The organism is Saprospiraceae bacterium (genome assembly GCA_016712145.1).
Taxonomy (GTDB): domain Bacteria; phylum Bacteroidota; class Bacteroidia; order Chitinophagales; family Saprospiraceae; genus Vicinibacter.
In genome coordinates this window covers 980,414-1,038,084 of record JADJRO010000001.1, presented here as the reverse complement: position 1 = coordinate 1,038,084, position 57,671 = coordinate 980,414, and the positions used below count along the sequence as shown (strand labels likewise).

The 57,671-nt window shown below is 36.8% G+C and carries 44 protein-coding genes, 1 tRNA gene and 2 pseudogenes (2 of these 47 running past the window's edge); 35 read left to right on the top strand and 12 right to left on the bottom strand.

What is annotated here, in order from left to right; all coding sequences use genetic code 11:
- The 4 genes from IPK91_04520 to IPK91_04505 all read left to right on the top strand — a co-directional run.
- Positions 1–1,810: the 3' portion of a glycosyltransferase gene (locus tag IPK91_04520; protein ID MBK8296539.1), read on the top strand. It extends 128 nt beyond the left edge of the window; only the last 1,810 of its 1,938 coding nucleotides appear in the window; its start codon lies off the left edge, out of view; it ends in the stop codon at positions 1,808–1,810.
- A complete protein-coding gene (locus IPK91_04515) occupies positions 1,811–2,983 on the top strand; it encodes an amidohydrolase (protein ID MBK8296538.1) in 1,173 nt (390 codons plus the stop codon).
- A 200-nt stretch (positions 2,984–3,183) separates the two neighbouring features.
- A complete protein-coding gene (locus tag IPK91_04510) occupies positions 3,184–4,455 on the top strand; it encodes a sigma-54-dependent Fis family transcriptional regulator (GenBank protein MBK8296537.1) in 1,272 nt (423 codons plus the stop codon).
- Between the two features lie 76 nt (positions 4,456–4,531).
- Positions 4,532–5,227 carry a TIGR00730 family Rossman fold protein gene (locus IPK91_04505; GenBank protein ID MBK8296536.1) on the top strand — a complete coding sequence of 232 codons (696 nt, stop codon included), beginning with the start codon at positions 4,532–4,534 and terminating at the stop codon, positions 5,225–5,227.
- 15 nt (positions 5,228–5,242) lie between these two features.
- On the opposite strand, the gene IPK91_04500 is transcribed toward IPK91_04505, so the two are convergent.
- The 5 genes from IPK91_04500 to IPK91_04480 all read right to left on the bottom strand — a co-directional run bounded on the left by IPK91_04500 (position 5,243) and on the right by IPK91_04480 (position 13,002).
- A complete protein-coding gene (locus IPK91_04500) occupies positions 5,243–7,129 on the bottom strand; it encodes a hypothetical protein (GenBank protein ID MBK8296535.1) in 1,887 nt (628 codons plus the stop codon).
- An 18-nt stretch (positions 7,130–7,147) separates the two neighbouring features.
- Positions 7,148–8,572 (bottom strand): choice-of-anchor B family protein, encoded by a 1,425-nt coding sequence (locus IPK91_04495; GenBank protein ID MBK8296534.1) that lies wholly within the window; start codon positions 8,570–8,572, stop codon positions 7,148–7,150.
- A 3-nt stretch (positions 8,573–8,575) separates the two neighbouring features.
- Positions 8,576–9,379, bottom strand: a complete 804-nt coding sequence (locus tag IPK91_04490) for an SDR family oxidoreductase (protein MBK8296533.1) — start codon at positions 9,377–9,379, stop codon at positions 8,576–8,578.
- 83 nt (positions 9,380–9,462) lie between these two features.
- The gene (gene recN, locus IPK91_04485) at positions 9,463–11,112 is read right to left on the bottom strand and encodes a DNA repair protein RecN (GenBank protein MBK8296532.1); all 1,650 of its coding nucleotides are present in this window, start codon (positions 11,110–11,112) and stop codon (positions 9,463–9,465) included.
- A gap of 9 nt (positions 11,113–11,121) precedes the next feature.
- On the bottom strand, positions 11,122–13,002 hold the full coding sequence (locus IPK91_04480; GenBank protein ID MBK8296531.1) for a tetratricopeptide repeat protein: 1,881 nt from the start codon (positions 13,000–13,002) through the stop codon (positions 11,122–11,124).
- 99 nt (positions 13,003–13,101) lie between these two features.
- Between IPK91_04480 and lpxD the strand changes: the two genes are divergently transcribed.
- The 5 genes and pseudogenes from lpxD (at position 13,102) to IPK91_04455 (ending at position 17,148) form a co-directional block, all read left to right on the top strand.
- Positions 13,102–14,130: a UDP-3-O-(3-hydroxymyristoyl)glucosamine N-acyltransferase gene (gene lpxD / locus IPK91_04475; protein MBK8296530.1), complete on the top strand. Its 1,029-nt coding sequence runs from the start codon at positions 13,102–13,104 to the stop codon at positions 14,128–14,130.
- Positions 14,131–14,133: 3 nt separating this feature from the next.
- Positions 14,134–15,519, top strand: a complete 1,386-nt coding sequence (locus tag IPK91_04470) for a bifunctional UDP-3-O-[3-hydroxymyristoyl] N-acetylglucosamine deacetylase/3-hydroxyacyl-ACP dehydratase (protein ID MBK8296529.1) — start codon at positions 14,134–14,136, stop codon at positions 15,517–15,519.
- Between the two features lie 2 nt (positions 15,520–15,521).
- Positions 15,522–16,302, top strand: a pseudogene (gene lpxA / locus IPK91_04465) (acyl-ACP--UDP-N-acetylglucosamine O-acyltransferase).
- A 6-nt stretch (positions 16,303–16,308) separates the two neighbouring features.
- The gene (locus tag IPK91_04460; protein MBK8296528.1) at positions 16,309–16,935 is read left to right on the top strand and encodes an ABC transporter ATP-binding protein; all 627 of its coding nucleotides are present in this window, start codon (positions 16,309–16,311) and stop codon (positions 16,933–16,935) included.
- A gap of 141 nt (positions 16,936–17,076) precedes the next feature.
- Positions 17,077–17,148, top strand: a tRNA-Arg gene (locus tag IPK91_04455).
- Positions 17,149–17,773: 625 nt separating this feature from the next.
- Here the strand turns inward: IPK91_04455 and IPK91_04450 are convergent.
- On the bottom strand, positions 17,774–18,898 hold the full coding sequence (locus tag IPK91_04450; protein MBK8296527.1) for a histidine kinase: 1,125 nt from the start codon (positions 18,896–18,898) through the stop codon (positions 17,774–17,776).
- Positions 18,899–19,672: 774 nt separating this feature from the next.
- On the opposite strand from IPK91_04450, the gene IPK91_04445 reads away from it, so the two are divergent.
- Positions 19,673–23,467 carry a T9SS type A sorting domain-containing protein gene (locus IPK91_04445; GenBank protein ID MBK8296526.1) on the top strand — a complete coding sequence of 1,265 codons (3,795 nt, stop codon included), beginning with the start codon at positions 19,673–19,675 and terminating at the stop codon, positions 23,465–23,467.
- Between the two features lie 553 nt (positions 23,468–24,020).
- Here IPK91_04445 and IPK91_04440 read toward each other — a convergent pair.
- Positions 24,021–25,361 carry a tetratricopeptide repeat protein gene (locus IPK91_04440; GenBank protein ID MBK8296525.1) on the bottom strand — a complete coding sequence of 447 codons (1,341 nt, stop codon included), beginning with the start codon at positions 25,359–25,361 and terminating at the stop codon, positions 24,021–24,023.
- A gap of 747 nt (positions 25,362–26,108) precedes the next feature.
- The gene (locus tag IPK91_04435) at positions 26,109–28,181 is read right to left on the bottom strand and encodes a T9SS type A sorting domain-containing protein (GenBank protein MBK8296524.1); all 2,073 of its coding nucleotides are present in this window, start codon (positions 28,179–28,181) and stop codon (positions 26,109–26,111) included.
- Between the two features lie 183 nt (positions 28,182–28,364).
- On the opposite strand from IPK91_04435, the gene IPK91_04430 reads away from it, so the two are divergent.
- On the top strand, positions 28,365–28,871 hold the full coding sequence (locus IPK91_04430; GenBank protein MBK8296523.1) for a nuclear transport factor 2 family protein: 507 nt from the start codon (positions 28,365–28,367) through the stop codon (positions 28,869–28,871).
- A gap of 314 nt (positions 28,872–29,185) precedes the next feature.
- Here the strand turns inward: IPK91_04430 and IPK91_04425 are convergent, their stop codons facing one another.
- Together IPK91_04425 and IPK91_04420 are read right to left on the bottom strand one after the other, a co-directional pair.
- Complete coding sequence (locus IPK91_04425; GenBank protein MBK8296522.1) at positions 29,186–29,734, bottom strand: hypothetical protein; 549 nt, start codon at positions 29,732–29,734, stop codon at positions 29,186–29,188.
- Positions 29,735–29,981: 247 nt separating this feature from the next.
- The gene (locus IPK91_04420) at positions 29,982–30,188 is read right to left on the bottom strand and encodes a hypothetical protein (GenBank protein MBK8296521.1); all 207 of its coding nucleotides are present in this window, start codon (positions 30,186–30,188) and stop codon (positions 29,982–29,984) included.
- 396 nt (positions 30,189–30,584) lie between these two features.
- Here IPK91_04420 and IPK91_04415 point away from each other — a divergent pair, with 396 nt between their 5' ends.
- The 21 genes from IPK91_04415 (at position 30,585) to IPK91_04315 (ending at position 51,853) form a co-directional block, all read left to right on the top strand.
- Positions 30,585–31,145, top strand: a complete 561-nt coding sequence (locus IPK91_04415; protein ID MBK8296520.1) for a hypothetical protein — start codon at positions 30,585–30,587, stop codon at positions 31,143–31,145.
- Positions 31,146–32,539: 1,394 nt separating this feature from the next.
- On the top strand, positions 32,540–33,436 hold the full coding sequence (locus IPK91_04410) for a T9SS type A sorting domain-containing protein (protein ID MBK8296519.1): 897 nt from the start codon (positions 32,540–32,542) through the stop codon (positions 33,434–33,436).
- Between the two features lie 211 nt (positions 33,437–33,647).
- Positions 33,648–33,929 (top strand): type II toxin-antitoxin system RelE/ParE family toxin, encoded by a 282-nt coding sequence (locus tag IPK91_04405; protein ID MBK8296518.1) that lies wholly within the window; start codon positions 33,648–33,650, stop codon positions 33,927–33,929.
- Position 33,930: 1 nt separating this feature from the next.
- A complete protein-coding gene (locus IPK91_04400; GenBank protein ID MBK8296517.1) occupies positions 33,931–34,230 on the top strand; it encodes a HigA family addiction module antidote protein in 300 nt (99 codons plus the stop codon).
- 390 nt (positions 34,231–34,620) lie between these two features.
- Complete coding sequence (locus IPK91_04395) at positions 34,621–36,021, top strand: T9SS type A sorting domain-containing protein (protein ID MBK8296516.1); 1,401 nt, start codon at positions 34,621–34,623, stop codon at positions 36,019–36,021.
- A 667-nt stretch (positions 36,022–36,688) separates the two neighbouring features.
- Complete coding sequence (locus IPK91_04390) at positions 36,689–37,021, top strand: hypothetical protein (GenBank protein MBK8296515.1); 333 nt, start codon at positions 36,689–36,691, stop codon at positions 37,019–37,021.
- Positions 37,022–37,531: 510 nt separating this feature from the next.
- A complete protein-coding gene (locus tag IPK91_04385) occupies positions 37,532–38,767 on the top strand; it encodes a cyclic nucleotide-binding domain-containing protein (protein MBK8296514.1) in 1,236 nt (411 codons plus the stop codon).
- Entirely contained in the window at positions 38,751–39,266 is a 516-nt protein-coding gene (locus IPK91_04380) for a hypothetical protein (GenBank protein MBK8296513.1), read from the top strand. Before IPK91_04385 ends, IPK91_04380 begins: the two co-directional genes overlap by 17 nt.
- Positions 39,259–40,020 carry a 1-acyl-sn-glycerol-3-phosphate acyltransferase gene (locus IPK91_04375; protein ID MBK8296512.1) on the top strand — a complete coding sequence of 254 codons (762 nt, stop codon included), beginning with the start codon at positions 39,259–39,261 and terminating at the stop codon, positions 40,018–40,020. Before IPK91_04380 ends, IPK91_04375 begins: the two co-directional genes overlap by 8 nt.
- Positions 40,021–40,958: 938 nt before the next feature.
- Positions 40,959–42,152 (top strand): CotH kinase family protein, encoded by a 1,194-nt coding sequence (locus tag IPK91_04370; protein MBK8296511.1) that lies wholly within the window; start codon positions 40,959–40,961, stop codon positions 42,150–42,152.
- Between the two features lie 95 nt (positions 42,153–42,247).
- The gene (locus tag IPK91_04365) at positions 42,248–43,648 is read left to right on the top strand and encodes a T9SS type A sorting domain-containing protein (protein ID MBK8296510.1); all 1,401 of its coding nucleotides are present in this window, start codon (positions 42,248–42,250) and stop codon (positions 43,646–43,648) included.
- A gap of 1,067 nt (positions 43,649–44,715) precedes the next feature.
- Entirely contained in the window at positions 44,716–45,471 is a 756-nt protein-coding gene (locus IPK91_04360; GenBank protein MBK8296509.1) for a hypothetical protein, read from the top strand.
- A gap of 18 nt (positions 45,472–45,489) precedes the next feature.
- Positions 45,490–45,900 (top strand): hypothetical protein, encoded by a 411-nt coding sequence (locus tag IPK91_04355; protein ID MBK8296508.1) that lies wholly within the window; start codon positions 45,490–45,492, stop codon positions 45,898–45,900.
- Positions 45,901–46,112: 212 nt separating this feature from the next.
- The gene (locus IPK91_04350; GenBank protein ID MBK8296507.1) at positions 46,113–47,279 is read left to right on the top strand and encodes a T9SS type A sorting domain-containing protein; all 1,167 of its coding nucleotides are present in this window, start codon (positions 46,113–46,115) and stop codon (positions 47,277–47,279) included.
- 321 nt (positions 47,280–47,600) lie between these two features.
- The gene (locus tag IPK91_04345) at positions 47,601–48,059 is read left to right on the top strand and encodes a hypothetical protein (protein MBK8296506.1); all 459 of its coding nucleotides are present in this window, start codon (positions 47,601–47,603) and stop codon (positions 48,057–48,059) included.
- Positions 48,005–48,466: a phosphatase PAP2 family protein gene (locus tag IPK91_04340; protein ID MBK8296505.1), complete on the top strand. Its 462-nt coding sequence runs from the start codon at positions 48,005–48,007 to the stop codon at positions 48,464–48,466. Before IPK91_04345 ends, IPK91_04340 begins: the two co-directional genes overlap by 55 nt.
- 120 nt (positions 48,467–48,586) lie before the next feature.
- Positions 48,587–48,829 (top strand): hypothetical protein, encoded by a 243-nt coding sequence (locus IPK91_04335; protein ID MBK8296504.1) that lies wholly within the window; start codon positions 48,587–48,589, stop codon positions 48,827–48,829.
- A complete protein-coding gene (locus IPK91_04330) occupies positions 48,826–49,212 on the top strand; it encodes a hypothetical protein (GenBank protein MBK8296503.1) in 387 nt (128 codons plus the stop codon). The genes IPK91_04335 and IPK91_04330 overlap by 4 nt, the downstream gene beginning before the upstream one ends.
- 4 nt (positions 49,213–49,216) lie before the next feature.
- Positions 49,217–49,696: a hypothetical protein gene (locus tag IPK91_04325; protein MBK8296502.1), complete on the top strand. Its 480-nt coding sequence runs from the start codon at positions 49,217–49,219 to the stop codon at positions 49,694–49,696.
- A gap of 4 nt (positions 49,697–49,700) precedes the next feature.
- Complete coding sequence (locus tag IPK91_04320; GenBank protein ID MBK8296501.1) at positions 49,701–50,801, top strand: hypothetical protein; 1,101 nt, start codon at positions 49,701–49,703, stop codon at positions 50,799–50,801.
- A 68-nt stretch (positions 50,802–50,869) separates the two neighbouring features.
- Positions 50,870–51,853 (top strand): MBL fold metallo-hydrolase, encoded by a 984-nt coding sequence (locus IPK91_04315; protein MBK8296500.1) that lies wholly within the window; start codon positions 50,870–50,872, stop codon positions 51,851–51,853.
- A 180-nt stretch (positions 51,854–52,033) separates the two neighbouring features.
- On the opposite strand, the gene IPK91_04310 is transcribed toward IPK91_04315, so the two are convergent.
- Positions 52,034–52,438 (bottom strand): DUF1761 domain-containing protein, encoded by a 405-nt coding sequence (locus tag IPK91_04310; GenBank protein ID MBK8296499.1) that lies wholly within the window; start codon positions 52,436–52,438, stop codon positions 52,034–52,036.
- Between the two features lie 301 nt (positions 52,439–52,739).
- A complete protein-coding gene (locus tag IPK91_04305; GenBank protein ID MBK8296498.1) occupies positions 52,740–54,221 on the bottom strand; it encodes an OmpA family protein in 1,482 nt (493 codons plus the stop codon).
- Positions 54,222–54,968: 747 nt separating this feature from the next.
- On the opposite strand from IPK91_04305, the gene IPK91_04300 reads away from it, so the two are divergent.
- The 3 genes and pseudogenes from IPK91_04300 to IPK91_04290 all read left to right on the top strand — a co-directional run.
- Positions 54,969–56,162: an RsmB/NOP family class I SAM-dependent RNA methyltransferase gene (locus tag IPK91_04300; protein ID MBK8296497.1), complete on the top strand. Its 1,194-nt coding sequence runs from the start codon at positions 54,969–54,971 to the stop codon at positions 56,160–56,162.
- A gap of 18 nt (positions 56,163–56,180) precedes the next feature.
- Positions 56,181–57,599: a right-handed parallel beta-helix repeat-containing protein gene (locus IPK91_04295; GenBank protein MBK8296496.1), complete on the top strand. Its 1,419-nt coding sequence runs from the start codon at positions 56,181–56,183 to the stop codon at positions 57,597–57,599.
- A gap of 52 nt (positions 57,600–57,651) precedes the next feature.
- Positions 57,652–57,671 (top strand): annotated as a pseudogene (locus IPK91_04290) (S9 family peptidase); it runs 2,661 nt beyond the window's last position.

Here is a 57,671-nt window from a genome sequence, read left to right as displayed (position 1 = left end):
TGATTCTTTGGACATGTTAAAGGAACACTTTCCTAAAGTGAAAGTTATTGCTTCAAAAATAAATCTTGGATTTGCCAAGGCCAATAATTTAGCAGCCAAACAAGCACACGGTGAATATATACTTGCTTTAAATCCGGATACGGTTGTGGAAGAAGATTGCTTTACCAAGTGTATTCAATTTTTTAATTCGCATCCAAAAGCAGGAGGCCTTGGTGTCCGGATGATTGATGGTTCTGGAAAATTTTTACCTGAATCTAAGAGAGGATTTCCAGGATTTTGGGCAGCATTTTGCAAGATGACTGGAATCTATAAATTGTTTCCGTCAAGTGCACTCTTTAATCAATATTACCAAGGACATTTGTCGGAACATGAATCAAACAAAGTACCTGTTTTATCAGGTGCATTTATGATGTTGCCAAAAGCTGTTTGGGATCATGTCAAAGGATTTGATGAAGATTATTTTATGTATGGTGAAGACATTGATTTATCATACAAAATCGAACAAAGCGGTTATAACAATTATTATTGCGCAGATACAAGCATCATTCATTATAAAGGAGAAAGTACCAGCAAAGGAAGCTTGAATTATGTGATTGCATTTTATAAAGCCATGATCATCTTTGCGAAGAAACATTTTGATAAATCGAATCGGTGGGCACTGGTATCAATGCTTACCATGATCTTAGGAGCAAAAGCTTTTTTTACACTTATTAAAAATTACCTTGCTACAATTCAAGTAGTTTTATTAGACGCAACCGTATTAAGTGTTGGCTTTTATTTGATTCGGCAGTATTGGGCAAAATACTATCATGGAGATATCCATTATTTTAATAGTCCGGCAATTCTAGTAAACACTGCACTGTTTGTATTGATTTGGATCGCTTGTTTTTATTTTCAGGGAGTTTATGAAAAGAAATATGCACTAAAAGATTTATTAATAGCCGCAATTTGGGGATTTATCCTTAACCTGAGCCTGTATGCCTTGTTTCCGGAAGATTGGCGTGCATCCAGAATGTTGTTGATCTTGTCTTTCTTATGGGTCATTTTATATGCTGTATTGAGTCGCTTGGTTTTAAACAGGCTCATAAGAAAATCCTGGATGATTGGCACAGTAAAATCAAAACATGTTTTGGTAATTGGGGATGTTCAGGAATTGGAGAAAGTAAAATCCCTGATGCAAAAGACTGAACATACAGATCAGTTTCAATTAATATCTGTTGAACATCTAACACAAATGGGATCTGAGCAATGGAAAGATTACATTCGTATTCATGGAATTCAAGAACTGGTTTTTTGTCAAAATAAAATGGAGTGGAAACATATCTTATCTTTTATGTCTAACATGAAGGATTTGATTAATTACAAAATTATGACAGCTTCCGGATCGGGTATCATAAGCAGTCCATCAAAAAACAATCAAGGTGAAATTTTGTCATTGGAATTGGAATACAATTTATCCAAGCCTGTTTATTTAAGACAAAAACGTTTCTTCGATATTTGGTTTTCAATTATGTTATTGATATTTTCCTGGATGGTTATTTTTATTTTTAAAAGCAAAAGACAATTTTTAAAAAACATAAGTTCGGTAATTTTAGGAAAGCGAACCTGGGTATCCTACCAACAAAGTCCGGAGCCTTTGGATAATTTACCAGTGATTAAACCCGGTATTTTAGTACCCATCCATAACAATGAACGCATTGTGATAAAAGAATTAGAGGCACAATTATTGAGTATGTATGCATGGAATTACTCTGTATGGAACGATCTCGATATTTGTTTACGTAACTTTCATAAATTAGATCAACATTAAATGGATTCCAGGATTGACATCATAAAAAACTATGTTTCGAGCATTCAAACACAATTGATTGAATTGCGAAGAGATTTGCATGCCCATCCTGAATTGTCGTTTCAAGAAGCGAATACCTCACTTAAAATTCAGTCCGTCTTAAATCAGTTGGAAATCCCGCATTCCATTGGTTGGTGTAAACATGGTATCGTAGGTGAAATACAAGGCAACAAACCTTCGGGTCGACTGGTGGCGTTGCGGGCTGATATGGACGCATTGCCAATTCACGAAAAAAATCAGTGTTCATATAAATCAAAGCATGAAGGGGTGATGCATGCATGTGGACATGATGTACACATGACCTGTTTGATTGGTGCACTCAGAATACTCAATCAAAACAAAGACCTGTGGGCTGGAAAAGTAAAATTTATTTTTCAGCCAGCAGAAGAGAAGCTACCAGGTGGGGCCTCGATCCTGATTGAAGAAGGCGTTTTAAATCATCCTGTTCCGGATTTAATTATCGGTCAACATGTCCAACCCGGAATGGAAGTAGGGCGGATTGGAATTGGACCCGGCGCTTTTATGGCTTCCTGTGATGAAATTTATATTACAATTAAAGGCAAAGGAGGGCATGCTGCGCAAGCCCATTTATGTATTGATCCCATCGTAATTGCTTCGCAACTTATTTTGGCATTGCAAGCCTTTATGAATCGGGAAAAACCAGCAAATCAGGCATCCGTGCTGAGCATCGGAACCTTTCAAACCAATAGTGAAGCGACGAATATCATACCCGATGAAGTCAAGCTTTCCGGAACATTTCGCGCATTAGATGAAAATTGGAGAAGGTTTGCGCATCAACGAATCAAGGACTTGACTTTTTCAATTTGTAAAGCGTTTAATGCGACGTGCGATATAGACATTCAAATTGGATATCCCTGTTTGATCAACAATCCAGGGCTAACCGAACAATTAATTCAAATTGGAACCGACTATTTAGGTGGAGGAAACGTTGAACGATTGGAGTCACGCTTGACCTCTGAAGATTTTGCGTATTATTCCCAAAAGATACCGGCAGTTTTTTACAGACTGGGAGTTGGGCAGGTGCCGGGTGTCCATCGGTCTGATTTTGACATCGATGAGTCCGCAATCGCTTATGGTGCAGGAACTATGGCCTACCTGGCAATGAGTCTTTAATCCGCAGTTTCAGTTTGACGGAATGTTGAACATCAAGCCACTATGTATCTGTGTTTTTTAATATAATGCAGGCTGGCTTTCTGATTTTATAAGTGGGGTTAAATTACATATAAAATAATTTACTAATTTGTAACTAAATATCAGACAGTATGTTAATTTTGTCTTTCCTTAGTTATTGAACTTATAATTACAGTTTTTGCATGGCGAGAATCCTTATTGTAGACGACGAACAGGCAATCCGAAGAGCGCTTAAGGATATATTAATCCTTGAGAAGTATGAGGTTGAAGAAGCGATTGATGGCTTAGACTGTCTCGTAAAGCTTAAACAAAAGGAGTTTGATGTAATCATCCTGGATATTAAAATGCCCAAGATGGATGGAATGGAAGCGCTTGATAAAATCCAGCTTCTGGTTCCAGATACCCCTGTAGTTATGATCAGTGGGCATGCTACCATTGACACAGCGGTAGAAGCTGTAAAGAAAGGCGCTTTTGATTTTATTTCAAAGCCACCCGACTTAAATCGGCTGTTAATTACGATTCGCAACGCCATTGATAAATCCTCTTTAATTACAGAAAAGAAGGTTTTACAGAAAAAGGTTTCGAAGATTAAAATTCAGGAAATCGTCGGAGAATCCAAACAAATCATGAAGGTTCGCGAAACCATTGATTTAGTTGGACCCACAGAAGCCAGAGTTTTAGTAACAGGTCCTAATGGAACCGGTAAAGAGTTGGTTGCACGATGGATTCATGAGAAAAGCAATCGGAATACGGGAAGCATTGTAGAAGTTAATTGTGCTGCCATTCCTTCTGAATTAATAGAAAGTGAGTTATTTGGTCACGAGAAAGGTTCGTTTACCTCAGCGATCAAACAAAGACTGGGTAAATTTGAATTAGCCAATGGAGGAACCTTGTTTTTAGATGAAGTAGGCGATATGAGTCTATCTGCACAAGCGAAAGTATTGCGCGCCCTTCAGGAAAGCAAAATAACCCGTGTTGGTGGTGATAAAGAAATTTCAGTGGACGTGCGGGTAATTGCCGCAACCAATAAAGATCTTCGGGAAGAAATTGCACGAGGTCGGTTTCGGGAAGATTTGTACCACCGATTGGCGGTTATAATCATAGAAGTGCCTTCATTAAATGATCGCAAAGACGATATCCCTGTTTTGGTTGATCATTTTGTAGAGCATATTTGTTATGAATATGGAATGCCTGTCCGGAAAGTAGATGATGCCGCAATTGAAGAATTACAAAAATACAATTGGACAGGAAACATCCGAGAGTTGCGAAATGTCATTGAGCGATTGATCATTTTATCAAAAACTAAAATTACACGCAAGGATGTATTGGATTTTGTAATCCCGGCAAGCCAGCGAAATTATCGTTACAAAGAGTTATTTGAACAATTTGATAGTTTCCAGGAATTAAACGATTTTATTAAAAGAGAATTTACTGCGTTTAAAACGCCAGTTTAGTAATAATACCATGAATATTTTCTAAAGCCTGTCTATCCTATTTGGAGACAGGCTTTTTTTATCTAAAGCCTATTTTATGAAAACACAAAAACAATGGTCGCAAATTAAAGGAGAAAACAGCTGGACAATGTTTAAGGTAATAGCAGAGTTTGTCGATGGATTTGAAACCTTAAATCGAATTGGCCCTTGTGTTTCTATTTTTGGTTCTGCCCGGGTTCGCGAAGACAATCCACATTACCAATTGGCTATGGCAGTAGCAGCACGGTTGGTTGAAGAAGGCTTTGGGGTGATTACAGGAGGAGGACCGGGAATTATGGAAGCCGCTAACAAAGGTGCTTTTATTAATAAAGGGGTTTCTGTTGGCTTAAACATTCATTTGCCTTTCGAACAATCAAACAATACATACATTGACTTTGACAAGAATTTACATCACCGTTATTTTTTTGTACGCAAGGTGATGTTTGTAAAATACTCCCAGGCGTTTATCGCAATGCCGGGAGGATTTGGTACACTGGATGAATTGTTTGAAGTATTAACCCTCACACAAACCCATCGCATCAATAAAGTGCCCATTATTTTAGTAGGGAAAACATTTTGGGAACCTCTAAAAAAATGGATCGTTGATGTCATGGTAAATACCTATCAATATGTCAGTCCCGAAGATCTTGATCTGATGCCCATTGTGGATACACCAGAGGAAGTGGTTTCGCAAATATTAAGTTATTATGAAGGGGATAGCTCAAAAGGATTGAGGCCTACTTTTGAATTGTAAATCCAATTACACAATTTAGTTTTGAAATTTCCAGGTAATTCCAAAACGAAAATAAAAATCATATAGTGGATAGCTTTTTACAAGACTTGGACGTTTTTCATTCCAAAAGGAATCTAATTGGTCAGCATATAAACTCAATTTAAAATCCGAAATATTGAAATGCATGAACAGTCCCATGCTATATAAAAAATCATTGCTAATATTAGAACTATAAAACGATTGCAGAATCGGATTGAAGTTAAATTTGTAATCAAATTGATAAAGTTTAAACTGCAAGCCAAATTCAGATTGGACTATTTTTTTAAAAATATGTTGATTGTAACTAATTGTATGATCAGAATGCCATCCATTTAAATGTGCAGGATCCGGTTGATAGGATTCTAAATAAAATTGATTGTGGGTATTCCACTTTCTTGCGGTGTAATTTAAATGGAATTGCAGTGCGGTCTTAGCTATAGAAGAAACTGCTTTTGGATGAGCCGTGCTGTCAAAATAAACAAAATTCGAAAAATTCGAAAATTTCAAATCAAATCCTGCGTTCAGAGAACCTCTACTTGTCAGTTTCAATTGAGCAGCCCACTCTGTAATAAAGGGACTGGAATAGGCTTGTTCCCAAAAATAAGATTTATTCAAATTTAAATAGCTGAAACTATAAGGGATCGGACTTTGCGTATGCATTGCGCTAAATAGACCGCTTAACCATTTGCTATGAATTAGTTCTGATGAAACGTGTGCATTCAACCCAATTTTTTCATCAAAGTATATAGCTGAAAGTCTGGTATTGATTGCGTTTCGTCTTTTAAATTTAAGTTGATTAATAAATGAAATTGCTGTTACCGTTTTGTTTTGATTCAAGCTATCATGATCCAGGTTATTTAAATCTAATTGGTATTCAATGGAAGATTGAATGTTTGGTAGATTGATAAGCTCCAGATTTATTTTTTGGCTGATTAATTTAGCATGTAAGTAATTTTGAATAGTAAAGCTGTCAACATAAAAATATTTATAAAGTATGGAATCAAGTGGATTTCCGGAATCCCTGTAGTTAAAAGCGAATAGACTATAAAATCCATTGTAACGAATGATAGGATTAATGAGTTTGTTGGATTTAGTAAAACGATATTGCAGATTTAATAATACAGATCGTTCAAATTGTAAGGATTTTGCTTTACTGTTGTTTATGGGTACTGATTCGCGTACTCTGTAATTAGGGTCGAGCAAGAAGCTGTCGTTTACAATTCCCCAATGGTCTTGTGATCCATGTCGTTCGTCTGAAAACACAAGGCTGCTTGAAAACGATTCCTTGGGGGTTTTATAAAAAATCCCTGTGTTAAACAAGGTATTTTCCTGGGCACCCAAAGCATAGATTCCTTTGTTTTGCTGGCGGTTGTATGAAAAATTCCAAATGACTTGGTTTTTAAAGCGGGAAGCAAATATTAAATGCAGGTCGTAATTGTCTTGAAAGCTAGCTTGTGAATTCGTAAATGAACGCCCTCTTTGTAGTTCAATTTCTGAAATTGCTTTATTGGGTGAAATAAATCGATAGTTCTCTATTGCCTGATTGTCAAACCGGAGCCCGTGAAGCGCATGATCCCAAAGTCTGTGACCAAATGATTGTGTTGGATTCCAGAATCGTGCAGGGTGGGGCATGTTTAATTTAATTCCTGGCAACTTATTTTCCTCCAATAAATAATCGGAAATACTGTCCATTGTTTTAATATCAAAAGCATTGACAGCATCAAATTGAATAATTTCTAATTTGATTTTATTGATACTATCCAATGTCAATTTCTTAAGTGAATCTACCTCTGTTTGGGCAGTTGCCTGTTGGATGCAAATGCAACAAATACCGATAAGACCTATCAGGTAAATTAATAGTTTGCTATTTCCATTTAAATTCAATAAATAGAATTAAAACGGTTAATGATGAATTTTACTTAGAGATGTAACAACCTGTCTGTGATCTGCTGAAATTAGTTTCAACCAATAATATCCAATCGGCAGGTCATCCAATTTAATTTGGATTGAATGGCTATGATTTTCAATTTTAGTAGATTCAATGAATGTCCCTCTCGCATCAAATAATTGGCATTCTACAAAATTCAAGTTCAAATCCGTTTCAATAGTTACAGTGTGGCTTGCAGGATTTGGAAATAGTTTAACGGTACCGTTTAGTATCCCATCAGACGTGCCAACCGGATTGCATGAATAGACTGCATTGCAGGGTTTTTCAACACCTTCAACAACAAAGAGACCATTTTGCATGTCTGCCACAACAATATTTCCGGATGGGAGATATGGATAATTTCCCCAGGAACCTTTATAACTTAAGTTATTGGGTAGCGTGGAAGTTGGATAATACGCTTCCAATTTCGGTTTGGAAGGATTTTTAATATTATATACTTGTAGTCCGTCGTAATAATAAGATACGTATGCATAATCACAAGAAACCAAGGGATTATGAGGTATCGCAATGGCGGTATCTTTAGCTGGAGAAAGTAGCGACACCACGTTTCCATTTACAATATCTGATAAGTCAAATACTTTTAGAGGCAACCCGTGATTTTCATCTGCCATAACATAGGTTTTTCCATTGGGTGTAAGCCAACCAGAATGATTGTAACCTGAGTGTGGATATTCATTTGGTTTTAATGTTAGGATGGGTTTGGGATTAGAAGCATCAGAAAAATCCATTATGGCAAATCCGGAAGGTCCACAATTCAGGTAAACTGTATCGTTGCGAGCGTATGCGTCGTGTACATGCGAAGCAGTGATGTCTCCAAATTTATTATAACGTCCTATGAATTTAGGTTTTTCCGGATTGATGATATCATAAAGACCTAATGCAAAAAATCCATCTTTACCATTTTCTGAACACGTGTAAAGTCTTGCTTTTGGAATATCAATAAAAATATTGTGTACACGTGTCATAAATTCCCTTGAATCATACACCACGATTGCAGTATCAGGTAAGTTTGAAATATCTATTATTTGAAGACTGCTGCTGCCTTCATCGCAAACAGCATAGAGGTAACAACGGTAATCATCGTAGTCTCTGTGAATTACATCGGGTCCATTAAACGCACCGGGAATTAAATAGCGTTCAAACAAATTTTTCGGATCGCTTACATCAATGATGTGTGTTCCTGAAGTTGAACCAATGACCCCATATTCATGTCCATTTACCCAAAAACCCCAGGCTTCATTAAATGCATTATCATAAGCAGAAGAGCCGACCACTTTTGGATCCCTCCAATGACCAAGTAAATTTAATTTTTTCGGTTGAGCATCTAAATTAATAAATGAAAAGCAAATTAAAAAGTACAGGAATGCATGTTGATTCATGAATTATAAGTTTAATACAGCAGGATTCATTCCCATTGTGGAAAATCCTCCATCGTGATATAAATTTTGCATGGTAACCATTTTTGTCAAATCGGAAAACATGGCTACGCAATAATCCCCACATGCATCCGCAGATGCATTGCCCAACGGACTCATTTTATCAGCATAATCATAAAATTCTTTAAATCCCTTCACCCCGGATCCTGCTGTGGTCCAAGTAGGCGACTGTGAAATGGTATTGACCCGTACTTTTTTTAAGGTTCCAAAGTGATACCCAAAACTTCTGGCAAACGATTCCAACAATGCTTTCGATTCTGCCATTTCTCCATAATCCGGAAATACGCGTTGCGCAGCAATGTAAGTCAATGCTAAAATGGAACCACCATCTGCGATGGCATCCAGTTTTAAAGCAGACTGCATCAATTTATGAAACGATATTGCTGAAATGTCAAAGGTCTTTTGCATGAAATCATAATTGGTATCGGTATAATGTTTTCCCTTCCGGACATTTAAAGACATTCCAATAGAATGAAGGATAAAATCAATTTTTCCTCCTAAAATTTCGGTTGATTTCTTTAATAAATTTTCCAGATCCTCAACAGAAGTTGCATCTGCTCCAATTAGTTCGGCGTGTAGCTTTTCAGACAATTCCATGATTTTGCCCATACGCAAGGCTACAGGTGCATTTGTTAAGGTTATTTTAGCACCTTGTGAAACACATTTTTCGGCAACATGCCAGGCAATGGATTGCTCATCCAGGGCTCCAAAAATAATTCCTCGTTTATTTGCTAGTAATTGATTTGACATAACGGGTATTTTTAGCAAAATTACATTGGATCTCATTAGGAATGTCCTAAATTATAGAGACCTGGTATTAATTATTTAAAGATTTACAGACTGATCAATTCAGTAGCATTAATTAATGCAGCTTTCGTGGGTGGCTCGCCACTCAGCATTTTGGCTAATTCATGGAGCCGTTCGTCTTTGTTGAGTTTACGAATATTTGTGACGGTGTCGGTTTGAGTATGTTCTTTAAAAACATAATAGTGTTGGCTTGCTCTGGATGCAACCTGGGGCGAATGGGTGATGCAAATTAATTGGTGCGTCTGAGCCATGTTTTTAAGGATATTTCCCATTTGGAGGGCTATTTGACCGGAAACTCCGGTGTCAATTTCATCAAAAATCATGCAAGCTCCGTCATTTTTAGTCGCCACTAGGGATTTTACCGCAAGATTAAAGCGAGCAAGTTCGCCACCCGATGCCTGGTCTTTTAAAGGGCGTAAGACACCTCCTTTGTTGGCACAAAATAAGAAGTCAATCTGATCCATTCCTTGGGCATTAAGCACTTCATTTTGTTGTAATTGAATGTCAACGCGCGCATTAACCATTCCAAGACTAATCAATAATTTCTGGATGTTCGCTACCAATCCGGGAATCGCAGCGATTCGTTTCTTTGAAATGTTTTGCGCTTCTTTTGTAAGTTGATTTTGTAATTGCTCTATTTCTTGTTGAAGTTTGATTAAATTTTCATCAGACATGGATAATTGGCTCAATTTGATTTCCAATTGATCTTTTAATTGGATTAATTCGATTTCTGTCTGGACTCTGTGTTTTTTCAACAATCGGTTGAGTTGATCCAGGCGTTGATTAATTTCTGTAATTCGTTCCGGACTTAATTCAGTCTGATCGGCTATTGATTCTAATTCCAAACTGAGGTCTTTTAATTCCGTTCGAACGCCATCCAATCGTTCGTAAACCGATTTTAAATTCGCATTGACCTGAAGATTCTTTACCAGGGAAATGCTTGTCTGGGTTTGATCCAACAGGCCTTGTTCCCCTTGAATGAGTTCAAAAATCTGCATGCAATTTGTTTTAATTTCCGCTGCTTTGGTAACCAGTTTTAATTCATTTTCAAGTGTGTCTAGTTCATTTTCTTTCAATTGGGCAGCATGTAATTCGTTCCATTGAAATTCAATGAATTCCTTTTCAAGCATACCGGATTTTAAGGATTCTGCTTGTTGTGTATATAAATTTTTTAAGCTTTGAAATTGCTTGAATTTAATTTCATAGTTAGAAACAGCGTCTGTCAAACCCGCATATTTATCTAAAGATTCCATTTGAAAGGATCTATCAAACAAATCCAAATGATCAAATTGTTGATGAATGCTTAATAAGTATGGAGCAATTGATTGGATTATCGTTAATAATACCGGACTGTCATTAATAAACGAGCGGGTTTTTCCGGTTGGTAAAATTTCGCGTCTTAATATCAGTGTATTTTGATTTTCAAGTTCGAAGCGATCATTCAATTGCAATAAAAGTTCGTCGCTGATTTGAAATTCAGCTTCAATGATGCATTTTAGTTCAGTATTTTTTAAATCTTTAACATCCGATCGGTTTCCAAGAACTAGTTGTAAAGCGCCAATAATAATGGATTTGCCGGCACCGGTTTCTCCGGTCATTGCAGTAAATCCACCTTCCCAATTCATTTGCAATTGGTCAATGATGGCATAATTTTTAATTGAAAGACTGGTCAGCATCGGATCAGATTATTGAATGGCTTGTCCCAATTGTTGAGCGCGTTGAAAATCTTGATTTGCAGCATCAATTTTTCCTAAACTTTGTAAAGTTTGCCCTCTTTCTGCATAAAACAAACCTGAATTAGGATTTAAACGGATGGCATTATTAAAATAGCTGAGTGCTTTTTCAGATTGGTTTAATAAAACCAAGCAGCGTGCTCCTTCAAACCAAAGTTCCGGACTTTTGGAATCCAATTTTAAATAGGAATCAATATCTGCTAAAGCCAAATCTGTTTTTCCTGCCTGATTGTATAAAATGGATCGATTGAGATAACCGACCTTCCAATTTTTATTGAGTTCCAATCCTTTGTTGATATCAGATAAAGCCTCATCCCAACGTCCTAATTTTGCTTTCGCTGCACCACGATTGACATAGTACTCAGCTTCCGGCTTCATTTTAATCGCCTGATCATAATCCTGTATAGCTTTTAAATCTTCATTTTTATTAAAAAATAAGCGTGCGCGGCTGTTGTAGGTAGCATGTCCTGCTTTATATTTAATAGCCATGTTGTAATCCTCCAAAGCCCGGTCAAATTGTTTTAAATCCCTTAAGTAATTCGCACGATTGTTATAGGGCAGGGGTGTGTTTTGATAATATTTCAACACATGTGTCCAAAGGGTTTCAGAGTTTTTCCAGATTTTAGTTTGGTTGTAACTTATAAAACTTAAAACCACTAGATATAGACCCAGAGCAGCAAAGCCAATTGACTTCATTTTGGGTTTCTCAATCAACCATTTTTGAGTGTAAAAACAAAAGATAAAAAACAAACCAATGTAGGCAATGTAGGTAAATCGGTCTGCTAAATACCCTTGACCGGCAGCGAGAATTTGAAGGAGAAAAACGATGTTAAAAAAGAAAAACATAAATCCAAAAACCAAGGCTTTTGCATTTTTCTTGTAAGCATAATAAATACCATAAAGCATTATAATTGCAGCGGGCAAAGAGAGATAATGCCAGATGCTTAATTTTTCCGGATAAGGATAAAGCGGAGACATCATATAAGGTACCAGCCATTTGATACAATAGGTAATCAGGCTGTATGAACCAATAAAAAGGCGATCAAGACCGGTGTGGACCATAGAATTGGTTTCAAGGGATCCCTGATCTTTTAAAAATAGGATGCCAATAATTCCAAATAAAAAAGCAGCTAAAAAATAATGAGCTTTTTCCAATACCAATTTAAGATTCAACGGACGGTCTTTATAATAATCAACTGCAAGCATCGACAACGGCAAAGCAACCATCTGAATTTTAGCAAAAAGCCCGATGATAAATAAACTAAATGCGAGTAAGGCTTTCCATTTTGCAGGCTTGTCAAGGTTTCGAATGTAGAGGTAGAGGGCAGGGCAATAAAAAGCACCATACAAAACGTCCTTACGTTCAGTAATCCAGGCCACAGATTCTACCCGCAGCGGATGGAATGCAAATAGCGCCGCACCGATTAAAGCAAACCAAACATTGAGTTTGAGTGCTTGAAATATTTTAAAAACAAAATATACACAAATTAGATGGAGTAAAATATTTACCAGGTGCATCCGACTTGCATTCATGCCATAAATAGAATGTTCAATGGCAAAACTGAGGATGCTTAATGGATTGTAATTTCCTATTACATTTTGAGTGAAAATTTCTGCATATTTATGTTCAAGGACTAATTTGTTTTCATAGGTATTTCGGTCATCATCCCAGTTTACAAAATCGCATTTAATTGCTGGGCTAAATATGATAAAGGTAAAAACCAATAAAAGCAGGATGTATAAACTGGAATTAACTGAATTGCCGGATTCGGGTATTTGAGCTTCCACCTTTAGGGGAGGGGAACTGAAGGTTTTGGTTTTCTTTTTGGCCATTTAGAAGAATCTGAGCAAACAAAGGTACAAAAAATGGATTTGGTGCTTCCTGATTGGCTTTTGATTCCTAGCTTTCTAACGAATTTGTAGATTTGTGCTGTGAAGATAACAGCCGGTGAATTAGCAGCCTTAGTTCATGGAACCTTGGAAGGCGATCCGAATATCATAATTACCCACCCCAGTAAGATTGAAGAAGCGGTAGATGGGAGTTTGTGCTATTTGGATAATTTACAGTATGAACCTTATTTATACCAAACAAAAGCCTCTGCTGTGTTGGTAAATAACGGCTTTCAAGCCAAGACCGAGGTAAAACCTGCCATCATTCGCGTTGAAAATGTGCGATTGACTGTCAGTGAGTTATTCAAAAAATTCCAGGAATTTCCCCAAAACAGCGGGATAGATCCAAAGGCTGACATCCATGATTCAGTGGTTCTAGGGGAGTCGGTAAGTGTTGGAGCTTATACCAGCGTTTCAGAATCTGTAAAAATCGGCTCTGGGTCTTACATCCATCCTCAGGTTTATATTGGTAAAAATGTACAGATTGGAGATCAGGTGATCATTTATCCGGGAGTTCGCATTTATCAGGACTGCATAATTGGGAATCGCTGTATAATTCATTCAAATGCGGTTATCGGGTCAGATGGCTTCGGTTTTGCACCAGACGAACGTGGGATCTATCAAAAAATAGCCCAATTGGGAAATGTGGTATTAGGAAATGATGTAGAAATTGGATCCAATACAACGATTGATCGGGGAACCATGGGTTCCACCAAAATAGGAGATGGCTGTAAATTGGACAATCTCATTCAAATTGCCCACAATGTCCAAATTGGCAATCATACGGTGATAGCGGCACAGGCAGGAATTGCCGGTAGTGCCAAAATAGGTAGTTATTGCATGATTGGAGGGCAAGTTGGTATTGCAGGTCACTTAACCATTGCTGATCGAACGATGATCCAGGCACAAAGTGGAATTGCCAGTTCATTGGAACAATCCAATGGAAAGTGGTATGGATCGCCAGCCATGGAATATTTTGCTTTTCTAAGATCCTTTGCCGAGTTTAAGAAATTACCCGCGTTGGCTAAGAAGTTAAAAGAACTGGAGGATAAATTGAAATCTGAATCATAATACATGAATCAAAGAACAATAATTTCGGACGTTTTCATAGAAGGGGTCGGACTGCACACGGGCTCTTTTGTTAAGATGAAATTTAAACCAGCTCCTGAAAACTACGGAATCCGGTTTCAACGAATGGATTTACCAGATCAACCCATCATTGCTGCAGATGTTAGTAAGGTGGTTTCAACCAATCGGGGCACAACCCTTCAGGAAGGAGTCGCACAGGTTTGGACCGTTGAACACGTACTTTCAGCACTTGCCGGTTTGGAAATTGATAACGTATTGATTGAATTGGATGGCCCTGAAATTCCAATTAAGGACGGAAGCGCAATGGACTTTGTAAATGTGCTGATTGGCAGTGGAATTATCGAACAAAATGCGGAGCGGGAATATTTTAAAATCATGGAGCCTATTTCCTTTGAAGACGAATCTACTGGCGCCGAATTTTTAGCATTGCCTTCTGAAAAGTTGGAAATCACTACGATGATTGATTTTAACTCAAAGACCCTTGCACCCCAATATGCAAGTCTTGAGCACATTGAAGATTATAAAACTGAAATTGCCCCCTGCAGAACTTTTGTTTTTTTGCATGAGTTGGAAGCGCTGTTAGATCAAAATTTAATAAAAGGTGGAGATTTAAACAATGCCATCGTCATCGTTGATCGTTTGATGAGTCAGGAGGAATTGGATGAATTGGCGAAAAAACTAAATAAGCCCAGCGTTAAAGTAGAACGAGAAGGGGTGTTAAATACCATTAAACCCTATTTTGACAATGAGCCAGCACGTCATAAGTTGCTTGATGTGTTGGGTGATTTGGCCTTAGTAGGCAAACCAATTCTGGGAAATATTTTGACCAAAAAGCCAGGACATAAATTAAACATTGAATTTGCCAGAATTCTTAAAAAGAAGCTGATTGAACAAAAGAAAATGCAGGGAGTTCCGCATTATGATCCTGACAAGGCGCCCATATTTAATACTTCCCAAATACAGGCGATGCTTCCACATCGCTATCCATTTTTAATGGTGGATAAGATTATTGAAATCTCAGAGAAATCGGTGGTTGGGGTAAAAAACATTTCAATCAATGAAGCCCTGTTTCAAGGTCATTTTCCGGGAAATCCAGTATTTCCAGGCGTCCTTCAAATTGAAGCCATGGCTCAAACAGGAGGCATTATGGTGTTATCCATGCAAGAAGAACCCCATGCCTGGGATACCTACTTTTTAAAAATTGACAACGCGAAATTTAAGCAAAAGGTCATGCCGGGGGATACCCTGTTGATTAAAATGGAATTGGTTGCTCCGGTGCGCAGAGGCATTGTACAAATGCTTGGCACGGCTTATGTAGGAAGTAAAATGGTTTGTGAAGCAGACTTAACGGCACAAATTGTAAAAAGATAAACATGAGCGGCATTCAAAGCAATATACACCCAGGAGCCATATTGGGGAAAGGGACCGTTGTTGAACCCTTTTCAACCATACATAATGATGTTATTATTGGTGAAAACTGTTGGATTGGTCCTTTGTGTTACGATCATGTCCGGTACCCGAATCGGAAATGGTTGCAAAGTGTTTCCAGGAGCTGTTGTAGGTGCGCCGCCTCAGGATTTAAAGTTTGCAGGTGAAAATAGCTTATTGGAAGTAGGTGACAATACCGTGATCCGGGAGTGCTGCACATTAAACCGCGGCACGAAAGCAGCAATGACGACTAAAGTGGGCTCGAATTGTCTATTAATGGCCTATGTACACATTGCACATGATTGTTTTGTTGGAAACAATGTCATTTTGGCTAACAGCGTCAATCTTGCAGGACATATTGAAATAGAAGAATATGCAATTATTGGAGGCATGAGCGCCATCCATCAATTTGTCAAAATAGGAATGCATGCCATGGTTGGAGGTGGATCCTTGGTTACCAAAGATGTGCCGCCCTATGCAAAAGCGGCAAGAGAACCTTTGTCCTATGAAGGAATCAACTCGATTGGTTTAAAACGGAGAGGGTTTAGTGTAGATCAGGTCAATAAAATTCATGAAATTTATCGCTACTTGTTTGTGAAATATAAAAATGTTAGCAAAGCGATAAAAGCTATTGAAGTGGAATTGCCGGATTCACCTGAAAAAGATGTCATTCTTGAATTTATCCGCAATTCAAATCGCGGCATTATGAAAGGCTATCGACGTTAAACCGCAATGAAAATCGTTGCAAACTCCATATACAAACGGTTTTATAGAAACTGGATTATCAAAGATTTCAATTATACATTTAATCAGGGACAGGTTTATGGCATTGCCGGATCAAATGGTTCTGGTAAGTCTACCTTACTTCAGATTTTATCCGGTATGATGGGGCCCAGTAAAGGGCAGATTCACTATTCAATAGACGGCAAGGAACTTGAGGAGGAAAATTGGTTTTCAAAGATCTCCTATGCGGCACCCTATGCAGATGTATATGATTACATGAATGTCAAAGAATTGATTCAGCATCAGCAGCATTTTAAAAAATTCAGAAGTAATATTTCGAGTACTGATTTTATTGAAACCTGTTATCTAAGCGGGCATGAAGATAAATTGATAAAGTACTATTCTTCTGGAATGAAGCAGCGTTTGAAATTGGGTTTGGCCATACTGGCAGATTCTTCTGTATTGTTTTTAGATGAACCCATTAGTAATTTAGACGACCGGGCCAAATTATGGTGTAAGCAATTATTGCAAAACCATTGTGAGGATCGATTGGTTATTATCGCATCCAACGAGCCGGAAGATTTTGAATTGGTTAATTATAAAATAGAATTGGAAATAAATATGAATACAAAATAACAATTGGATGTTTGTCTCAAACTCACTAAGGCTTTTAATAATTGAGGTCCTGCAGTTTAATTGCTGCCCGACCAAAAAAGAATAATGAAATGAGCACTCTTATTAACCAAAAACAGCGATTCAAATAAAAGTCAAACGATAGGTCCTGTAGTTCAACGGATAGAATAGGAGTTTCCTAAACTCTAGATAGCAGTTCGATTCTGCTCGGGACTACTAAATATATTTTATTAAGCAAATCAATTGGCAGTGGGATTCAACAATTCCCTAAAATCAGCCATATAATTACAAACACGATAATGGTTCCTAAACAACCACCACCTAATTTATTTGCACCATATCCTGCAATTAATCCTTTGAATATATTATTCATTGTGTATTGATTTATAATTTTAACTAACCAGCTTCTCTATTTATTGCAGCTGGTATTGCTTTCGATAAATTTTCTTCAACGGCTTTTTCTTCTCTATTTAGGCTTAGCTCCATTTGAATTCGTTTTTCAATCGATAGAACGGTTCAATGGTTTGCAAATGTATTGTGTTCATCCACGCCGCGTGTTACACAATTATAAAATGGTCTTGTATGATTCACATGTTGTTTATTTATAAAAACCATAAGACTTGCTAATAGGACACCGGATATCTCAAGCTGTTTGCATGAAAAAATATTGAACACGTCTTTTTAATTTCTTGCAGTGGAATAAATAAACTCACTCGTTCCTGCTATCACCTAACAACGATCACCTAACAACTAATTAATTTCTCGCAGAGGCGCAAAGAAGCAAAGAAGAAAGGAAGCAAAGAAGCCACAGTTCAAGCTATCAACTAACAACGGTCAACGATCACCTGTCTTCTTTTTTCCTGAAATAATTAAACCATGTCCCATCATAGCGACACACTCCTTTAGAAGTGCCAAACCAAATGGAACCTTTATTGTCTTCAATAATTCCAAATATTACCGGGTTGTCGATTTGATTTTGTTGTGTAATTGTAGAAAACGAATTCCCATCATAGCGATATAATGCAAAATTAGGATGTTCAGCTCCTTTATTATGAGCGAACCACAAAGCCATGTTTTTATCTTCACATAGATACATCACAAAGTAAGGACGTATGGAGTAGTGTAATGACTTGCCATCAAACCGGCAGAGTCCTTTGCCACCAGCTTGTGTGGCATTGCAACCTATCCATATGTTATTTTTGCTATCTTCAAATAGTGATGCTACTTTTTGAGGTGGAAAATGATCCCGATCTGTAAAATTCGTAAACGATTTGCCATTATAACAATTCATTCCTTTATTGGTTCCAATCCAAATTTTTCCATTTTTATCTTTTAGTATTGCATTTATAAAATGATCATTGAGTCCGTCTTCTTCTGTGAAATTTGAAAAGCGCATTCCATCAAACCGGCTCACTCCGTTTTCTGTACCAAACCAAATATTTCCTGTTGCGTCTTCAGTAACACAATTCGCGGTGTTATCAGGCAATCCATCTTTTGTTGTAAAAAGTGTAAAGTGTGTTCCATTGTATCGATACACGCCTCCTCGTGCATGGCCAAACCAAATGTTGCCTTTTGAATCTTCAAATACAGTAGTGACATGAAAACGAATCAGACCTTCTTTCAGCGTATAATTTGTAAAAATTTTACCATCATATTTTATAATCCCGTTCCAACTAGCAAGCCAATAATTACCTGATCTGTCCTGAATCAAATTCCGTACGATGCATTTTGGGCCGTAGACAGAAATGGTATCTTTTGACTCGACAAAATAGGGATCCATGCCTGCATCTAAATACGACTTCATCTCTAGGGATGTTTTTGGTATGCCTAGTCCCAGGTCAATAATTTTTTCTGAATTTTCAAGACTATCTGTTAATTGATCTGATTTTAATTGGGCTTTACATGAATCGCAACCAACAAAACAGAACAATATAAATAAAATTGAATTCGGACGTAAGTGTTTCATTATTCAAAGCTAATTTTATATTCAGTATTTATCTGAAATTTATTTTTAAAAACAAAATACCAAATGAATAAATATATAAATGCAAATTAACAATCAATATAATATTCATGTTTAATGCAGAATTCCAATTAGTCATTGAGAATTGAGCATTGTATATTGAGCATTAATTCTTTGAATCAAGCTTTTTTAATTTTCAATGCTCAATGTTCAATTGGCAATGGTCAATGTAGAATAAAATACAAGAATTCAAAAAAACAAGCAGCTATCCTCTGCCTCCCAAATTCAGGGTTTAAACCCTGAATTTGGGAGGCTAGCTAAATTAATTTTTGTTTAGAAAATCTATATTTTATTGAATCCACGAATCTCAATGAACATTGTTTAATTCCTGCATTGCAGCATTGTAGAATTGCAGTATCGCAACATTGCAGAATTGCAGCATTTTCCTCCGCTGAGCCAGCTTGATGCTCACGATTACTTTAAACTTAACATTGTGTTACATTCGAATGTACTCCAGGACGTAGGCTGAACCTACGCCCAGCGGGGAGGGGAATGCATTTGTGTTGAGTTGATCACGATTTTATTATTACAGCATCGTAGCATAGCAGTATTGGAAAATTCCAATATTTAACGTATCTTTGATATTCAACCTCCGTCACCCTTTTTCAATATAAATCCGGTTTCCGGTTAATTTGCTTATTTTTGGTATAGTCTGCTTTCCATTTTGCCAGACTTTCCAGGTAATTATATTGTATTACTCATTTTAAATAATAGTCTATGTTAAAATTTCGGACATTCCTAATTTTTGGTCTCTGGGTACTGGGAAATCAGGCCTTAAATGCACAAGCACCTGTCCTGGTGGCTCCGACTGATGTCGTCGTGAGCAAAGGATTTTCTTTTGATTTTTCCAATTTGTTGGATCGGACGGATACACTATTTGGTGTATTGCACGATGACCAGAACAATCGGGCAAACCTCGCAACACAGGACCTGGTTTGCATTGCGTATTGCCTTCCCAATCCTTATACAAAATACCCGGGATTGGATACCAATTTTCTTTCTACAGCTCCTTCAATTGCCTGTGATTGGTTTAGCCAATTATACGATATTACCAATCCGGATGATGTTTATACCCTTAGCTGGGGATTGGATGGTTATTACGAAGCATTGGATTCAGATTCAATAAAAATCCGTATCAGCGATCAACGGGTAAATGGACGAGGTCCCATTCTTAGAATCTTTGAAGGCTTTGATTCCACTGGCTTGGTGGTTTCTGATATTCAAACCATTTGGGTGGTGGATTGTGAATGTGTTTACGATCCGGAATTTGATTGTAAGGATGTTGAGGTCAATCTGTATTTAAATCAGGATTGTACTTTGACCATACTTCCAGAATGGTTGCTTGATTTTAGTGCACTCAAACCTTGTAATGAATATTTAAATCTGGAATTGCGCGATTGGATTACAAATCAAAAAATTGACCGCCAGGTAAATTTGGATGGAGCTCAAGTGGATACCCGCGATAAGGGCCGAACCATCAAATACATTTTAACAGATCCATTTACTGGAAATACTTGTATGGGTACATTAATCTTGTTGGATACGCTTGCACCTGTGATTCAATGTCCTGCTGACACCATCGTGGATTGTTCGGTTGATACCCGCCCAATAACGCTGGGGATTCCTTTAGTTAATGAAAATTGCGATGACTACATTCTTAATTACATCGATCAGGTTGTGCGCGGAGGTTGTATAGAGGGTTATGATCGAATTATTACCAGAAAATGGATAGCGACTGATAATTCAGGGAATAAAACAGAATGCCAACATCAAATTAAAGTGAGCTTGCTTTCTATTACTGAAATTATTTTACCTCCAAATTTTGATGGAACCGATCGGAACGCATTAAACTGTGATGAGGTTTATAATAAAGCATTTGACGTCAACAGTCACATAGCCAATTCTCCTTTTTGCATTGATGGTTTTTTATTGGATTCTACACATTGGTATGCCAATCCACTTGAACCAAACATTTATCCAAACAGAAGATTGCCTCGGGTGTTGGGATGGAATCGCATCGAAGATCCTTTGGATGTAAATTTCGGACATCCAAATCCAAAGACCATTTATTATCCAACGCATAAAGATTGGTCCTATTCAGATCCTTTGTGTTGGGGTTTTAATAAACACATCCTTTGGGAAGGTACTGGATTTCCAACAGGGATTGAATGCGCCGACCTCAATATTTCATTCAGAGATTCGATCGTAGAGCATACCACCCCAAATTGCACCACTTCTAATTTGAGTTGTTATGATATTTTTCGGGAATGGACCGTATTGGATTGGTGTACTTTAGAAATGTTGGTATACACACAAAAAATAAAAATTACAGACACAAAAGGTCCTGAGATATTGTATCCGGATACCATAAAAGTCTTCTTGGATCCATCGACGTGTAAAGGCCGATGGGAAGTTTTGGTTCCCTGGTTAACAGACAATTGTTCAAATGAAATTCACTATGTATTCAGTAGCAGTGCAGGTGATATTTCGGGAAATGAAACCACAGGTTTTGTTCTTAGCAATCTTCCAAAAGGAATTTATACAGGAACCATAATAGCCAGTGATTGTTGTGGAAATATTTCCAATAAAGAAACGGTGATTCTGGTTGAAGACAATACACCACCAAATGCAGTTTGTGTAGAAAAATTAAAAGTAACGGTTTCAATAAATCAAGTACCCGGCAAAAATGTTGCAAAGGTATTTGCGCATTGGATGAATAAATCAAGTTCGGAACAATGTGATTCGACTATTTATTTTAGAATCATTCGATTGGATCAATTGCAAGGAACAAGCAATGGATCTGATGATAGTTTAGATGTTACAAATAATTATTGCGTCTTAGTCAATGGAGATGACAACGACAATCTGGATGGAACGCAAATTTACTTTGATGAATTTGCTACCTTCTGTTGTGCGGATGTTGATAATAAGGTACCAATCGTTTTACGTGTTTTTGATCGGGATCCCGGTGCTGGACCGGTATTGCCATCCGATATGGCGCCTGGAGGAAGGCTGCACAATCATTTTAGCGATTGCATAGCTTTAGTTGAAGTTGTAGACAACAGTGTGCCTACCTTGGTTTCTCCTCCAGATATCGTTGTGAGTTGCAGTTTTCCAATTGATATTTCCAAATTGTCAGATCCAAATGATTCTACATTTGGCAGAATCGTTTCGGATTTATCCTTGCGAAATAAAGTAATTAGTTATGATAAAGTATGTCCTAATTTCTGTGTAAAAAATGACATTACAGGCTATCCTGGACCGGTAAACGGACCACCACCTTCAAGTCCACCCGCGACAAACAGGGCTTGTGATTACTCAAATTCATTGTATGACACAATTCATCCGGACCGTTTTTACGAATTGGTATGGGGATTTGATGGCTATGTATTGAGTGCTTGTGAAATCATTCCTGAAATTCAGGTAACAGATTTCCGTAAAGGCGGTCAAGGCAAAATCACACGTCGCATATTAGCATATGGTCCAAATGGCGTTACGGTTACCGCTACACAAACCATTTGGGTAGTTGATTGTCAACCATTTTTTATCAATAAAAACAATGCTTGCGATAGTTTGGATGATGTGATCTGGCCAGGCAATTGTGACGGACAAGCAATCCTTCTGGCGAATTGCAGAGATGATTGGAGTCCTGCAAATCCTTTACTCGGAAGTTTGATTTTAATCAATGACCGAAACTGTAATCTGATTACGGTCGACTATGTAGATACTTTGATTTCCAACAGTCCGGATGCCTGTTTAAAATTGATCCGCACATGGTCTGTCATAGACTGGAATCAATACGAACCGACTTTGGCATTGCTCGATGCGAAATGGACTTATCAACAGATCATTCATATCAACGACGCTGACGTACCCGATTTGCTAACTGTTATAGCAACACCACAAACAGCAGACAGCAGTGGTTTTGCATCAATAGATTTATCAGCCTCTGGAGTCGATAATTGTACTTTAGCTTCTGAGCTTCAGTTTAGCTATTTATTAGATGAGTTCAACGATGGAAGCGGAAAATATCCAGGAGGTTATGATTATCAGGTAGGCTCACTCAGTTTGCAAGAATTTAATGATGGAAAAGTTCCTGCGCTAGCTGACAATCCACGCGCTTTCAATGCCAACAATCCATTCAATGCAAGTGGAAAATATCCGGTAGGAACACATAAAATTATTTGGACAGTCGTTGATGGATGTGGCAATACATTCAGTTCAGAAAAATTATTTGAGATCAAAGAAATTGTCGGTATTGACAACGATAGCAAGGTATCAAATGAATTAACCATCGTACCGAATCCATCAAACGGAAACTTTAAAATTGTATCCAATCAATCCTTCGATTTAATAAAATTGATTTCAAGTACGGGTAAAATAGCAATAGACTATCCTGTAACAGAAAGCAATTTGATAAATTTAAAAGGAATTCCATCCGGTGTATATTTTGTCAAGACATTAAAACAAGGAAAACAACTCGCCATTGCCAAACTCATGGTAATGGAGTAGGAAATATTTTAAAGCACAAATGCATCTACATTTATAATTGGGAATAGCTTAAGCTATTCCCAATTGTAAATGGTGTAGTCCAAATTAACTGACCACTGACCACTAATTCCTAACCACTATTCAGCTAGGCGTAGGTTTCGCCTATGTCTTAAATTTGATAGAAGAAAAGAGACAAGAATTGAATACTGATAATTGCCTACTGAACTATTTCTACGCCAAGAATAGGAGTATGAGAAAAAACTGCATTTAATTTGAATGAAAGCAATTAGCCTGTTGTAGGGCGTATTGTTGAATTATTTAAAGTTATACAACGGAAGAACTATCCCAAGTGCTACCAGAGTCCGACATCCATAAATTTCCTGCAAACCGGAAGAGAAGCGTTCTTAATTTTTGTCCGAACACTCACTCTGTACATTTTTCATATTTGCCATAAAGCCAATCCTACCAACTTGTTTGGAAGCAGCCTTCCTCAATAACAATCCTATCAATGCATTTGATTTGTTTCGAAGTTAAAAACAGCTGAATCCATATTCAGGAATTTTATTTTAAATCCCTATTCCTCAAAAAAATCAATCTCCTTCCATGGCCCCTTTCTTTTCATAAATTCTATTTTCCTTTTAATTTTTTTGACATTGGACTTATCCGTAGATTTTGACAGCTCCAGTGCCTCTTGTTCCAACTGGAGTGCTTTTTCATAATCTCCTAGTCGGTAGTAAACATGCGCGAAGGTGTCGTAATATGCATTTTTTAAATAGGCACTGCTGGTTCCGGCATATTTAAACCAGGCTAGGGTTGTATTCATGACTGATGCGATATCCTTGAAATATTTATCAGATTTTGAAACGATTAATGCATTCCATACACAATGGTTGATCTGGGACAAATAGTCTGATAGATCTTCGTTTGCAAAATTATTATAGAGTGCCCTGGAATGTATCCATTGGCTATCTATAATAGACACAAGATGGGTAACCAAAAATCTGGACATGGAAACGATTCGATCAGTATCTTTTAATGCAGTATAATAACGAATCAGTACATTAAAATTATTGATGGTACCCCAGGCTTTATCGGAATTGATATTTTGATAAAATTCTGCAATCTCATAGGCAAACATTTTATCTTTAGTCTTAACAGCCTCTTTTAAAGATTTTTCTGTTATTTGTTCATTAATGGCTATTCTTTGTTCTAAGGGTAATGAATACCACAGACTGTCGTTTTGAATGGAGGTGATGGATTTTTTCAACCGCATTCTGATTGGATTGCGGAGTGGCAATCCTGCTTTAAGGATCAGCAAAGCATCATCTAAATCCGTTATCAGCATGGAATCCTTGTATTTTCTCGCGATATAAGATGTGACCAGGCTATCTGTGGCCCTTTGCAATATGTTGTTCCGATAGATTTCAGTTTCCACGAATTTGTAATCAAGTGAATCTGTAGAGCTGTTGAAATCAGATGATAAGGCTTTTTCGATCAGGGCATTTTTTTCCAATATGTTTTTTGTCAGATTTTTATAATAAGGCTTGGAGTTGGTCGTATAGGATACGTATTCAATTAAGTAGTTATCAGGTGTAATAAAGGCAAATCCGGAATACTCTATTTTTGGAAACAACTTTGTAAGCTCATTAAAATAAGTACTTCTAGTTGAAATTTTTATATTATAGAATGTGGTATTAAAAAGTTTACTAAGTTCAGGATCATCTAAACCTTCTTTTGCAATTTTAGTACATTTGCCACAATTACTTGATTCAATAAAATAAAAAATAATTTTCCGGGATAGTTTACATTGATCTAATACCATTTGGTGGCTGCTGATTTTTTGAAATTTTATCTGCGCGGTGCATAGTGAACCGATTGCCGTGAAAAGTAATATATTTAATAGATATTTACTCATGCTGTATTTTTTTTTAATCTTAACTTGGTTAAATTTATAATTGGATGATTTTATTAAGTCTATTTTAATTTTCCATGTTCTTGTTAAGGTGTCTTATCCTAGAATAGCTATACAAGTTAATAAATAAATCCTGTTCTGGTTATACAAATCTAATTTTTAATCCTGAAATCGCGATACATAAAATAAAATCATAGATAGCAAGCATCTCAAATACAGGGTTTAAACCCTGTATTTGAGATGCAGAAGAAAGCAGTAAATAGAAGTTAATTCAAATAAAGATAAAATTAAATCAGGACGTTCGAAATGCAGCGTGCGGCGAAAATTTTCTGAGCCAAGTCTAACTAGTTGAATTCAAAGCTCCAATCCTGTTATGTTGTAATGGTTCAATCAATAATATTAAAATTAAACATCGATTCTTAAACCACCAGTTACCGAAGACCCGCCTGCCCGACCTTAAAAATTTGTTGATTAATTTTAGCAGGCGGGCCTTCGGTAACTGGAGGTTATGGTAAAAATAAATAAATCTCCTGAATCCCCGCCTGCCTGAGCGAAAATGTACATTCGTTAAATACAAAATTATCAAGCAGCTAGGTCAGGCCAAAATCCTGCGCGTCCCCGCCCGCCTGATTCAAAAAATTTCCAATTAAAAAAATTATCATTAGTCGGATCGGGCAGGCTGATTCAGACAAAGGAAGTATGCCCAAACCATACGTTCAGCCTATGCAGGACGACCAATTGTGTCATGATTCATTTAACAACCACCATTCGCCCACAAATTTTATCCCCTGAATCAGTAATCACTTGAATAAAATAAATACCTTCTGAGAATTCATTAGCATTTAGCTGTAATTTGTTTTCAGTATTTTTATAAGTGTAAGTAAGAGTGCCAGTAATGCTATAGATATTCCAGGTCTTAGTTAAATTATTAAAAGATTCTGGTAGTTTAATCAAAGCAGTTTCAGAAAGTGGATTTGGCATAATGCTTATTTCTGAAGTCTTTGAATCAAGAATTGTAAGCTTAGAAATTTTCTTTGTAGTTCGGTAAGGCAGTTTATGAGGTCTGATAAAATAAATGTAGGAATTGTCAACGTGCAGCAATCCATATTCCCGAGTTATATAGTCCAGGCCGTCAGCTGAAATATAATCAACTGTACCAGGTCCGACAATCGTAATAAACGTATCCGATTTTATTGATTGGTAAAAATGTCTATCAAATTCATCGATTTTGAAAAGCCAATTATTTGGCAACACAGGTTCTTCTATTTGGGTCTTTCCAAAATCTGGACTTGAATAAAATTTAAGTATATTTCCATCTCTTTCTAACCAATAAAAAATGTTATTCTTTGATACTAGTTCTATTCTGAAGACATCTTGTTTTGTTAAAAAGTAAGACCAGGTTTTACCAAAATCAAAGGAATAATAAATAGTATCCAGCTTATAGTAATAAAGTAAGTCGCTTGCAGAACATTGCATAGTATATAAATCCAACGCTTGTCTTACTGGATATTGGCTCCAGCTGTTTGCTTCATCACTTGAAACATAAAGCGATCGGCCATCAAATAGAACTATTTTATTTGTCTTAGATACAAATCCGCCTTTGTAATTATTCCAATCGAATGGATGCGCTTTAGTTTGAAACACTCCAGTTTCGAAATTAAAGATTTCAATGAATTCGCCTTCAATAAAGTATAAATTGCCTTTATTATCAAGTTGTTTATCAACTAAAAAATAATCTAAGTTTATTTTAGGGAATATAGGCTCCCAGGTCAAGCCATTGTCTTTAGATTTTTGGAAAATGTTAGAATAATTAGAACCACATATAATCGTGTTATCTGCATATGTAAAAAACAGATCAACTTGAGGATGCTGAATGGGAAGTACAAATTTAAACAGTGCTTTATCAGGTTCCTGAAAATTTAAACCGTTGCGGTAAATAAATAGGCTATTGTCGTTTTCAATTCCCGCAATGGATTCTGCCGGGTAATTTTTTAAAGCTTTAATGCTTGTGTCGCGTTTCCAGGATTCACCCCCATCCTGGCTAAATCGGATAATTGAATTGAGGTTATAAATGTCCCCATTCGGTTTGCGCAGGACATTGCCCAAATAGCTTAGTCGGAGTGAATCTGCAAAGTTCCAATGCACTCCCTTGTCTTTCGTTTTATAAAGTGCCAGTGAGGTAAAATTCATGAGATAGCCGGATAAGGTGTCAAAGAGTATCTTTCCACATAAACCATCGGGTAAGCGAATAGAATCCATTCCGGATCCATCATCCTGAAAAGTTCTAAGGGCAGCACGAGTATCCAGTTTTGCGAAATTTCTACCTGAACCCATGCATTCAAATTGAAGTTTGGGAGCAGACCAGTTTGCTTTCTCAATAAATGTATTCCCATCATCGTTTGAAATGTAAAATTTAGAGCTGTTTCCAGCATAAAGGATGCCATCTGGTCCAGTGGTATAATCCGTAAAATTTACACTGTCATTTTGGATGGACCATCGCTTATTTGAAGCATCATATTTGTAAAATCGTTTAGCATAAAGTAGAAACAGCCTGCCATCCTGGGTCTCATGGAACTTCGTAAGAGTCTTGAAAAACTCATTTTCATAAATAATTCCATCTGATAGATCAAGCCAATGAATGCCTTTGTCTTTAGATACCAGAACTTCACCTGTTTCCGACAACACAAACAATTCATTTGAGGTCCTGGAAAGGATGTAGGAATAAATGGTATAGCCTTTTGGTCCATTGAGTGGTGTCCAATCCTGAGCAACCAGCTTAAGATTAAAAGTCAAGGCTAAAAGAAATAGTAAAAGTTTGTTCATTGTCAAAGCATGGATCAAAATTTATCCTAAGATAAAAATACAAAGATTGAATGGAAATGGAGAAATTTTAACCATTCTGTTCCCTGTTAATTTCAACCCTACCTATAAAATTTAAATATTTTCTATCGAAATAGTTGTCAAATTCAGAATTAAACATAATTTGCAATCAATTCAAACCAACCAATGACCAAGTATATCCTATTTATACTAATGAGTGTCCTATTCAGTTGTACGACGGACAAATTAAACCTCCAGTCTGAGCAACAACAAATTAATTTCCTACTAGACCATTGGCATCAAGCTGCAGGCAAAGCCGATTTTAATGCATATTTTGAAGTATTGACAGACGATGCCATTTTTATGGGTACTGATGCCACCGAGCATTGGAATAAATCTCAATTTATAGAATTTTCCAAGCCCTATTTTGACAGGGGCAAAGCCTGGAATTTTAAGTCCCTGCAACGACACATCTATTTTGATCCTTCCGGTAAAATTGCCTGGTTTGATGAATTGCTCGATACACAAATGAAAATCTGTCGTGGTTCCGGTGTTTTGCAAAAGCAGGGAGCCAGTTGGAAAATCAAACAGTATGTATTGTCTATGACCGTGCCGAATGAGAAGGTGGATGAGGTGGTGAAGATGAAGGATTCAATAGAAACAAATTTAATATTTCGATTAAAGGATAATTGAGGTATTTTTAATTGAATTGCTAAAACCAAATAGAATCTTAATTTATAAGTGGAAACCGGAAGATGTACCAAAATTTGAATTGTTTGAAAAATCAGAAAGTTAAAATGAGCTTCTTACAAACAATCTGTAGAGTGAATTTGCAAGTCTTATGAGTGCATTATTATTGATAGAGATTTATTGTATTGTAATTGCAAAGTAATTTAGTACTATTTGTTCCGCATTTTGCAAACTAATGTTTATTCGGCACTGTACTATTTTATCCAGATAATTATAACTAAATTACGAGATTTCAAAATACTAAGTTTCAATTACTTTCAAAAAAAAATAGAATCGTTATTTATATAAATTATTCGCACTTTTTCAGGATTAGCCAGTTCGGAATTTTTCTGAATTGTTTGAATCAAGCGTTTGCTTTGTCTGCCCATAAACCGATTCCAATATATGAAAATAAGGTAGTCGAATTTTTCATTGTTTATTTTTACTGCACTTGAGATAGGACGCAGATAGTTAAAAAGGTTTTCAACAGAAAGTATGCTGTCTAAAGGGGCTTGAGTTTGAGGCGGAAATGCCTGCATAATTTTGTTTGGATTCCAATTTAAGTTAGGAAATCCTCCGGCATAGTAATTGATATGAAATGAAACCATTTGCCCAGATTTGTTATAATAAAGTGCTTGTAAGGGTTGTGAGTGATTTTTTATTTGCTCTTTGTGGTTTGTTGTGTCTAAACTGTTTAGATAATTTAAATAGGCTGGATCCAATTCGTAACATTCAATTGATGGGATATTGTATTTGTTTGCTAAATGCAGGATGTCCTGTTTATCAAGGGATTTAATAGATTTTATTCCATATAGGGTCTTTAACATTGGGGAACAGCTTGTTATTACAAAAAGATAGATTATACTTAAAGACTTCAGAAAATTTTCATTCATGGACATAGATTATTTCAGATATATCTGAATGATGTTTTTAATTTAAATTTAATAACAGTAGCTCCAGCTATCCAGACAATTCCTCCAAAATCCCTAAAAGCCTAAAAGTCTTCTTCCAAAAGTCCTCACGTCCATCTTCACCCTCTAGCCTCTAGCCTCTAGTCTCTAACCCTCTTCCTCCCTACTCAAACCCCCCAATAAACCGATCCTTATCCTTGCCACGGAGTTGGTAGTATTCACAAAATTCATCGGGCGTAATGACCTGATGACTTTGCTTGCCAATGGCTTTTCTAATTTTAGAAAGCATGCGTTGACAAGAGCGCAAACTTTTTCCGGTGATCGTCATAATGTCTTTAGCTAAAACAAACAAACGTGGAATTCGTATCATAGATAGGGTTTAATAAAAAGGGATTGTAGCAACAAATTGCATCGGAGAGGGGTTCCGGATGGGGTATAAAAATGATGGGTTCTTTTGAGCCGGGCTTGGTATAATCCAGACTGATCTTAAAATGATATATTGCATACTGGTGTATTCCACTAGTTACAAGGCTGTAAATTCATTATAAATAAGTCGTCATCAGCTTCCTCAAAATAGGGCTCCATAAATTCATATCGTACAAGCCTGGTAAAATGTTGATTGGAATTGCAGAATTATTTTAAAAAAAAAATAAATTTCAGGCAGCTTTTGGAATTTATTAAACGTTGTTTGGTTTATAGCATAGGGTAGCAATGGATTCAGAAGATGTAGAAATGATATCAATCTGTAAATCTTAATTTTATGAATATGAAATTTAATGGCAAAGCCCGCATTGAAAACCGTAACGACGGTTTACGAATTTCCCTTCCCTCAAGAAAACATTGGTTTGCGCTCGCAATTGGAACCCTTTGTTTTTTCTTTTGGCTCTCTTTGTATGTTCAACTGGTAGATCTATTTGCCGGATCCCTCACCTGGGAATTCAACATGTTTAATTTTATCTTTTTGTATTGGACCCTCATTGGCCTGTTCCTCCTACTGGGCTTGCTTTGGGGCTACTTCGGAAGAGAAATTGTTAAAATTGAACACGAACATCTCATCCTGGAGAAAAGTGCTTTTGGTATTGGCTGGAAAAAGAAACTGGACTTGCATACCATCCGAAACCTCCGCAATGAAAAATTGGTTAGCACCGGATTTAACCTTCGCCGCAAAGAATTTTGGGGATTAGGTAGTGGCAAGATTCGCTTTGATTACGGCATGCTTACCTACTCCTTCGGCCAAGGCATCGACGATGCAGAATGCGAATACTTGATCCAGGTTTTTAACGACAGCCTCAACGGCCACATCGCCTACAAAGGGCTGATCATTTAGAATAAAATTGTTTGAAACAAAAAGCAGGACAGGAAACGTTTCTGCTTTTTTTTTGCAAGAAGGTTTTTAGTCTGTAGAAGGGAAGGCTAGAGGCTAGAGGCCAGAGGTGGAATGCCTCCTGCTGGGCGTAGGCTTCGCCTACGTCTTAATTTTAATCGAAGCATGAACATAAGAATTTTCGATCGAAGGAATCACACACAACGGCTCCAGCCGTTTGAATCATTAATTAGTAATCTGTGTTCAGCAACTTGATATTTCAAACAGCATAATCTAGTTCCGCACCTACGGCGCTAAATTTTTGGTTAGGGTGTGTTATAAAGATGTCGCCCCTCTGGGGCTAATAAAAAGTTTATTAACTGTAAACCAATTCCAAAGAGTGCCAAGTTATTCGAATCAATTGGCAAATAGTAAAAAAATCTCTTTTGCTAGGCGTAGGCTTCGCCTACGTCTTAATTTTAATCGAAGCATGGGCATAAGAAAATTCGATCAAAGGATTCACACACAATGGCTCGTAATTTGATCGGAGCGGCAACAAGAAAATCATGATAAATAAAACATAACATCCAAAGCCTTCAGCAAGAAAGGAGTTTTATACTCATTAGCGAAATTCATTGTATAATTTAATGATTTCACCATTTTAGTATTTTAAAATTGCAGCATTATAGGATTGAAAGATAGCAGGATTGCAGGATTGTAGCATTGCCACATTGGAACCATTTCAATTGATGCCAACTCAAGGTTGAAACCCTGAGTTGGGTATCAATGCAAGTTTTCCCATACCTGTATTTATTATATTGATTAACACCAGTGACATCGGACTCATAATTGGATTTCTATATAAACCTTGACAGATTAATAGCTTATCAGCTCTAAGCTTTACTGATTTCCCTCCACTTACACAATTGACCATATTTTATCTTAAATAAAGATGCCCTGTTATAATTTGAATAAATGTCTATATTTGTAATATGCCAAACGAAGCTTCGAGAATCCAGCTGTAATTATTGGATGGTAGAAGTTTTGTAGTGGGTATAAACAAGTTACTGCACATGATGCAAGAGGGACGCCAGAATGATTGTACTCTGAATTCATATCGCTCTTGTTTGGCTTTATATTCAACTTTGCGTCGCACTTAATTTTACATCCTTAAATTTTTCACTTGTTGGGACAGCAGCACGAACCAGTAACAGGCTACACACGCCATACCGCCTTCAACTCCCGGATTCTATTTTAAATTTTTTCAGTAATTAAAATTTATTTTTTACTTTTGGTTAACTTTGGTTTGGCGGTCCAGCGTGTATAGCCAGACCGTTAGCGCTAATTGAAGATGACATAGTTAATAAATAATACACGTTATACTAATTACTAGTTCCATTTCCTAATATATATTTGTCATGAAGCTGAAAATACTTTTACCCTTAATTTTGTTTGCAAAACTTAGCTTAGTAGCACAAATCAAAAATCATTTCATAGATAAAGGGAAGAAGTGGTGGATAGTTTATAATTGCCAAGGTCCGTGTGGGGTACTTGATAAATATAGATCTTATTATTTCGATAATGATACCATTATTGAGTCAAAACAATATAAAATATTAAAAGCGATTGTAACAAAATCAATGCCGCTTGATTTGCCATTAAACTTCATTTATAATGCCGGTTATTTTAGAGAAGACACAATTAACAGTAAAGTGTATACATATTTTTTTGGAAACAGTATTTATAATATCAAGAATCGTGATGTTCTGTTATATGACTTTAATTTAAATGTTGGTGATTCCTTAAAAGCAATTAACCCATGTTCCGATTCAATGGTTGCAATATATTTAAATCGTAAGAATTCAATTGATACACTCACATTTCATAATATAACTAAGTTCGTTTTTAGTGATAGCAGCTCTTATGATGAATTGAACAGTTTCATTAACCTTCCAACAATTACTGATACACTAACAAGATGTAGTTTTTATGTTCCATTCATCCAATGTGTAAAAATTAATGATTCCATTACTTTTGGAACGAAGTGCAATGAAGTAAATTCAAGGAATCCATTTCATGACGAATTTTTTAAAGTATATCCCAATCCTTTCCTTAATAATCTTTTTATAGATATCTCTAATTTTAATCACACAGAGATTAATATCTATTCTTTAGATAATAAATTGATGTTCAAAATAAAATTAAAATCCAAGAACACATTAATTCAAAATCTTGATTTACAAGCGGGAGTATACGTTTATATTATTAGCGAAAATAAAAAAATAATAAAGATGGGTAAATTGATTAAAATATAACAGGCGCTAACACGGCATAGACTCTACAGCGCCCTGCATCGATAATCATTCTCTTTTAATTTATTCCGGTAGTGAAAAACTAATTTGCTATTTTTGGCTGACAATGGTTTGACGGTCCAGCTTGTATAGCCAATCCGTTATACCCAATACTAAAAAAGGATAATTCAAAACAAATTACTACCTTTATGCGTTAGTACCGTGTGGCAAAATTATGATTGTAAGCTATGGAGATAAGGAAACTAAATTGATTTGGGAAGGAAGTTTTTCTAAAAAGCTGCCTTTAGACATACAGCAAATTGCCAGGAGAAAACTTAGAATGATAAACAACTCTTACAATATCAATGATCTACGAATTCCACCTGCTAACAGACTGGAAAAACTTGAAGGTAAACTCAAGGGATTATATTCCATCAGAATTAATGAGAAATGGAGAATAATTTTTGAGTGGAATAGCTCAAACGCTTATGATGTTAAAATAACAGATTATCATTAATATGGCAAAACTAAAAAATATTCATCCTGGAGTGGTTCTTAAAAAGGAATTTTTAGAACCGTTAGAAATTAGTATGTACAGATTATCTAAGGAGATTCTAGTACCTCAAACAAGAATGTCTGAAATTATTCATGGTCGAAGAAGCATTTCTGCAGATACTGCGGTGCGACTTTCCATATATTTTGGTAATTCAGCAAACTTTTGGCTTGGCTTACAAAATGATTATGATCTTGAACAAGAAATGAAATTAAATAAGAAAGAATTTGCCAAAATTGGGGAAGCAAAATATGACAGGGTATAACAATGTATATTGTATAAGACGATACTTTGGCTAACGCCTCGCATCGCTTATATTTGGCCGCTACGATAAGGTTTTAATGTATGGGTGTGAATTAGACGGTATATTTCGTTCGGGGTGTGTGACAAAATCGTGAATAAATCTGAAAGCTATAATTAGTTTAGGCTGTGATCGTGACCTTGTAATCGGTGTGGGCGAGTAAAGCTAAACTTTTTACCCAAAATATATTCATCGTTACAATGCGCTTGCAATCAAGGCTCAAAATCAATCGGTTCCTATCCTTGATTGGGAATTGGAGAAAATGTTTTATTTTTGGCGCTGTGAAATTGGCAAGCACAAACCGTAATACTTCATTGGACATAAGCCATTTTAAATTAATATAAAGACAAACAAATGAATAAAATTTATCCACTAATTGTTTTCGCATTTCTTGGATTCAGCGCAAAAGTAAATGCCCAGGTCACTTTTGTGCAATTTACCCTGTCAAAACAGGCTTCAGCCAATTCGCAGATAGTTGACCTGAATGGAGATGGTAAGAAAGATATACTAATGGTTAATCGCTCTTCCGATACCAGCATAGTTTGGTATCTGAATATGGGTAATGGAACTTTTTCACCTGCAAAACAAATCTGGAATGGTGGAGGAAACAATGTCTTTAGCTCCGAGGCCATTGCTCTTGCCGACTTTAATAATGACGGGCATCTTGATTTTGCCGCTGACAATTATTTTGGACGAAATGCACTGGCGTTTATTAACGACGGCTCAGAAAATTTTACACGAACTGTTGTAAGTCATATAGACCGGGAATATTATGGCATCAATACCGTGGATGTCAACAATGATCATTATCCTGAAATAGTTGCTGCTTCAAGAATTTTTAATAACACAAACGGCGTTTTCGACAGCACCGGCGTAATGCTAAGCCAATTTGGTTATTCGACCGTAAGTCATGACTTTGATGGCGACTCATTTGAAGATCTCGCCCAGATTACAAATAGCAATAGAATACAATATTACCAAAATAACAAACAAGGCGGCTTTAACACACCCAAAACAATCGATTCCCAGCTTGAATTTGGCTATTATTACATGAGCCTGTGTGATCTTGACGCTGACAGTATTGTAGATATACTTTATCCATCAAGCTCTTATTTCCCAAATTCAGACAATATCATGAAGTGGTATCAATCCGATGGAGCCGGAAACTTTACTATTCATAATTTGATGGTAGTGGATACAAACTATGTGGTTACGAGCATTTATGCAGCGGATATTAACGGCGATAGAGAAAAAGATCTCGTTGCATCCATGTATAACCGAGTCGACTATAAAGGTGCTGTCAGATGTTTCTGGAATCAGGGTGGAAATGCATTCGATTCAAGCAAATATCAGGTGGTTACAACATCCATCAATTATCCTGTTTTTGTAAGAGTAGACGATATTGACGGTGATGGTGACCAGGACATTCTCACTGCAACCTATGGTGGCGCAGGCGGAATGGCATGGTTTCAAAATCAATTCATTCCAAACACGACCAGTGTGAAAGAGTTTCATCCATTACAATTGAATATATATCCCAATCCGCTTACATCAATGACTAACATTTCCTTTAGTGAGGAACAAAAAAACACCACTATAAAAATAACAAACCTGCTTGGTAAAGAATTAAAAACCCTGAACTTTACAGGCAAAGAGTTCACTTTAGAAAAAGGAGCGATGAGTAATGGGATATATTTTTTACAAATAATTGATGACAGGAGAAACGTTGTGAGTAAAAAAATAGCCATTGAGTAGAATACAAAAGAAGCAATAGCGGAGAAGACATCAACGAGGGCTTAACCTTGTGTAAATGGATATCAACCTGCCGACGTCTGCCGTTGTTTACACCTCTGTGTCAGGATGTGAAAAATTTAGTTAACATTAATTTGTAAATTTCTTTGTAAAATATTTTATAACTAGCCAGCAAAAGCTGGCAATTGAAGGTTGCACTGGCCGTTATAAAGTAGTTTTAATGTAAGGGCGTGAACATGACGATGTAAATTGTACGGGTGTGTGTGACAAATTCGAGAATAACTCGTAAAGCTATAAATAGTTTGGAGTGTGATGGTGACCATGTAACTTGTGTGGGCTAGAAAGGCTAAACATGTTACCTTAAAATATTTACTTCATAATCATTTGCGTGCGATCATGCCGCAGAAACAACCGGTTCCAGTACTTGGGATATACTTGTAAAATATGTTTTAAATTTGGCTTGGATGATGGCGGCACGTCGCAAGTACCTAACGGTTGAACAATTCAGTATTAGCTTATTAAAAGCATAATTTTGAAACATTTAATAAATCCTAAAATACGTTTTGCATTATTCAAATATAATAATAGGATTATGAACCTATTCTATTTATTTGTAATAGCACAATTGCTATTAACATCTTGCTCAAAGAATTTAGTCCTAAAATATCAAATGGATTCGTTAAATACTGGAATCCTAGTACTAAAGCCTAGCAATCCCACAAGGAAAACTAACATTACTGTTAATGATAACTTAGTAGTAAATAAGAAAAACGTAAAATCTGTTACAATATATAATATCCCAGAAGGCGACAACAACATCAATTTTACCTGTGATAATTCCTTTTACAACGACAAAATTAACGGTCAATTTACGGTAAAAATAGATAGTGGGCAGGTAATTACTAAGCTAATTCAAATTCCACCATTTAGTACAGGATTTTGGATTTATGTCACAACACCTGTTATAATGGGATCATTAATTTACATCCTTGATAAAAAATAGAAATGCTTATTTCATTTTATACACTCAATCCTCCCGGTCTGTATTTAATTTTTCGCTTTTGGCATTAATACAAAATTTAATATTCCTAACTTTGGCTGCTGCCAAATGCCGAAGCTGTTAGTAAATAAACCATTGACGCTACATGCTTTAATTTCAATTATTATTTATAAGATAAATAGGGCTGACAAGAAGATGGAAACCTAGCAATCAGAATTAATTATTGGTGTGGTCCATTGCTAAATGCTTTAAGAGAACTTGGTGGATCAGGAAAACCCAAGGAGCATGTATTTCAAATGTTGAAATAAAATGCTGACTTATTGCCCATTCTTTTAGCGTATAATTTGATTAAGTTTTTGTCTCGATTAACATTCTTCAAAACCTGTTGAGTTAAAGGATGCATCCTTAATGTCGTGTTTTAAAGGATATGATTTGTTGGTTACCTTTGACAGCATGAACCTCATATCTTTTTATATCTTTATCATTATAATTTTGCAAAGCAAACCATAAAAAATGAGATTGGAAGTATTGTCTAAAGTTACTTTGTTTTCAAAACTCGAAAAAGAGGAATTGGTTTGCATACAATCGAAATTGAGTGGTTTTGAGTTACAAGAAGGTCAAGTACTTTTTCGTCAAGGAAACCCGGGAAACAGTTTGTATATCATTGAGGAAGGTAGCATTTTAATTGAACAGGACTTATCTAAAAATTCCGGTGGAACCTTACATGAGCTTTCGTCTGGAGATTATTTTGGAGAACTTTCTCTTTTAGATGGTTGTGAACGATCGGTGCTCGCCATTGCCAAAAGTCGAGTTTCCATTTGGGAATTCACGCGCTCAGATTTGGAAGAGCTATTGGTTCAATATTCAGGAATGGCATTTAATTTATTCAGGGTACTATCCTCACGATTAAGATCGATTTCAATAAATCGACTGGACGATATGGACATTGCCCGAAAGGAGTCGGAGTGGGTTGGATTGAACGAAGAAGTCATTTGGCCTGATTTACCACTATTAAATAGCTTTAAAAAGTTTGCTGGTTCGCTGCCATCAAATATAATGGGGATTGTAGGTCTCCAACATCTTATGGGAACCACAGCTTCGTTGTTTAAGGAGTTTACAAGTAAGGAGCTTGGTTTTCAAAATTTGTATTTTTTAGGAAAACCTTATTCTGCAAACGAAAAAGTGGTTGACGCGCTGAATGATGCTGGTTGTTATGTCCATCCCGACAGTCTTTATCAAAAATACGATAAACCGCACGATGAAGGATTGCATGAAAATATTAGAACGCTTTTACAGAAATGCACTTCAGATTTGCTTCCATCCTGTGCTTCCTCTGGTAAAAAGATATTATTAATTGACGACGGAGGACATGCTATACAAATGATTCATGAACCGGAATTTTCTGAGCTCTTGCCATATATTGTAGCGGTTGAGCAAACCAGAAGCGGCATCCGAAGGATTGAGAATCTAAATCTCAAAATTCCGATAATCAATGTTGCTGAGTCCTGGGTTAAACTGGAGTATGAATCACCTATTATTGCGGAGTCGGTTAAGTTGGAATTGTTTAAAGAACTTTTAGCTATTGAATCCGGTGGGATCAAAATTGGACGGAACGTATTGGTCATCGGCTATGGCTCAATTGGAAGATGTGTAGCAGCAAGATTGAGGGGCTGTGGCTTTCAGGTATTGATTTTAGAGACTTCTCAATCATTAATTCAATTGGCATATCAGGATGGTTTTTACGTGTAAAGACTTGCATTCGGGATTAAGGAGTTCTGAATTAATTATTGGATGTACAGGAAGGCCCATCATAAACATGGAAGATTACGAGCACATCAACAAGGACAGTATCCTGATCAGCACTTCGTCTTCTGATGTCGAGTTCAGAAGTTGGAATTTAAGGATACATGGTGTTTCGCTCGGTATTCCTAAATTGTGGAATATTGTCTATGATGCAGAAAACCTTAATGAAGATGAAGTTATATGGGACGGGGAAGATCATCCTTGTTTTAATCTGTATAGGGTGAAATTCAAAAATAGAAATTTTTATCTCGTAAAAGGTGGTTTTCCGGTAAATTTTAATGGGCAGATTGATCCGATTCCACCGCATCTGATTCAATTAACACGAACGCTGCTATTTGCCGGCGCTTTGCAAGCATCCCAATCTTTTTCCACAGGCTTACTAAACTTAAGAGAGGACTACCAGCGAATCATAGCAAACTTATTTTCAAATGTCATAGATGACTAAAAAGACCGGAATAATAATTAAATTTTTAGAACAAATACTTGGAGTGGCGAAATTGGATAATTTATCCCAAAAGTTTATTTTATCCAATGATCAAAACCCATTTAAAAATGTAGCTTCTTTATTGAATTTAAAATATCAGCTGACTGAAGATTCTGTTAGGAATATTCCAAAGGACAAATCGCTGCTGATTCTTGCCAATCACCCTACGGGTGGTGCAGATCCAATAATTATCATGAAGATACTTCTGGAGGCCAGAGACGATATTAAAATTCTCAGTCATGTATGGTTTAAAAGGTATTCAATTTTTGAGAACTATTCCATTTTTGTAAATCCACAGGCAAAAAATTCCGATGATTTTAGATTAAACGAATTGGCCATGATTTCAGCAATCGAATGGGTGAATTCGGGGAAGGCATTATTGATTTTTCCAGCGGGAGAGGTATCCTATTTCGATATCTTTAGATTCAAAGCTGTTGAACCTGAATGGAAAAAAGGTTTACTTAAAATCATAAGCCAAACTACAGCTCAGATACTTCCAATTCGCATTTCAGCAAATAATTCCCTATTGTATTATTTTGTCAGTGCATTTTTTCGAAACTGGAGATTTTTGTTTTTAGCCAAAGAGCTTCTAAATAAATCCCACCAAACATATAAAATTCAGTTCAAACCAATTTTTAATTCCTCTGAAATACAAATAAATTTAAGCGATAAGGATATCATGGAAATCATGAGGAAGAAGGTTCTGGATCCCTAATCTTAAATTTGATTTCATCACTACATTTAAATTATACGACCATTCATATTCTAATTGGATATGAAAGGATAATACTAATTTAGAATTTATCAATCCAAATCGAATGAGTTCCTATATCAAACTTCTTGATTGGATGAAACCATGCACATAGTTATCTATTAAGGTGGGAGTCCAATTGACTATTTTGTTCTATTTTATTTTTTTAGATTTTAAATTACTTCTATGTCCAAAATTAAAAGTCAGTAATTAGAAGTCAAGTGTCAAATTTTAATTAAACCGTTCGAAATGCAACGCGCGGCGAAAATGGGGAATTGATTTGAATGTTTGATTTACTGATTGCTGACTATTAATTACTGACCATTGATTCTTTGCTGGGCGTAGGCTCCTCCTACGTCTTAATATTAATCAAAGAGTGGACATAAGATGATTTTATCGAAGGAATCTCGCTCAACGGCTCCAGCCGTTTGAATCATTAATTAGTAAACTATGTTTAGAAATTAATTATTACAAACAGCATAATCTAGTACCGCACCTACGGCGCTAAATATTTGTTCTGGTTGTGTTATAAAGATGTCGCCCCTCTGGGGCTATGAAAGAAAGAAACAATAAAATAGCCCCAGAGGAGCGACATCTTTATAGAAAGAAAGAAATTATAGAATAGCCCCAGAGGGGCGACATCTTTATAGAAAGAAAGAAATTATAGAATAGCCCCAGAGGGGCGACATCTTCGTAGGAATTTGATAAATTGTATGAATCTGTTCGAAATACAGTCCATAACGAAATTTTATCTATGCCAAGTTTAACTAAGATTTCTATAAATTGCCGCACTGTTTTAAATTACGATTTAAATCCGACTATTTATATCATAATTTCTTAGTTTTACTTTTCATAGTTCACAATTCCATTAAATGAAATATAGAATTCTAATCCTGTTTTGTTTGATACGTATCTCTTTAAATGCGCAAATAGTCAAGCTGGATTCATCCAATCTGCCAATTTGTATCATTGATACCCGTGGGAAGACCATCGCCAATGAACCAAAAATTCTGGCCCACATGAAGATTATTGACAATGGTCCCGGTAAAATCAATAAAGTCAAGGATACGAAATTCAATTACAATAATTTTATAGCTATTGAAATTCGTGGAAACAGTTCGCAATTTTATCCACAAAAGCAATATGGAATTGAATTAAGGGATAGTGTCAGTGGAGCGGATCTGGATGCGGGCTTGATGGGAATGCCTGCAGAAGAAGATTGGATTTTGTATGCACCTTACAACGACATCAGTATGCTTCGCAATGTATTGACCTATAATTTGTGGAATGCAATGGGTCATTGGGGACCGCGAACCCGTTTTTGTGAATTGCTTATAAACAATGAATATGTCGGAATTTATATACTTACAGAATCAATTAAACGCGGAGCTGAACGAGTGGCAATCGCAAAACTAAATCCGGAAGATACCAGTGGACTGGAGCTCACAGGAGGCTATATTATGAAGATTGATAAAAACAGCAATTCAGCAGATCTGGGATTTGTTTCTAAAGTAAAGTCAACGACCAATTTGGATATAAATTGGTTGCATCATTATCCTGACTCCAATGAGATTAAGCCAAAGCAGCAAAAGTATATTCAAAATTTTATTGATACGGTAGAATTGTTAATAGCATCCGCTGGATTTGCAGATCCAATAAAAGGTTATAAAAAATACATCAGTGTAAATTCTTTTATAGATTATTTTCTGATCACAGAATTTTCCAGAAACATTGATGCATATAAAGCCAGTAGTTTTTTCTATAAAGAAAAGTTAGAAGCTGATGGGAGCAAAGGCATGTTAAAAGCGGGTCCGGTTTGGGATTACAATTTTGCATTTGGCAATGCAAGTTTTTGCTCCGGGGCACAAACTGCTGGTTGGATGTATGATGGCTGTGTACCTGCAACCATACCTACACCCATATTATGGAGGAGATTATTAACAGATACAAATTATGCTAATGCGGTGAAATGCCGTTACCTGGAACTGAGAAAAACACTTTTAGATACCGGAAGTCTATTTCAATATTTAAACCGCTATGCATTTGATACCTTGGATGCAGCGCAAAAAGACATTACACTAAATGGAAAATACTAGGTACCAATCCCGGAGGATTCAATGCCTACATTGCCAGTTCATATCCGGATGAATTAAATCGCTTAAAGAATTGGATACGCAACCGACTTAATTGGATGGATGCAAATTTGCCAGGTCGTTGCATTCCGGCTCCAGTGATTGTAAAAATTGAAATGCCCTTAGATCCAGAGTGTTTTCAAGGAATTAGACCGGTTATAGAAAAAAGTCATCCCTTTAATATAAGCCCCTTCAATTACAACGGTACAGAAAAAATAGCGAACATTCCTTCTGATATTATACGATGGGTATTGGTAGAACTAAGAGACTCCAAAGACTCAACAAAAATTATCGATCGAAGAGCTGCACTGCTTCGCATTGATAGTGTGTTGCTAGATACCAATTTAAATGTTGGAGTGTTATTTCCAAAGGCAATTGATAAGAATCAATATTTTATTCTAGTGCGTTACGATTCATTAGGATTTCTATTCAGCAAGGAAGCTGTTCAGGTTCCAAACGATAACGATTACAATCTCAATCGAACTCACCGCTTAAATACTATTGCAAATACCAGTCCATTGATATATAATACCAATTGGTTAGGAGTTGATACCTTAAAAGTATGTCAGGGGCAATCCGTGTATTTAAGTGATAGCAATTTGGTAAAATTGGGGTATTCGTTTGTTGGGCACCAAATTTTATTAAAAGGAGCAAATCTAAGTATTCCAAATCCACACGAATTAGAAGTACAGATAGATAGTTCCGGAGCCTACCCGGTTGATTTGTATTTAGATTGCAACGATCATTCGATTGTACGAAGCAGTATCATTCTAATTGTAAATCAAAATCCAACGGCAAAAATTACTGGACCGAACACCTTTTGCCCGGGAGATACTATTGAGCTTCAATCAGACCAATTTGCCAGTTATGAATGGAGCACCAATGAAGTTAAGCAATCAATTTTTGTAGATAAGCAAGGTACTTACCAATTAACAGTTACAGATGGCAATGGATGCAGTTCAAAGGCCATAAAAGAAGTTTTGCAACATCCGTTATTGAAAGGAAAAATTATTTCTGAATCAACTACTGCAACTAACAAATGCAAGCTCTATTTTCTTCCGGAAGATCCAAATTCAAACTATAGAAAACTATGGAGCACCGGCGAACAAACAGATACTATTGTAACAAGTGACTTAACTGTTCAACTCACAGTGACAGATTCAAACCAGTGTAGTCAAGTTTTTGTATTTATTTGCAACCCAGTTTCTCTGAATGAGACAACGATCCATCATTTGCAAATCCACCAATATCCAAATAGAGGTTCGGTTAAAATATACAGTCCAGAGACATTCGAACGTTTGGCTCTTTATGATGCTTCTGGAATATTGGTATATTCAAAAAAATGGCAAACTAATGAGGAAATTCATGAAATACAATTGAATAACTTGACCTCAGGCATTTATTTTGGGATTACTCAGTTAGGTGATCGGCGTATAAATTTTAAAATGTTTGTTGAATAGGGAGGAAAATGGTTCAATGTTCCAATTTTATAATGCAATAATTTTCTGAAATCAATTTCTTCGCTGGGCGTAGGCTTTGCCTACGTCCTAATATAAATCGAAGAGTAGACATAAGATAATTTTATCGAAGGAATTTCGCGCAACGGCTCCAGCCGTTTGAATCATTAATTAATAATCTGTGTTCAGAAATTTGATATTTCAAAACAGCATAATCTAGTTCCGCACCTACGGCGCTAAATTTTTAGTAGTTGGGTGTTATTAAGATGTCGCCCCTCTGGGGCTAGGATAAAATAATATATGTAAATTAACACCAGTGAGATAAAGCTTTGTAGTTCAATCAAAGTAATAATAATATTATTTCGTTCGAAATGTAGCGCGCGGCGAAAATATTTCTCAGTCAAATTTAACTAAGTTTTCTATAAAAAGACATGCAGTTAAGATTTATCATAAAAACAAAAGTGTGCGAAAAATTTAAGCTGAAGCTTGAGGAAGGCAAGAACGCCTTCATTTCTAACAAGCGTTTTGGTGCTTTTGGACGAATGCAAAAGAACAAAGCCTAATTGATATTTTACCTATCAATGAAAGGCATGCGTTTCAATTCCCGACTGTGTAGATAATGATTCATCCCTCAATAGGTACAACCTATGCATGTCCGCTTTACAATTGAAATAGATATGATTTGTTCTTCGATCAAAATAAGTACGTAGGCTGAGCCTATGCCCAGCGGGGGAAATTAGTAGTCTAGAGTATTAAAATCAAATCCAGCCCTTCAGACGTCCAGCCCCTCAGCCCTCCAGACTAACTTCATCATAACTATATCATAACTATATCCCTTCTTTATCCCTTCTTTATCTATTCTTTATCTATTCTCCATCTATTCTTTATCTATTTTGAAAAAGTACAAAATTTACACCAATTTAAGCCAATGGCGACAAGAGCGACAAGTGCGCTATCAATGAAACTTGCGGGCGTTTTGATTTTGTTGAACTAGCGATGACTTCATGAAAAGCTTTTAGCAATTGCAACATGAAGTAAAATATTTTATTAATTTTTTTAATTTTTTTAGTATGGCACGTTTGAAAAGTTTATTGAAAGTAGAGGGCACTCTGGATGACCTAAGTTTTTATGAATCGAAAAACGGTCACATCGTTCGAAAGAAAGGTGGAGTAAAACCCGGGTTGATTAAAAACGATCCGCGATTTGTGCGTACCCGTGAAAACATGGCTGAGTTTACTGAAATTTCTCAGGCAGGAAAAATTATCAGGACAGCCTTAAGACCGGTAAGCTTTGGAAGCGCCGACATTCATTACATGGGCAGATTATCAAAAGTATTGGCAGAGATTAAGAAATTCGATCTTGTCAGCAATCGCGGTGAACGAAAAATTGCTATTGCTCTGGAATCTCCGGAAACAAGAAAGATGTTTACCGGATTGATGTTAAACGAACGGGCCGTTTTAGACCTTGTTTTTTCAGGAAAGTATGAATTTATAAAGGTCGCAAAGAAAATTCAGTTTAATGAATTCCTGATTGAAAAAACAATGAATCTGGCTCAAGGTGCTACACATTGTGGATTTCAATTTATGTGGGCTCGTATCAGTGTTGCAAACGCTACTTCCGTAAATGGTTTTAGCAATGAGCACTTAATTGCATTGGGTAATAAAGAAGTCATTCCGGCTTTCGACCTTGTAGCTCCAGAAATTGATGACTCAGAAGGCTTATTGCTCATTGTGCTTCGGATTAATTTTTATCAGAAATTGAATAATAAAAATTATCCTTTAAATTCTGGCGATAACAATCCGGTTCAAATAATTTATTCAGAATAACTAAATTGCAGTTCAATGATTCAATTGCAAATCAAACGGATCTATCATCCAACAGCTACCAACGGTACGCTGTTTTTGATGGGACAGGAATTGTGTAAAACGATCGAACTTCCCTGGAAGCAAAATCGCAAACAAATCTCCTGCATCCCGGAAGGACTTTATCGCATCCGATTTAGAGTCAGCAAAAAGTTTTCCAGACACATCGAACTCCTCCAGGTACCCGACAGAAGTCTGATACTAGTTCACCCCGCCAACAATGCACTTAAAGAATTGCGAGGTTGCATCGCTCCGGTTATGGAGTTGACCGCTCCGGGTCGCGGACTGCGTTCGAAAACGGCTTTAAAACTACTACTGAATTCTTTGGATGCTTTGAACATTCCGGATAAACAAGAAATGCAAATTGAAATCATGCAACTGGCAATCATCTGATTTAACGAATTGGATACAACCTGCCCCTTCTAAGCGTTTGCCGGGAAGGGGCTTTTTTATATTTATAGATTCAGCTATTGACAATTAACCCCTGACTACTGACCCCTAATTGCTGACTACTGGACAGCCTACGCCCAGCGGAGTGAATTAATAAAATGGAAGAGAGTTCCTTCTGGCAGAGTATATTTGTATTTCGCAACAAATTTAATAGCATGAAGAAAATATCCCATTTCATAGGATCTATAAAAATTAAATCCCTTTTATTTTATTTGTTTTTTTGGGGAGCTGCGAATGCCCTTTCTGGTCAAGTATTTTTAAATCCGGTTGCAAATCCTTTTTCATTGAAAGTGTCTGATATGCGACAAACTCCGTGCTTTGTAGATTTGGATGGAGATCATGATGTTGATATGTTTACTGGAAGTGCTTCAGGAATTTTTTACTATTATCAAAACAGTGGAACTCAAAATATTGCAAAATTTATGAATCCGCTATTAAACCCTTTTAGTTTAAAAACTGCAGGTGCTTATTCACGAATTGTATTTGGTGATCTCGATCAGGATGGCGATTTTGATTTATTGCTTGGAAGTGAACGAGGAGATTTAGAGTATTTTCAAAATACGGGGACTCCAACTGCTCCTAAATTTGCAAATGCAGTTATCAATCCATTTTCCTTGAATCCCAATAGAAAATATATGACTCCAATATTGCTGGATTTGGACTATGATGCTGACTTGGATTTAATAGCAGGGACAGAAACAAACGGAATCGTATTTCAGGAAAATATTGGAACAGCCAAAGTTCCAAAGTTTGGAGATGTCATATTTAATCCATTTTTTATTGAATCAGCTGAAACCGATTTGGTCCCGACGGCCGCTGATTTAGACAACGATGGGGACCTGGATCTTCTGGTCGCTAATCAAAGCCCATCCTTTGAGTATTTTGAAAACAATGGAACAAAATTTATGCCTGCGTTTCTTCCACCCATAATAAACCCATTTTCAATCAAAACGAACACAGGCGATCCGGCACCCTTTCTGGTGGACCTGGACCACGACGGAGATTTTGATTTTATGACCGGACAAACTGCTAAGTTTAATTATTATCAGAATACCCAAATTCTCATTGCGACTCAATCATTTTGGAATACAAACGCATTGGTCCCATTTCCAAATCCGGCAAGCTACCAGATTAACTTGAATGCATTTGATGTATCAAACGATGCCTTGTTAGGAATATATAATATGAATCAAGCATTAGTTCGCGAGTTGAAAATGGATCAATTTGAAAATATAATTCTAAGTGAACTTCCAGCCGGTGTGTATTATATAAAGCTAAAGCATTATCATCAGGTTTGTTTTATCAAGTTTATTAAAATTTAAATTCTGATGCAATGCGGTGGATCCCGTTGCGGCGTGAATAGGATCGGAGGGATCATCCAATTTTTAGATTAATTGCAAATTAGACAACTAATTAATATTGAATTGCTAGGCGTAGGCTTAGCCTATAAAGAAATGTATGTTTTAAATAAAAGAATAATTTTGCTTTAAGTTTATTTCATTCCTCAAAAGGTTCAACCTATTCGTGTTCCATTTACAATTGAAATTTATTTGATTAATTTTTGAATTTAAATTGGGACGTAGGCTCAGCCTACTCCCAGCGGAAGGATTTATTTACTATCATTGCTATCTTTAATTATTTCTATGCTTAAATGCCTTTTCTTTTTAATCTTACCTATTCTCTGTTTTGCTCAACAAGATAGCAGCCAGTTGGAACATGAGACTGAGATTGGCCTTGCACTAAATTCCAAATCAAAACCATTCCGCTTTTTGACAAATACACCAGGTGATGTGTATCAAATATTTAAATCCCCTTTTAAAAAGCAATACACAACCGGCTTTGTTGCAACCATGATTGCAACGGGCTTGCTCATTCCTTTTGATCAGCCGATTGCAGATGGGGTAAAGCATATTTGCAGACAGATGCATTTGTATTCACAAACGGACTATGAGGTTATATTAAAATACAAGAAAGCACGCATCATCCGAATTCCGAGAAATTTAAACAGCGGATTGTATCAACTCGGTGAAGGGGTACATCCGTTCTATTGGCAGCCGGTTTATTTGCTTATGGCAAGCTATTTCACGATAAACGTTCGGTAGGTGTTGCCTGGGATTTGACTGAAACCTTTATTACCATGGGAATGTCCACACAAATTATCAAACGCATTACCGGAAGAGAAAGCCCTTTTCGCGCCACAGCAGATGGAGGCATCTGGAGACCACTTCCAGGCTTTGTCGAATATCAAACCAACACATCCAGATACGATGCATTTCCAAGTGGCCATTTGGCTACCATGATGGCTACTGTTACCACATTGGTCCTGAATTATCCAAACAAAAAATGGTTAAAACCAGTAGGCTATGGGATTATCGGATTAACTGCAATCGCCATGATTAATACCGATGTCCACTGGATTAGTGATTATCCCTTAGCACTTGCTCTTGGATTTGTCGCAGCGAAAATAACCTTCAATAGAAATCATAGAAGCCTCAATTTAAGAACATGATGTTTAGCACCATGTATCAAAAAAACGGATCATTCCATTGCGGATTGACCAGTTTTTTGAGCTAGTATCCATGCATGTTTCTTGATTTTACTATTTTGTGATTTATTCACTTCCAGGTAGATGAACTCCTTTTTTCAGCTTTACAGACAGGCATTTCTTAAGCCGGGGCATGCGTTTTCTGAATTATTAAAGCATCCGAATGCTTTGTCATTTGGATTTTTTGCAGTGTGTGTTCAAGCCAGACTTGATACAGGAGTCTATGTTTTTTTGATTTTTGGTGGCGGACAAGCATTGAAACCCTGGCTTAATATACCAGTAGATGAATATTATAAATACAATGTGTTTTTTGTGCGCCTAGTATGATCTTAGCCTGGATCCTCGCAGCAGGATTGATATTTGTTTTAACTAGACTCGGGAAGCTTCAGGGACAATTTGAACACGTACTTGCACTCTTTGGATTTGGAATTGGCATTGCATCCTGGTCGACCGGATTGCATGATATCAGTACGAGTTTTTTAGGAGCGGTACATATCATTGATCAACGGACGTATGAATTTCAACTCAACAGTCCAACCATTTGGCGTACCTTACTCTGGATTCAAATGCTGGTCTATTTGTGTTGGTTTATTTTTTTATTTTCACTTGCAATTAATAAAATTTATCATACAAATCGATGGATGTCTTTTGTATTAGGATTTGTTGGTTTTCTAACTTATCAATTGTTTTTTCTGATTTTTAATAGATAGTAATTTGAAATACAATTTGGTGAAGGCGAGTATCTATTTATTTATTCTTTGCACCCTGCATTTATTTTTAAGTATCAATGCTTTGGTTGGTGGTAGTTTGCTAATGATCCAACCCAATGGTCAGTTGTTAGGAATGCATACAGATTGGCTTCTTGGGTCACCATTTAAATCCTATCTTATTCCGGGAATCCTATTGTTTAGCTTGATTGGTTTACAATCTTTGGTTTGTTTTATCGGATTAATCTATCAACCCCATTGGAAATGGACACAAGCTTTGAATCTCTATTCAGATCGTCACTGGAGTTGGACATTTTCTGTGTATTCTGGAGTCATATGCATCAGCTGGATCATCATTCAACAAATCATGACGCGTTATTTTTGGATTCAATCATTAATTCTAAGCATTGGCTTACTGATACTCATTTTTACCATACATCCTAAGATAATGAATCGATATCGTGTGATAGAAAAATCTAAAAATTAGAGCTATGATTAAAATACTTTTTATTGCCCTTTTATGTTTTCATGGGATTATCCATCTGATGGGATTTGCAAAAGCCTTTGGATATGCAAACATGGAGGCATTGACTAAGGATATCAATAAAGGGCAAGGCGTAATGTGGTTAATAGCATGCATCTTATTTATATTAGCTGCAGGATATTATGGTTTTTCAAAATACAATTGGTGTGTTTTTGCATTGCTTGCCGTTGGGATTTCACAATATCTTATTATTAGTTCGTGGCAAGACGCCCGATTTGGTACGATTGCCAATATTATAATCTTTGTAATTACGCTCATTGGCTTTTCAAGTTGGAATTTTCACAAACAATTTGAGAGTGATTACAAAATGCAGTTGAATGCTGAAAACCAAAAGGCATCGGAATTATTACTCGAAAAAGATCTTTTAGGCTTGCCGGTTTTAATTCAGAATTATTTACGACAGGCTGGGGTAGTAGGTAAGCCAAAGGTGCAGCATTTCAAGATTGAATTTGAAGGTAAAATTCGTAAAGACGAGCAATCTGAATGGATGCCTTTTAAATCTGTACAATATAATTTTATGGATACTCCAGCCAGATTGTTTTTTATGAATGCAACTATGAAGGGTCTTCCTGTTGCCGGATACCATGCATATAAAAATGGAATAGCTTTTATGGATATCCGCTTATTTTCAATATTTAAAGTGCAGTATTTGGATGGACCCGAAATGGATCTTGCCGAAACAGTAACTTTTTTTAATGATATGTGCTGCATGGCTCCCGCTACCTTAATAGATCCAAGGATTGAATGGCAAGAAATCGATGATCACCTGGTTCAGGCCGCTTTTAACAATCAAGGCCTGCGAGTTGTAGCCATGCTTCAGTTTAATGATAAAGGGCAGTTGATCAATTTTATTTCAAACGACCGGTACAATGCCGAAGCTAAAAAAAGATTGCCCTGGTCCACCCCTTTAAAAGAGTACAAATCCATTCGGGGGATTTCTGTCAGCAGTGCGGCGGATGCGGTGTATTCAGATACCAAGGGAGACTTTATTTATGGTACCTTCCAATTGACCGATTTGGAATACAATGGGTACTTAAATAAAAGGTGATCTGGTAATTTTAATGATAAAACCAAAGCCCTGAATTGTTCGTATTTATATCAACGCAAAAGATAGTTATGAAAAAAATTTCTGTTTTTATAATAGTTATGTGCTTTCTGGCATTTACAATGCCTACAAATAACATTCCCTTTAAACCTGTTTTAACAGAAGGAAGTATCATCAATTTGTACGATGCATTTGGAAAAGACACATCGCTCACAAAAGATTTTGGATTCTCCTGTATTACGAAATATCAGGGCAAAACCATCCTGTTTGATGCGGGTAGCAATGCGGATATATTTAAACGAAATGTTACAGCACTGGGCATCGATTTAAAAAGCATTGATTTGGTAATAATTTCTCACGGACATTTTGACCATCTCAATGGGCTGGATTATTTATTGGCACTCAATCCGAATGTAAAGATTTATTTTCCCTACGATATTTTTTGGGGAGCGCCGGTACCTTTTGATGCAACCGGACAAGAACCATCTGTTAAGGATTCATTGCCAAAGCACATGCAGTATTTTGATGGAGGAAGTACTAAATTCTTCATCAAACAATCCGGTCGTTTTTGGAAAGCAAACATCGAATTTGTAAAAACATCCAAAGAAATTCTTCCCGGCTTAAATTTAATTGCAACCAGTTCAGCGTATATGGGTTATTTTTCCTGTTATCCTAATAAAAGTTTTGTAGAAGGCCAATTTGATCATCCAAAAGATGAATGCAAACAAACCGGCTTGCCCGAATTATCTTTGAGCATGCACACCCCAAAAGGGGATGTATTGATTGTTGGCTGTTCGCATACCGGCGTAGAAAACATCATTGCAGAAACCCAAAAAACGACCAAAGCCCCAACTGATTTAGTGTACGGAGGATTTCACCTTTTACCTTTTGATCGCAAACAAACAATTGAACTGGTATCTAAAATCAAAAATGAACTGAAAGTAAAGCGCGTCGCACCCGCACACTGCACCGGCCACCTCGCATTTCAACTCCTACAAAAGGAATATGCTTCAAACTATTTATATGCCGGCTTGGGTGAGAAAATCAACTTTTAGGAAATGCTGCAATTCTGCAATGTTACAATCCTATAATCCTTAAATGTAATAATGCTTAAGTATTTTTAAATTGAATCTTGATAAATTACTTCGTAATTGACAATACTTCCAGCAAGTACGCGGGATGTCCACAACGCTCCCATAATTCGTAATTGACAATTCGTAATTCGTAATTAATACTCAACCCATCCAGCCAATAACAGCGCCCATAATAGTAGATGAAACAATCATATACCCTGCATCAATAAAAAACAAGCGCGTAGGTCGATGAGAAAATTGATAACTGATCCCAAGGCTCATAGCAGAAAAAAAAGCACCTACCAGCAAACCAAATTTTAATCCATCTGCCATACCGCTTAAGTCAGTTCGTAAAATGGTTTTAGCCAACATAAAAGCGTACACAAAGGTCATAATAAAAGAAAGGCCAAATACTTTCACAAAATTTGAAGCCATTAGTTTTTCTTTGGACAATTGGTTGTCTTCCTGCCATGCTTTTCCAAATAGCATCGGACTATACCAAAGCCAACCGAGGACAAATGAACTGATGCTGGCGATAATTACTCCAAACCAATTTATGTAATTCATAATTTTTTATTTTTAAAAGAATTGAATTTCTAAATCCAATAATAAGGCATTTATAGTTTTAAATATCGAGTAATGAAATGAATATTGTTTCTTAAAAGATTTTTTAACTCTATAGGGAACCTCTAATAACTTCTTAGACGAGGCTTGCGATTTTTTTAAACGCTTATTTTGCTGCTTTAAATGAGGTGTTTAAAAAAATCGCATAACGAGTTATTAGAGAGTTCCTATATAATAAGAGAAGCTGCCTTATGAAATTCAAATTCATTCAGGCAGCTCCTCAATTTATTTTAAAAACGGATTCTTAACGCCAAACCGGATTAAATTCCGTGCGGCGATTTAAAGCTCTGCCATCTTTGGTTTTATTATCTCCAATAGGTTTAGTTTCACCATAACCAGCAGACATCAAGCGGCTCGCTGCAATGCCTTTTTTAATCAGATAATCAGCGCAAGCTTTTGCACGTTTTTCTGAAAGTTTTTGATTTAACGCATCGTCAGCCACACTGTCTGTATGTCCTTCAATGCTTAAGTTCATTTCTGGATATTTGTTTAATACAGACAAAACTTCATTCAGGTTTTTGAAGGATGATTTGGTTATAATTGCAGTACCTGTTTGGAATTGTACCGCACGCATTGCTACGTCTAATACTTTTTTGTCTTCAACTTTTATTTCAGGACATCCCATATTAGAAGCAGGTCCTTTGGTATTTGGACATTTATCATTGTTATCGGTAACACCATCTCCATCGGTATCAGGGCATCCGCCAATGCTACCGGCTAAATCCGGACATGGGTCTGTTGCATCTGGGAATCCATCATTATCACGATCCGGTGGACAACCATTGTTGCTAGCTGGACCAGCCACTTTTGGACATTTGTCATCGATGTCAACCAACCCATCGCCATCGGTATCCGGGCAGCCTTTGATTTTACCGGCCACATCTGGACAACGATCGTCTTTATCAGCTACACCGTCTTTGTCTTTATCCGGACAGCCTTTTACAGTACCGGCTACTTTTGGACAATCATCATCGCGGTCGTAAACACCGTCTTTATCCATATCAGAAGGGCATCCCATATTTTCAGGAACTCCCGCTTCTTGAGGACATTTATCATCTTTATCAGCAATTTTATCGGCATCAGAATCCGGACATCCTTCTACGGTTCCCCAATCATCCGGACAAGGATCCATTTTATCTGGCCAACCATCCTCATCACGATCTTTAGGTGCTAGTAATAGTTTAATACCGGCAGCATGTTGCCAATTATCAAAGCCATCTTCAAAAGCAAAGCGGTAATCAGATTGCAATGCAATTTTCAATCGTTCGCTTACTCTGATATCCAGACCTGCGCCAAATGGAGCTTGTGCATAAAAGTTATCAAAATCAAATGCTGGAATCGCACCTCCGATACCAGCATATACAAACGGAGAAATGCCACAATTTTTATAAAAATTTAATTGAAGTAAAGCATCCAAGCCTGTGTAAATTTTATCCCGGGTATACGTATTTACCGATTTAGTTAGCTTATCATAAATTGGAAAATTTGCCAGGCCTATTCGCAAAGGCAAGGCAAAGCTTAACGCATTGCTTAAATCGCGTGTATAGCCCAATTCAAAGCCATTGGAAAGATTTTCAAAAATCTGTTTATTATCCCGGTGCGGAGCCTGGTAATTAAACAAAACTGCCTTAGCAGTTAAGCCATTTTTTGCAGGTCCTGGTTGACTGAAACTGACCTGGGTGGACAGCAAAAGGAATAAAATGAAGCTTAATAAAATTCGTTTCATATATCTTGTTTTAGTGAATGAATGAAATTAGATTTCAAAAATACAGCATATTCAAGCACAATGTAGCAATTCTGGATGCCTCTGATGTATTTTTACGGTTAAATTATTGATTTAGGCTATGCTTAAAGTCTAATGAATAAAAGCCTAAGTTCATTTAAAATTAACCATTTAAATCAATCAACGATTCATGAAATACTAAGCTATAAAACTTTTAAGCTTTAGCCTTTAGCCTCTAGCCTCTAGCCTCTAGCCTTTAGCCTTTAGCTTCTAGCCTCTAGTCTCTAGCCTCTAGCCTCTAGCCTTTAGCCTTTAGCCTCTAGCCTCTAGCCTCTAGTCTCTAGCCTCTAGCCTCTAGCCTTTAGCCTTTAGCCTCTAGCCTCTAGCCTTTAGCCTTTAGCCTCTAGCCTCTAGCCTTTAGCCTTTAGCCTCTAGCCTTTAGCCTCTAGCCTTTAGCCTTTAGCCTTTAGCCTCTAGCCTTTAGCCTTTAGCCTCTAGCCTCTAGCCTTTAGCCTCTAGCCTCTAGCCTCTAGCCTCTAGCCTCTAGCCTCTAGCCTTTAGTCTCTAGTCTCTAGCCTCTAGCCTCTAGCCTCTAGCCTCTAGCCTTTAGCCTCTAGCCTCTAGTCTCTAGCCTCTAGCCTTTAGCCTCTAGTCTCTAGCCTCTAGCCTTTAGTCTCTAGCCTCTAGCCTCTAGCCTTTAGCCTCTAGCCTTTAGCCTTTAACCTTTATTCTACAGCATAATCCCTACCAATGACCACCAAATTTCATAAAAATCTAATTCAAGCAGTCAGTGATATTATTCATCAGGTTATCTATGATCAAGTGTATGCGGATAAAAAAATTGAACAAGTTTTAAAGTCTAATAAGTCCTGGGGTGCAAGAGACCGCAGTTTTATTGCAGAAACTGCCTACAACATCATCCGGGAATTTCGAAAAATCCGCTTTTGCAGTGGAAATTCTAAAAAGCCGGAACATTGGATTTCAACGTATTTTCTACTCAAAAAAATGAACCCTCCGGATTGGGAAATTTACAATGAAATGAAATCAGACCGGGTATGGGCAAAACTTGAAGAATGCAAATCGAATTTTGCAATCATGCAATCCTATCCAGATGCTTTGGTAGATTTAATAAAAGAGGAATTGCCGGATACCTGGGAACGGGAATTGACTGCGCTCAATAAACCGGCCCAACTGATCATCCGGTGCAATACCTTAAAAACCACAATCAAACAACTGCAAACAAACTTTCTTAAAGAAGGAATTGAAACAAGTCCCATTCCTGAGTTACCGGATGCCCTAATTATTCTGGAGAAATTTAATGTCTTTGGAAATCCACTTTTCAAATTAGGTCATTTTGAAATACAAGATGCTTCTTCGCAGGCAGTCGCTGCATTTTCATTGGTCGAACCGGGTATGCGGGTCATCGATGCCTGTGCCGGTGCCGGCGGCAAGACCTTGCATATGGCCGCTCTTATGAAAAACAAAGGCCGAATCATTGCCCTGGATACAGAATCCTGGAAGTTAGACGAACTTAAAAAAAGGGCCCGACGCAACGGGGCTGAAAATCTGGAAACCCGGGTCATAGATGGCACAAAAGTGATCAAACGATTGGCAAGTTCATGTGACAGGCTTTTGTTGGATGTTCCTTGTAGTGGTTTGGGTGTATTGCGCCGCAATCCAGATGCTAAATGGAAAGTAGATCTGTCTTTTATTGATCGGATGCGTAGCCTGCAAAAGGAAATCCTCACAAACTATGCCTCCATGTTACGTCCTGGAGGGAAATTAATTTATGCAACCTGCAGCATTTTACCTTCTGAAAATTCAAAACAAGTTTCGTATTTTTGCAGCGAGCATACCCATTTTCAATTAGAAGAAGAAAAAATCATTAGTCCTGCTTTAAGCGGCTTCGATGGTTTTTATATGGCCCGTCTGAACAAGACTTAAATCCTTAAAAATACCGATATGAAAAGTAACAGTATTATCATCCTGATCCTGATTCCATTTTTTGGAATTTCAAAAACCTGGTTGGTAGGTCCAACCAAAACATACCAAAGTCCGAGTGCCGTTTCAAGCCTAGTGGCAGATGGCGATTCGATCTTAATTGATGCAGCAGAATATGAAAAAGATGTCTGCCTGTGGAAAGCGCATAACCTAACGTTTATTGGGGTTGGCGGATTTGCACATTTGAATGCAGAAGGAACCGCTTATGGTGGAAAAGCAATTTGGGTTATCACCGGAAATTTCAACCGTTTGGAAAATATTGAATTTTCTAATTGTACAGTAGTGGATCGAAACGGCGCTGGAATTCGATTGGAAGGAACCAGTCTTACAGTCAACCATTGTTACTTCCACAACAATCAGGATGGAATCCTGGCTGGCGATAATCCGGCAAGCGATATTGTAATTGAGTACTCCGAGTTTTCACACAACGGTGCTGGTGACGGGTATTCTCATAACCTGTATATCAACCACGTTCGTTCACTTACATTCAAATTTAATTATGTACATCATGCATACTATGGTCATGAATTAAAAAGCAGAGCGTATAAAAATATTATTTTATACAATCGCATCACCAATGAAGACGGCGACGCGAGTTATGAAATTGATTTGCCAAACGGAGGTCCTGCGCTTATTATGGGAAATAGCATTCAACAAAGCCGTTATTCTGATAACAATACCTTTATATCTTATGGTCGGGAAGGATTAACAAATCCTGGCAATCATACCTTGTATTTTATTTACAATACACTGGTTAACAATGAGGACAAAGGAATTATTTTGAATATTCAAACAGGGATGGATACCTTGGTTTGTGCTAATAATTTAATTGCTGGAAAAGTTACTCTATTGAATGGAATCCCAAAGGGTTTTATCAATTTAAATAATTTTATACAGTCTGATCTGAGTGTGTTTGAATTTCGCGATGCGTTAAATTATGACTATCATCTAAGCAAGGGTTCCCCTGGGAAAGACAGCGCATATGTTTTTAATGAAAGCTTTCTTGCATATGAATTGAATCCAACCCATGAATACATTCATCCCGTTGAGTCTAAATTCCGATACAGTGATTTGCATCCGGATCTGGGTGCTTATGAATTGCAGCAAGTAAGTGCAAATAAAGAATATCCTAAACATCGGATGCAGGCGTTTTACCTTTCAGATTCCAAACAATTAATTTTAGACAATAAAGGATCCGATCTGACAAATAAGCAAATAAATTGTACGGTATTCAGTTTGGACGGGAAGCCTTTCTCTCCAAAAAGACAAACTGGTGTATTAAATACTTTTGATTTAGCTGAACTAATTCCAGGCATTTACACGTTTACATTAAAAGTAAACTCAGAACAATATGCCGGAACATTTGTTGTTACCAGATAAACCCTCCAAACCGACCTTGTTTTCCAAATTAATAATAGCTTAATTTTTAAAAATGAAACTTTTACTCTTTGT

Excerpts from the sequence above, each read along its gene's own strand:
- IPK91_04515 (MBK8296538.1), top strand. The coding sequence starts at position 1,811 with ATGGATTCCAGGATTGACATCATAAAAAACTATGTTTCGAGCATTCAA.
- IPK91_04510 (MBK8296537.1), top strand. The coding sequence starts at position 3,184 with ATGGCGAGAATCCTTATTGTAGACGACGAACAGGCAATCCGAAGAGCG.
- IPK91_04505 (MBK8296536.1), top strand. The coding sequence starts at position 4,532 with ATGAAAACACAAAAACAATGGTCGCAAATTAAAGGAGAAAACAGCTGG.
- IPK91_04495 (MBK8296534.1), bottom strand. The coding sequence starts at position 8,572 with ATGAATCAACATGCATTCCTGTACTTTTTAATTTGCTTTTCATTTATT.
- IPK91_04490 (MBK8296533.1), bottom strand. The coding sequence starts at position 9,379 with ATGTCAAATCAATTACTAGCAAATAAACGAGGAATTATTTTTGGAGCC.
- recN (MBK8296532.1), bottom strand. The coding sequence starts at position 11,112 with ATGCTGACCAGTCTTTCAATTAAAAATTATGCCATCATTGACCAATTG.
- IPK91_04480 (MBK8296531.1), bottom strand. The coding sequence starts at position 13,002 with ATGGCCAAAAAGAAAACCAAAACCTTCAGTTCCCCTCCCCTAAAGGTG.
- IPK91_04470 (MBK8296529.1), top strand. The coding sequence starts at position 14,134 with ATGAATCAAAGAACAATAATTTCGGACGTTTTCATAGAAGGGGTCGGA.
- IPK91_04460 (MBK8296528.1), top strand. The coding sequence starts at position 16,309 with ATGAAAATCGTTGCAAACTCCATATACAAACGGTTTTATAGAAACTGG.
- IPK91_04450 (MBK8296527.1), bottom strand. The coding sequence starts at position 18,898 with ATGAAACACTTACGTCCGAATTCAATTTTATTTATATTGTTCTGTTTT.
- IPK91_04445 (MBK8296526.1), top strand. The coding sequence starts at position 19,673 with ATGTTAAAATTTCGGACATTCCTAATTTTTGGTCTCTGGGTACTGGGA.
- IPK91_04440 (MBK8296525.1), bottom strand. The coding sequence starts at position 25,361 with ATGAGTAAATATCTATTAAATATATTACTTTTCACGGCAATCGGTTCA.
- IPK91_04435 (MBK8296524.1), bottom strand. The coding sequence starts at position 28,181 with ATGAACAAACTTTTACTATTTCTTTTAGCCTTGACTTTTAATCTTAAG.
- IPK91_04430 (MBK8296523.1), top strand. The coding sequence starts at position 28,365 with ATGACCAAGTATATCCTATTTATACTAATGAGTGTCCTATTCAGTTGT.
- IPK91_04425 (MBK8296522.1), bottom strand. The coding sequence starts at position 29,734 with ATGTTAAAGACCCTATATGGAATAAAATCTATTAAATCCCTTGATAAA.
- IPK91_04420 (MBK8296521.1), bottom strand. The coding sequence starts at position 30,188 with ATGATACGAATTCCACGTTTGTTTGTTTTAGCTAAAGACATTATGACG.
- IPK91_04415 (MBK8296520.1), top strand. The coding sequence starts at position 30,585 with ATGAAATTTAATGGCAAAGCCCGCATTGAAAACCGTAACGACGGTTTA.
- IPK91_04410 (MBK8296519.1), top strand. The coding sequence starts at position 32,540 with ATGAAGCTGAAAATACTTTTACCCTTAATTTTGTTTGCAAAACTTAGC.
- IPK91_04405 (MBK8296518.1), top strand. The coding sequence starts at position 33,648 with ATGATTGTAAGCTATGGAGATAAGGAAACTAAATTGATTTGGGAAGGA.
- IPK91_04400 (MBK8296517.1), top strand. The coding sequence starts at position 33,931 with ATGGCAAAACTAAAAAATATTCATCCTGGAGTGGTTCTTAAAAAGGAA.
- IPK91_04395 (MBK8296516.1), top strand. The coding sequence starts at position 34,621 with ATGAATAAAATTTATCCACTAATTGTTTTCGCATTTCTTGGATTCAGC.
- IPK91_04390 (MBK8296515.1), top strand. The coding sequence starts at position 36,689 with ATGGATTCGTTAAATACTGGAATCCTAGTACTAAAGCCTAGCAATCCC.
- IPK91_04385 (MBK8296514.1), top strand. The coding sequence starts at position 37,532 with ATGAGATTGGAAGTATTGTCTAAAGTTACTTTGTTTTCAAAACTCGAA.
- IPK91_04380 (MBK8296513.1), top strand. The coding sequence starts at position 38,751 with ATGGTTTTTACGTGTAAAGACTTGCATTCGGGATTAAGGAGTTCTGAA.
- IPK91_04375 (MBK8296512.1), top strand. The coding sequence starts at position 39,259 with ATGACTAAAAAGACCGGAATAATAATTAAATTTTTAGAACAAATACTT.
- IPK91_04365 (MBK8296510.1), top strand. The coding sequence starts at position 42,248 with ATGGATGCAAATTTGCCAGGTCGTTGCATTCCGGCTCCAGTGATTGTA.
- IPK91_04360 (MBK8296509.1), top strand. The coding sequence starts at position 44,716 with ATGGCACGTTTGAAAAGTTTATTGAAAGTAGAGGGCACTCTGGATGAC.
- IPK91_04350 (MBK8296507.1), top strand. The coding sequence starts at position 46,113 with ATGAAGAAAATATCCCATTTCATAGGATCTATAAAAATTAAATCCCTT.
- IPK91_04345 (MBK8296506.1), top strand. The coding sequence starts at position 47,601 with ATGCTTAAATGCCTTTTCTTTTTAATCTTACCTATTCTCTGTTTTGCT.
- IPK91_04335 (MBK8296504.1), top strand. The coding sequence starts at position 48,587 with ATGAACTCCTTTTTTCAGCTTTACAGACAGGCATTTCTTAAGCCGGGG.
- IPK91_04330 (MBK8296503.1), top strand. The coding sequence starts at position 48,826 with ATGATCTTAGCCTGGATCCTCGCAGCAGGATTGATATTTGTTTTAACT.
- IPK91_04320 (MBK8296501.1), top strand. The coding sequence starts at position 49,701 with ATGATTAAAATACTTTTTATTGCCCTTTTATGTTTTCATGGGATTATC.
- IPK91_04315 (MBK8296500.1), top strand. The coding sequence starts at position 50,870 with ATGAAAAAAATTTCTGTTTTTATAATAGTTATGTGCTTTCTGGCATTT.
- IPK91_04310 (MBK8296499.1), bottom strand. The coding sequence starts at position 52,438 with ATGAATTACATAAATTGGTTTGGAGTAATTATCGCCAGCATCAGTTCA.
- IPK91_04305 (MBK8296498.1), bottom strand. The coding sequence starts at position 54,221 with ATGAAACGAATTTTATTAAGCTTCATTTTATTCCTTTTGCTGTCCACC.
- IPK91_04300 (MBK8296497.1), top strand. The coding sequence starts at position 54,969 with ATGACCACCAAATTTCATAAAAATCTAATTCAAGCAGTCAGTGATATT.
- IPK91_04295 (MBK8296496.1), top strand. The coding sequence starts at position 56,181 with ATGAAAAGTAACAGTATTATCATCCTGATCCTGATTCCATTTTTTGGA.